General features: G+C 67.3%; 48 protein-coding genes and 1 pseudogene (2 of these 49 only partly in view). 44 read left to right on the forward strand and 5 right to left on the reverse strand.

Annotated elements, in window-relative coordinates; genetic code table 11:
* The 38 genes and pseudogenes from fliF to ROV95_RS14415 all read left to right on the forward strand — a co-directional run.
* Positions 1-46, forward strand: the end of a protein-coding gene (gene fliF / locus ROV95_RS14230) for a flagellar basal-body MS-ring/collar protein FliF (protein WP_021203865.1). The gene continues 1,601 nt to the left of window position 1, outside the view; only the last 46 of its 1,647 coding nucleotides appear in the window; its start codon lies beyond the left edge, outside the window; it ends in the stop codon at positions 44-46.
* 7 nt (positions 47-53) lie between these two features.
* On the forward strand, positions 54-1,040 hold the full coding sequence (gene fliG / locus ROV95_RS14235; RefSeq protein WP_024958226.1) for a flagellar motor switch protein FliG: 987 nt from the start codon (positions 54-56) through the stop codon (positions 1,038-1,040).
* Positions 1,037-1,678 (forward strand): FliH/SctL family protein, encoded by a 642-nt coding sequence (locus ROV95_RS14240; protein ID WP_021203864.1) that lies wholly within the window; start codon positions 1,037-1,039, stop codon positions 1,676-1,678. Before fliG ends, ROV95_RS14240 begins: the two co-directional genes overlap by 4 nt.
* A complete protein-coding gene (locus ROV95_RS14245; RefSeq protein WP_005413257.1) occupies positions 1,675-3,060 on the forward strand; it encodes a FliI/YscN family ATPase in 1,386 nt (461 codons plus the stop codon). Before ROV95_RS14240 ends, ROV95_RS14245 begins: the two co-directional genes overlap by 4 nt.
* A 3-nt stretch (positions 3,061-3,063) precedes the next feature.
* Positions 3,064-3,531, forward strand: a complete 468-nt coding sequence (gene fliJ / locus ROV95_RS14250) for a flagellar export protein FliJ (protein ID WP_021203862.1) — start codon at positions 3,064-3,066, stop codon at positions 3,529-3,531.
* Positions 3,531-4,676 carry a flagellar hook-length control protein FliK gene (locus tag ROV95_RS14255; protein ID WP_312544963.1) on the forward strand — a complete coding sequence of 382 codons (1,146 nt, stop codon included), beginning with the start codon at positions 3,531-3,533 and terminating at the stop codon, positions 4,674-4,676. The genes fliJ and ROV95_RS14255 overlap by 1 nt, the downstream gene beginning before the upstream one ends.
* Positions 4,677-4,813: 137 nt before the next feature.
* Complete coding sequence (locus tag ROV95_RS14260) at positions 4,814-5,329, forward strand: flagellar basal body-associated FliL family protein (RefSeq protein WP_019659602.1); 516 nt, start codon at positions 4,814-4,816, stop codon at positions 5,327-5,329.
* Positions 5,330-5,339: 10 nt separating this feature from the next.
* Entirely contained in the window at positions 5,340-6,344 is a 1,005-nt protein-coding gene (gene fliM, locus ROV95_RS14265; RefSeq protein ID WP_021203860.1) for a flagellar motor switch protein FliM, read from the forward strand.
* Positions 6,341-6,676, forward strand: a complete 336-nt coding sequence (gene fliN, locus ROV95_RS14270; RefSeq protein WP_005409543.1) for a flagellar motor switch protein FliN — start codon at positions 6,341-6,343, stop codon at positions 6,674-6,676. The genes fliM and fliN overlap by 4 nt, the downstream gene beginning before the upstream one ends.
* Entirely contained in the window at positions 6,673-7,092 is a 420-nt protein-coding gene (fliO, locus tag ROV95_RS14275; protein WP_014037105.1) for a flagellar biosynthetic protein FliO, read from the forward strand. The genes fliN and fliO overlap by 4 nt, the downstream gene beginning before the upstream one ends.
* Position 7,093: 1 nt before the next feature.
* Entirely contained in the window at positions 7,094-7,873 is a 780-nt protein-coding gene (gene fliP / locus ROV95_RS14280) for a flagellar type III secretion system pore protein FliP (RefSeq protein ID WP_019659599.1), read from the forward strand.
* Positions 7,874-7,933: 60 nt separating this feature from the next.
* A complete protein-coding gene (locus tag ROV95_RS14285) occupies positions 7,934-8,203 on the forward strand; it encodes a flagellar biosynthetic protein FliQ (RefSeq protein ID WP_005413254.1) in 270 nt (89 codons plus the stop codon).
* Between the two features lie 13 nt (positions 8,204-8,216).
* A complete protein-coding gene (gene fliR, locus ROV95_RS14290) occupies positions 8,217-9,008 on the forward strand; it encodes a flagellar biosynthetic protein FliR (RefSeq protein WP_111104212.1) in 792 nt (263 codons plus the stop codon).
* Between the two features lie 274 nt (positions 9,009-9,282).
* Positions 9,283-11,418: an EAL domain-containing protein gene (locus tag ROV95_RS14295; protein ID WP_312544969.1), complete on the forward strand. Its 2,136-nt coding sequence runs from the start codon at positions 9,283-9,285 to the stop codon at positions 11,416-11,418.
* A 158-nt stretch (positions 11,419-11,576) separates the two neighbouring features.
* Positions 11,577-12,707 carry a flagellar biosynthesis protein FlhB gene (gene flhB / locus ROV95_RS14300; protein WP_312544971.1) on the forward strand — a complete coding sequence of 377 codons (1,131 nt, stop codon included), beginning with the start codon at positions 11,577-11,579 and terminating at the stop codon, positions 12,705-12,707.
* 44 nt (positions 12,708-12,751) lie between these two features.
* Positions 12,752-14,812, forward strand: a complete 2,061-nt coding sequence (flhA, locus tag ROV95_RS14305) for a flagellar biosynthesis protein FlhA (protein ID WP_171953159.1) — start codon at positions 12,752-12,754, stop codon at positions 14,810-14,812.
* A 145-nt stretch (positions 14,813-14,957) separates the two neighbouring features.
* Positions 14,958-16,574, forward strand: a complete 1,617-nt coding sequence (gene flhF, locus ROV95_RS14310; protein ID WP_312544973.1) for a flagellar biosynthesis protein FlhF — start codon at positions 14,958-14,960, stop codon at positions 16,572-16,574.
* Positions 16,561-17,448 carry a P-loop NTPase gene (locus ROV95_RS14315; RefSeq protein ID WP_005409532.1) on the forward strand — a complete coding sequence of 296 codons (888 nt, stop codon included), beginning with the start codon at positions 16,561-16,563 and terminating at the stop codon, positions 17,446-17,448. The genes flhF and ROV95_RS14315 overlap by 14 nt, the downstream gene beginning before the upstream one ends.
* Positions 17,445-18,188, forward strand: a complete 744-nt coding sequence (locus tag ROV95_RS14320; protein WP_019659593.1) for an RNA polymerase sigma factor FliA — start codon at positions 17,445-17,447, stop codon at positions 18,186-18,188. Before ROV95_RS14315 ends, ROV95_RS14320 begins: the two co-directional genes overlap by 4 nt.
* Positions 18,189-18,245: 57 nt before the next feature.
* A complete protein-coding gene (cheY, locus tag ROV95_RS14325) occupies positions 18,246-18,638 on the forward strand; it encodes a chemotaxis response regulator CheY (protein ID WP_019659592.1) in 393 nt (130 codons plus the stop codon).
* On the forward strand, positions 18,638-19,243 hold the full coding sequence (locus tag ROV95_RS14330; RefSeq protein WP_019659591.1) for a protein phosphatase CheZ: 606 nt from the start codon (positions 18,638-18,640) through the stop codon (positions 19,241-19,243). The genes cheY and ROV95_RS14330 overlap by 1 nt, the downstream gene beginning before the upstream one ends.
* 2 nt (positions 19,244-19,245) lie before the next feature.
* Positions 19,246-21,078, forward strand: coding sequence for a chemotaxis protein CheA (locus ROV95_RS14335; RefSeq protein ID WP_312544976.1), 1,833 nt, complete (start codon positions 19,246-19,248; stop codon positions 21,076-21,078).
* Positions 21,079-21,181: 103 nt separating this feature from the next.
* Positions 21,182-21,922 carry a flagellar motor protein gene (locus ROV95_RS14340; RefSeq protein ID WP_010482457.1) on the forward strand — a complete coding sequence of 247 codons (741 nt, stop codon included), beginning with the start codon at positions 21,182-21,184 and terminating at the stop codon, positions 21,920-21,922.
* 1 nt (position 21,923) lies between these two features.
* Positions 21,924-22,769, forward strand: a pseudogene (motD, locus tag ROV95_RS14345) (flagellar motor protein MotD); the annotation flags it as partial.
* A gap of 175 nt (positions 22,770-22,944) precedes the next feature.
* Complete coding sequence (locus ROV95_RS14350; protein WP_019659589.1) at positions 22,945-23,727, forward strand: ParA family protein; 783 nt, start codon at positions 22,945-22,947, stop codon at positions 23,725-23,727.
* Positions 23,724-24,941, forward strand: coding sequence for a chemotaxis protein CheW (locus ROV95_RS14355; protein ID WP_312544979.1), 1,218 nt, complete (start codon positions 23,724-23,726; stop codon positions 24,939-24,941). Before ROV95_RS14350 ends, ROV95_RS14355 begins: the two co-directional genes overlap by 4 nt.
* A gap of 169 nt (positions 24,942-25,110) precedes the next feature.
* Positions 25,111-25,419: an STAS domain-containing protein gene (locus ROV95_RS14360; RefSeq protein WP_019659587.1), complete on the forward strand. Its 309-nt coding sequence runs from the start codon at positions 25,111-25,113 to the stop codon at positions 25,417-25,419.
* On the forward strand, positions 25,416-25,781 hold the full coding sequence (locus ROV95_RS14365; protein ID WP_005409521.1) for a response regulator: 366 nt from the start codon (positions 25,416-25,418) through the stop codon (positions 25,779-25,781). The genes ROV95_RS14360 and ROV95_RS14365 overlap by 4 nt, the downstream gene beginning before the upstream one ends.
* Positions 25,782-25,826: 45 nt before the next feature.
* A complete protein-coding gene (locus ROV95_RS14370; protein WP_058980002.1) occupies positions 25,827-27,815 on the forward strand; it encodes a chemotaxis protein CheA in 1,989 nt (662 codons plus the stop codon).
* Positions 27,816-28,201: 386 nt separating this feature from the next.
* Positions 28,202-30,451, forward strand: coding sequence for a methyl-accepting chemotaxis protein (locus ROV95_RS14375; protein WP_312544981.1), 2,250 nt, complete (start codon positions 28,202-28,204; stop codon positions 30,449-30,451).
* Positions 30,452-30,609: 158 nt separating this feature from the next.
* Positions 30,610-31,383 (forward strand): flagellar brake protein, encoded by a 774-nt coding sequence (locus tag ROV95_RS14380; protein WP_312544982.1) that lies wholly within the window; start codon positions 30,610-30,612, stop codon positions 31,381-31,383.
* Between the two features lie 195 nt (positions 31,384-31,578).
* Positions 31,579-32,070: a chemotaxis protein CheW gene (locus tag ROV95_RS14385; RefSeq protein WP_312544983.1), complete on the forward strand. Its 492-nt coding sequence runs from the start codon at positions 31,579-31,581 to the stop codon at positions 32,068-32,070.
* Between the two features lie 136 nt (positions 32,071-32,206).
* Entirely contained in the window at positions 32,207-32,590 is a 384-nt protein-coding gene (locus ROV95_RS14390) for a hypothetical protein (RefSeq protein WP_021202161.1), read from the forward strand.
* Positions 32,591-32,691: 101 nt separating this feature from the next.
* Positions 32,692-35,070: a methyl-accepting chemotaxis protein gene (locus ROV95_RS14395; protein ID WP_171953139.1), complete on the forward strand. Its 2,379-nt coding sequence runs from the start codon at positions 32,692-32,694 to the stop codon at positions 35,068-35,070.
* A gap of 799 nt (positions 35,071-35,869) precedes the next feature.
* Positions 35,870-38,140: a methyl-accepting chemotaxis protein gene (locus ROV95_RS14400; RefSeq protein WP_312544986.1), complete on the forward strand. Its 2,271-nt coding sequence runs from the start codon at positions 35,870-35,872 to the stop codon at positions 38,138-38,140.
* A 37-nt stretch (positions 38,141-38,177) separates the two neighbouring features.
* On the forward strand, positions 38,178-39,047 hold the full coding sequence (locus tag ROV95_RS14405) for a CheR family methyltransferase (protein WP_312544987.1): 870 nt from the start codon (positions 38,178-38,180) through the stop codon (positions 39,045-39,047).
* The gene (gene cheD / locus ROV95_RS14410; RefSeq protein WP_014037083.1) at positions 39,044-39,640 is read left to right on the forward strand and encodes a chemoreceptor glutamine deamidase CheD; all 597 of its coding nucleotides are present in this window, start codon (positions 39,044-39,046) and stop codon (positions 39,638-39,640) included. Before ROV95_RS14405 ends, cheD begins: the two co-directional genes overlap by 4 nt.
* On the forward strand, positions 39,637-40,710 hold the full coding sequence (locus ROV95_RS14415; protein ID WP_251103197.1) for a chemotaxis response regulator protein-glutamate methylesterase: 1,074 nt from the start codon (positions 39,637-39,639) through the stop codon (positions 40,708-40,710). The genes cheD and ROV95_RS14415 overlap by 4 nt, the downstream gene beginning before the upstream one ends.
* Positions 40,711-40,980: 270 nt before the next feature.
* Here the strand turns inward: ROV95_RS14415 and acnB are convergent, their stop codons facing one another.
* From acnB to ROV95_RS14430, 3 genes are read right to left on the reverse strand one after another with little or no spacing between them, the layout of a single operon-like run.
* Positions 40,981-43,572, reverse strand: a complete 2,592-nt coding sequence (acnB, locus tag ROV95_RS14420; RefSeq protein ID WP_312544988.1) for a bifunctional aconitate hydratase 2/2-methylisocitrate dehydratase — start codon at positions 43,570-43,572, stop codon at positions 40,981-40,983.
* A gap of 43 nt (positions 43,573-43,615) precedes the next feature.
* Positions 43,616-44,014, reverse strand: coding sequence for a type II toxin-antitoxin system VapC family toxin (locus tag ROV95_RS14425; RefSeq protein ID WP_005416402.1), 399 nt, complete (start codon positions 44,012-44,014; stop codon positions 43,616-43,618).
* Positions 44,015-44,020: 6 nt separating this feature from the next.
* Complete coding sequence (locus ROV95_RS14430) at positions 44,021-44,245, reverse strand: AbrB/MazE/SpoVT family DNA-binding domain-containing protein (RefSeq protein WP_005409505.1); 225 nt, start codon at positions 44,243-44,245, stop codon at positions 44,021-44,023.
* 301 nt (positions 44,246-44,546) lie between these two features.
* Here ROV95_RS14430 and acnA point away from each other — a divergent pair, with 301 nt between their 5' ends.
* Positions 44,547-47,300 carry an aconitate hydratase AcnA gene (acnA, locus tag ROV95_RS14435; protein ID WP_207050142.1) on the forward strand — a complete coding sequence of 918 codons (2,754 nt, stop codon included), beginning with the start codon at positions 44,547-44,549 and terminating at the stop codon, positions 47,298-47,300.
* 130 nt (positions 47,301-47,430) lie between these two features.
* On the opposite strand, the gene ROV95_RS14440 is transcribed toward acnA, so the two are convergent.
* The gene (locus ROV95_RS14440; protein WP_111104178.1) at positions 47,431-48,981 is read right to left on the reverse strand and encodes a BCCT family transporter; all 1,551 of its coding nucleotides are present in this window, start codon (positions 48,979-48,981) and stop codon (positions 47,431-47,433) included.
* Positions 48,982-49,151: 170 nt separating this feature from the next.
* Between ROV95_RS14440 and betI the strand changes: the two genes are divergently transcribed.
* The 5 genes from betI (at position 49,152) to ROV95_RS14465 (ending at position 56,010) form a co-directional block, all read left to right on the forward strand.
* A complete protein-coding gene (gene betI, locus ROV95_RS14445; protein ID WP_312544993.1) occupies positions 49,152-49,742 on the forward strand; it encodes a transcriptional regulator BetI in 591 nt (196 codons plus the stop codon).
* A 38-nt stretch (positions 49,743-49,780) separates the two neighbouring features.
* The gene (gene betB / locus ROV95_RS14450) at positions 49,781-51,253 is read left to right on the forward strand and encodes a betaine-aldehyde dehydrogenase (protein WP_312544994.1); all 1,473 of its coding nucleotides are present in this window, start codon (positions 49,781-49,783) and stop codon (positions 51,251-51,253) included.
* A gap of 101 nt (positions 51,254-51,354) precedes the next feature.
* Positions 51,355-53,037: a choline dehydrogenase gene (gene betA, locus ROV95_RS14455; protein WP_111104172.1), complete on the forward strand. Its 1,683-nt coding sequence runs from the start codon at positions 51,355-51,357 to the stop codon at positions 53,035-53,037.
* 226 nt (positions 53,038-53,263) lie between these two features.
* Entirely contained in the window at positions 53,264-54,940 is a 1,677-nt protein-coding gene (locus ROV95_RS14460; RefSeq protein ID WP_312544996.1) for a long-chain fatty acid--CoA ligase, read from the forward strand.
* 200 nt (positions 54,941-55,140) lie between these two features.
* On the forward strand, positions 55,141-56,010 hold the full coding sequence (locus ROV95_RS14465; RefSeq protein ID WP_012480080.1) for a crotonase/enoyl-CoA hydratase family protein: 870 nt from the start codon (positions 55,141-55,143) through the stop codon (positions 56,008-56,010).
* A gap of 12 nt (positions 56,011-56,022) precedes the next feature.
* Here the strand turns inward: ROV95_RS14465 and ROV95_RS14470 are convergent, their stop codons facing one another.
* On the reverse strand, positions 56,023-57,671 hold the 3' portion of the coding sequence (locus ROV95_RS14470) for a response regulator (RefSeq protein WP_312545149.1). It continues 532 nt past the right edge of the window; the window shows 1,649 of its 2,181 coding nt (coding positions 533-2,181); its start codon lies off the right edge, out of view; its stop codon occupies positions 56,023-56,025.

Genomic DNA, 57,671 nt, shown 5'->3' on the forward strand with positions numbered 1-57,671 from the left:
CAAGCGCGTGGCCCAGGTGGTCAAGGGCTGGGTGGCCAATGACTGAGGCACAACTGACCGGCGTACAGCGCGCGGCCGTGCTGCTGCTGTCCCTGGGTGAGCTGGATGCGGCCGAAGTGCTGCGCCACATGGAACCCAAGGAAGTGCAGAAGATCGGCATCGCCATGGCCACCATGACCGACATCACCCGCGAGCAGGTGGAACGGGTAATGGACCAGTTCGGCCAGGAGCTGGGCTCGAAGACCTCGCTGGGCGTGGGTTCGGACGACTACATCCGCAACATGCTGGTGCAGGCGCTGGGCAGCGAGAAGGCCGGCAACCTGATCGACCGCATCCTGCTGGGCCGCAACACCACCGGCCTGGACGCGCTGAAATGGATGGACCCGCGTGCGGTGGCCGACCTGGTGCGCAACGAGCACCCGCAGATCATCGCCATCGTGATGGCGCACCTGGAAACCGACCAGGCCGCCGACGCGCTGAAGCTGCTGCCGGACCGTACCCGCGTGGACGTGCTGCTGCGCATCGCCACCCTCGACGGCATTCCGCCGAACGCACTCAATGAACTCAACGAGATCATGGAGCGCCAGTTCGCCGGCAACCAGAACCTGAAGTCGTCGAACATCGGTGGCGTGCAGTGCGCGGCCAACATCCTGAACTTCATGGACAGCGGCCAGGATCAGGCCATCCTGGGCGAGATCGCCCGCATCGATGCGCCGCTGAGCAACCGCATCCAGGACCTGATGTTCGTGTTCGACGATCTGGTCGACCTGGATGACCGCGAGATGCAGCTGGTGCTGCGCGAAGTGAGCGGCGAGCGCCTGGGCCTGGCCCTGCGCGGTGCCGACATCAAGGTGCGCGACAAGATCACCCGCAACATGTCGCAGCGCGCGGCCGAGATTCTGCTGGAAGACATGGAGGCCCGTGGACCGGTGCGCCTGTCCGACGTGGAAGGCGCCCAGCGCGAGATCCTGGCCATCGTCAAGCGCATGGCCGATGAAGGCACCGTTACCATCGGCGGCAGCGCGGAGGCCATGCTGTGAGCAACGTCGTGCGCTGGCTTGCCCCGGACCTGCTGGCCCAGCCCGAACCGGCGCTGGAGCAGGAGGATGCATTCGAACTCACCGAGCCGGACCCGGAGCATGAACCCGAGCCACCGCTGCAGCTGCCGACGCTGGAGGAAATCCAGGCAATACAGGACAGCGCCGAGAAGGAAGGCTTCCAGCACGGCCATGCCGAAGGCTACGGCCAGGGGCAGGCCGAAGTGCGCCGCCTCGCCGCGCAGATCGAAGGGATCCTCGACAACTTCAGCCGGCCGCTGGTGCGGCTGGAAAACGAAGTGGTCGGCGCGCTCGGCGAGCTGGCCGTACGCATCGCCGGTGCGCTGGTCGGCCGTGCCTACGAAGCTGAGCCGGCACTACTGGCACAGCTGGTCGGTGAGGCGATCGACGCGGTGGGTGGCAGCACCCGCGAGGTCGAAGTGCGGCTGCACCCGGACGACATCGCCGCGCTCGCCCCGCTGTTGAGCCTGCCGCCACAGCAACGCCTGGTGCCGGATACCAGTCTCAGCCGCGGCGATCTTCGCGTGCACGCCGAAGCGGTGCGCATCGACGGCACCCTGGAAGCGCGCCTGCGCGGCGCGCTGGACGCGGTGATCCGCCAGACCGGAGCCAATACATGAATCCCGATCCGCAGCCGACGCCGCCACCGGCCGACTGGGCCATGGCCCGCAACCTGCGCCTGGCCCGTCGGCTCGACGGCCTGCGCGTGGATACCGCCCATGGCCGTGGCCTGATCCGCGAAGGCGTGCTGCGCCGCGCGGTCGGACTGACCCTGGAAGCGGTCGGCTGCGAAGCGCCGCTGGGTGCCAGCTGCAAGGTGGAAGTGGTCGATGGTGGCTGGGTCGATGCCGAAGTGGTCGGCTTCGCCGGCGAGCGCACTTACCTGATGCCGAGCGCGGAACTGCACGGCCTGCTGCCCAACGCACGGGTGGTGCCGTCTGCGCGCCGTGGCGGCGTTGAAGTGGGCGAAGGGCTGCTCGGCCGCGTCATCGACAGCGATGGCGTGCCGCTGGACGGCAAGGGCCCGATCCGCGCCGAGGGCCACGTTGGCATGGCCGGCGTGTCGATCAATCCGCTGGCGCGTGAGCCGATCACCCAGCCGCTGGACGTGGGCGTGCGCGCGATCAACGCGCTGCTGCCGATCGGCCGCGGCCAGCGTGTCGGCCTGTTCGCCGGCTCCGGCGTCGGCAAGTCGACGCTGCTGGGCATGATGACCCGCTATACCGCCGCCGACGTGATCGTGGTCGGCCTGATCGGTGAACGTGGACGCGAAGTCCGCGATTTCGTCGAGACCACGCTGGGCGAGGAAGGCCTGCGCCGCGCCGTGGTGGTGGCCAGTCCCGCCGACCGGCCGCCGCTGGCGCGCCTGCACGGTGCCTACCGCGCTACCGCCATCGCCGAATGGTTCCGCGACCAAGGACTGAACGTGCTGCTGCTGATGGACTCACTGACCCGCTTCGCCCAGGCGCAGCGCGAGATCGGCCTGTCGGTCGGCGAGCCGCCGACCACCCGCGGTTACCCACCGTCGGTGTTCGCCAAGCTGCCGGCACTGGTCGAACGCGCCGGCAACGGCGCCAAGGGCCGTGGCTCGATCACTGCGTTCTACACGGTGCTCACCGAAGGCGATGATCCGCAGGACCCGATCGCCGATGCGGCGCGCGCGATCCTCGACGGCCACATCCTGCTCTCGCGGCGCGTGGCCGACAGCGGTCTGTACCCGGCCATCGACGTCGAATCGTCGGTCAGCCGCGTGGTCACGGAAATCGCCGACGAACCGTGGCGCCTGCGCATCCGCAAACTGAAACGACTGGTCTCGGCGTATTCGGCCAACCGTGACCTGATCGCCATCGGCGCTTACCAGCGCGGCAACGACGCGGCCACCGACGAAGCCCTGGAACGCTGGCCGGAAATCATGGAGTTCCTCGGCCAGGACGTTGCCAAGGCCGCAGATCTCCCGCACAGCCAGGCGGCGCTGCAGCGCCTGGTGGAACAAGAGAGTTAAGCCATGAACCAGTCCAAGCGCATCGATCCCCTGCTCAAGCGGGCCCAGGAACACGAGGACGCGGTCGCCCGCGACCTGGCCGAACGCCAGCGCGTGCTCGACACCCATCTATCGCGACTGGACGAACTGCGCCGTTATGCCGAGGAGTACGCCAACGCGCAGATGGCGGCGACCAGCCCGGCGCAGCTGCTCAACCGGCGTGCATTTCTCGACCGCCTCGACAGTGCGGTAGAGCAGCAGCAGGCCACGGTCAACGGCAACCGCGAGAAGGTGGAGGCCGAGCGCGCCCGCCTGATCCTGGCCAGCCGTGACAAGGCCGTGCTGGAACAGCTGGCGGCCAGCTACCGGGCGCAGGAGAAAGTGGTCACCGACCGCCGCGACCAGCGCGAGATGGACGACATCGGTGCGCGCCGTGCGCGTCTGGTGCAGGCCGAAGACCAGGATGGCACCGAGCAGGGAGGCCGCCCGTGATGCCCGCCCCGCTCGCCAGCAGCGCCAACGCGCAGGCACAGACTGCCGGCGGCGCTGCAGCGCGCGCGCCACGCAGCGAGGCCAGCAAGGATTTCAGCCAACTGTTGCAGGGCGGCGCGCCGGACGCGCTCGCCGGCGCCGCCACGTCACCGCCCACCCCGGCACCGAAGCCGCAGACGAGCGCCGATGGAAATGGCCAGGCGCCGGAGGAACGCAGCATGGATGCGGCGGCGACGGGAAACGAGACGTCGCCCTTGCCGCCGCAAACTCCGCCTGCGGGTGATCGGGCAACGGACAAGGACACGCCGGTGGCTACCGAGGACGCGCCGTGGCCGCCGCTGGGCCTGGCCGGCCTGGTCCTGGCGATGCCGGCCCCCTCCGATCCTGCCGCCACTGCTCCTGCTGCAACGGGTGCGGGCACGGCGCTGCCGGCCACTGCCGGACCGGGACTGCCTGCCCCGACGCCGACCCCGGCGCCGGGCGCAGCCGTCGCATCGATGACTGACAGCACGCCGCCGGCCGCCAGCGCCGGCGATGCCACGACCCTGCCACTACCGGAGACGGTCCTGCCGGGCAGCAAGCATGGCGACCGCGACAGCAACGGCGTGACCGCGATCGGCGACCGTAGCGCTGCCCCATTCCTGCACGCCCCGGCCCCGGCGCTCCTGCAGGACCTCAAGGCTGCGCTCGCTACCGGCACTGCGGTCTTCAACGGCGAACCGACGCCCAGGCCCGTGTTCGGCGACGATGGTTTCGACCAGGCCATTGGCGCGCGCCTGGGCTGGCTGGCCGACCAGAAGATCGGCCACGCCCACATCCGCCTGAGCCCGGACGACATGGGCCCGGTGGATGTGCGCCTGCAACTGAACGGCGACAAGGTGCACGCCAGTTTCAGCAGCCCGCATGTGGACGTGCGCCAGGCACTGGAAAGCAGCCTGCCGCGCCTGCGCGAACTGCTGGGCGAACAGGGCTTCCAGCTGGCCCACGCCGATGTCGGCCAGCAGGCTCCGGGGGGTGACGGCAATGCGTCGGGGCGGCCCGGTGGCGGCGGTCTGCCCGGCGACGGAGAACCGACGCCGGGCGATGGCAGCGTGTCGTCGGCGCAGCTGATCCGCCAGCGCGGATTGCTGGACGCTTACGCCTGACAGGCGTGCCAACCAAGGTTGGCAGCCACCAGAGCGATGCGGCTGGCACCCCGACGGAATCCCGTCGCACCCCTCTGCCCCGGCTCCGGCACACCCCTTGCATATCCCGGTGAAGCAACCCTCAGGAGCTTCACCCCGTGGCCGCAGCCGCTGACAAAACCAAGAAGACCGCCGAGAAGGACAAGGCCGCCAAGCCGCGCAGTCCGATCCTGATCACCGCACTGGTGGCCGTGCTGGCCGCCGCTGCCGCCGGTGGCGGCGTATGGTTCTTCACCCAGTCAAAGCACGAAGACAAGACTGCGCAGGCGCCGAAGAAGAGCGCCACCCCGGCCCCCGCGCAGTACTTCGCGCTGGACCCGGCGTTCGTGGTCAATCTCAATGGCCCGGTCGATGGTCCGCGCTACCTGCAGCTGGAAGTACAGCTGATGACCCGTGACCCGGCTGCGCTGGAAGCGATCAAGACCCATGCACCCGCCATCCGCGCACGCCTGCTGATGCTGTTCTCGCAGGTCAGCCCGGACCAGATCGCCGATGTCGCCGGCAAGCAGAAGCTGCAGGCTGCGTCGCTGGCCGAAGTGCAGAAAGTGCTCAAGGCCGAGACCGGCAGCAATGGTGCCGACGACCTGCTGTTCACCAGCTTCGTGACCCAGTAAGGGCCCACCGATGAATGATCTGTTGTCCCAGGACGAGATCGATGCCCTGCTCCACGGCGTGGACACTGGCGCGGTCGAAACCGATCCGGAACCGCCGTCAGGCGAAGCGCGCTCGTACGACTTCGCCAGCCAGGACCGCATCATCCGCGGTCGCATGCCGACCCTGGAAATGGTCCACGAGCGTTTCGCGCGCCTGTGGCGGATCGGCCTGTTCAACCTGATCCGCCGCTCGGCCGAGCTGTCGGTGCGCGGCATCGAACTGATCAAGTTCAACGACTACATGCACTCGCTGTATGTACCGACCAACCTGAACCTGATCCGCTTCAAGCCGCTGCGCGGCACCGGCCTGATCGTGTTCGAGCCGACCCTGGTGTTCGCCATCGTCGACAACTTCTTCGGTGGCGACGGGCGCTACCCGACCCGCATCGAAGGCCGCGAGTTCACCGCCACTGAAATGCGGGTGATCCACCTGCTGCTGAAGCAGACCTTTGCCGACCTGCGCGAGGCCTGGGCGCCGGTGATGGACGTGGACTTCGAGTACATCAACTCGGAGATCAACCCGCACTTCGCCAACATCGTGACGCCACGCGAATACGTGGTGGTGTGCCGCCTGCACGTCGAACTCGATGGCGGCGGTGGCGACATCCACGTCACCCTGCCGTACTCGATGCTGGAGCCGATCCGCGAGCTGCTCGACGCCGGCATCCAGAGCGACCGCAACGACCGCGACGAAAGCTGGGGCCAGACCCTGCGTGAACAGCTCAACATCGCCGAAGTCACCCTGTCCAGCGTACTGGCCAGCAAGCGCATGACCCTGCGCGACCTGACCCAACTGAAGGTCGGCGACATCCTGCCGATCGAACTCAGCCCGCAGGTGCCGCTGTGCGTGGAGAACATCCCGGTGTTCACCGGCGAGTTCGGCATCGCCAACGGCATGAACGCCGTGAAGATCACCGCTACCCATCCGCCGGGCACCCGCCCGCGCGTACCCGTCATCCAGGAAGACCCGCAATGAACGATATCGACGCCCTCGAACCCACCCCGGCCCAGTTCAGCAGCCTGCAGGCCGATGAGGCGAACGGCCCGGACCTGAACCTGGACGTGATCCTGGACGTACCGGTGACCCTGTCGCTGGAAGTCGGTCGCGCGCGCCTGCCGATCCGCAACCTGCTGCAGCTCAACCAGGGCTCGGTGGTGGAACTGGAACGGGGTGCCGGCGAGTCGCTGGACGTGTTCGTCAACGGTACCCTGATCGCCCACGGCGAGGTTGTGGTGATCAACGACCGCTTCGGCGTGCGCCTGACCGACGTGGTCAGCCCGAGCGAGCGGATCCGGAGACTGCGTTGAGCCTGCTGGCCTCCACCCTGCTGGCGGTCGGCAAGACCGCCGCGCCCATCGGGCCCCAGGTCGGCCAGCATGCGGCCGCCGCACCCAGCCTGTTCGGCGCGGTGCTGGCGCTGCTGGCAGTGCTCGCGCTGGTCATCGGCCTCGGCTGGCTGCTCAAGCGCATGCCCGGCAGCGGCTTCCGCCCGGCCGAAGGCATGAAGCTGGTGGCCAGCCTGAGCGTGGGCGCCAAGGAGCGCGTGGTGGTGGTCGAGGTCAACGGCCAGCAACTGCTGCTGGGCGTCACCGCCGGTGGCATCAACACCCTGCATACCCTGCCCGAACCGTTGCCGCCCCCGGCGCCGGTGCGCGTGCCGGACTTCAAGAATCTTCCGAATTTCGCCCAGCTGCTGCAGCAGCGGCTGCGCAAGGACCCCTGACATGCGTGTCACCCGTACCCGTCTTGCCACCCTGATGCCGTGGCTGCTGTTGCTTGCCCTGTGCCTGTTGCCGGCACTGGCGTTCGCCGCGCCCGGCGCCCCGAACACGCCGCTGCCGGACATCAACGTGGGCAAGATCGGCGGTGCACCGGTCAGCCTGCCGCTGCAGACCCTGCTGCTGATGACGGCGATCACCCTGATCCCGTCGATGTTGCTGGTGCTGACCTCGTTCACCCGCATCATCATCGTCCTGGGCCTGCTGCGTCAGGCGCTGGGTACCGGCCAGACGCCGTCCAACCAGGTGCTGCTGGGCCTGGCCCTGTTCCTCACCGCGATGGTAATGATGCCGACCTGGGACAAGGCCTGGAGCGCCGGCATGGCGCCGTACCTCAATGGCGAGATCGACTTCCAGACCGCCTGGACGCTGACCACCACGCCGTTGCGCGCCTTCATGCTGGCGCAGATCCGCGAGACCGACCTGATGACCTTCGCCGGCATCGCCGGGCACGGCACCTACGCCAGCCCCGATGCGATCCCGTTCCCGGTACTGGTCGCCTCGTTCGTCACCAGCGAGCTGAAAACCGCTTTCGAGATCGGCTTCCTGATCTTCATCCCGTTCGTGATCATCGACCTGGTCGTGGCCAGCGTGCTGATGTCGATGGGCATGATGATGCTGTCGCCGATGCTGGTGTCGGCACCGTTCAAGATTCTGCTGTTCGTGCTGGTCGATGGCTGGGTGCTGACCGTGGGTACGTTGGCAGCCAGCTTCAATCCGGCTTGATATCCCGCGCAAAGCGCAGTCGAGCATGGCTCGACTCTACAAGAGCAGATGGACCCCCGAATGTCTCCCGAACTTGCCCTGACTGAACTGCGTGGCGGCCTGATCACCGTGTTGTGGGTGGCTGGCCCGCTGCTGCTCACCGTGCTGGTGGTGGGCGTGGTGGTGGGCGTGGTGCAGGCCGCGACCCAGCTCAACGAACCGACCATCGCCTTCGTCGCCAAGGCGGCGGCACTGACCGCGGTGCTGTTCGCGCTGGGCAGCCTGCTGATCGGCCACCTGGTGGAGTTCACCACGCTGCTGTTCCAGCGCATTCCACACCTGATCGGCTAGGACACCCGCTTCGATGGACGCCGCCACCCAGATGGCAGCCGACGGCCTGCAGGCCTTCGGCATGATCGGTACCGTACTGTGGACCATGCTGCGCATCGGCGCTGTGGCCATGGCCATGCCGATGGTCGGCACCCGCGCGGTGCCGGCACGGATCCGCGTGATCCTGGCCGGTACCCTTGCCATCGCACTGGCCCCGCTGCTGCCGCCGGTTCCGGACTGGACCGGCTTCGACGCCGCCACGGTGCTGACCATCGCGCGCGAGCTGGCCATCGGCGTCTCCATCGGCTTCCTGCTGCGGCTGGTGTTCGAAGCCGGTGCGATGGCGGGCGAACTGATCGCGCAGGGCACCGGCCTGGCCTTCGCGCAGATGAGCGACCCGCTGCGCGGTGGTACCTCCGGCGTGATCGGACAGTGGTTCTATCTGCTGTTCGGGCTGCTGTTCTTCACCGCCAACGGCCACCTGGCGCTGATCTCGCTGCTGGTGGACAGCTATCGCGCACTGCCGATCGGCGCTCCGCTGCCGGACCCGCACGCGTTCTTCAGCATCGCCCCGACTTTCCTGCTGACCGTGCTACGCGGCGCGCTGACCCTGGCGATCCCGCTGACGGTGGCGATGCTGGCAGTGAATCTGGCGTTCGGCGTGCTGGCCCGGGCCGCTCCGGCGCTGAATCCGATCCAGCTGGGCCTGCCGGTCTCGTTGCTGCTGGGTCTGTTCCTGCTGGCGCTGCTGGCCGGGGAAATGGGCCCGCCGGTACAGCGCCTGTTCGATGCCGCCTTCCAGGCTGCGGACGCGGTCACACACTGACCTGATCATCACGTTTTACTGCTTGCCATGCCTTTGTTTCTGTAGAGCCGAGCCCATGCTCGGCTGTCTTCGGCAGGAGCGGCAGCCGAGCATGGGCTCGGCTCTACGGGGCGCAATTTCACGTTTTACTGCTTGCCCTTCCCCCGGGTCTGCGCGTTAGAGTGAATGCGCGGCAACCGGGGGGATGCCGCACGTGGCCGCCGCCCTGCGTCGGCCTGCCTCATGCATGCCCCACCGTGGTTTCCGTCGACAGGCAGGTCCGGGAGACTGACGAATGCTGGTAGGCACGTACAACCCGTGGCTGGTCGCAATCTCGCTGCTGGTAGCCGTGATGGCTTCCTACACTGCACTGGCAATGGCCGGGCGCACGATTACCGCGCCCGGCAAGGCCGCGGCCTGGTGGTGGCGTCTCGGTGGTGGCTTCGCCATGGGCTTGGGCATCTGGTCGATGCACTTCATCGGCATGCTCGCCTTCGATCTGCCCATTCCGCTCGGCTACGACCTGCCGATCACCCTGCTCTCGCTGGCCTTGGCGATCGCTTCGTCGGTATTCGCACTGTGGCTGGTCTCGCTGCGTACTCTGCCGCATCCACGGCTGGCCGGCGGTGCCCTGCTGATGGGCACCGGCATCGCCGGCATGCACTACGTCGGCATGGCCGCAATGCGCATGCAGCCAGGCATCGACTACGACCCGGGCTGGCTGCTGCTATCACTGATGGTGGCGGTCGCCGCCTCGTGGACAGCCCTGTATGTTGCGTTCCGCCTGCGTGGGCAGCGCACCCGTATCGGCGACCGCTTGGCCGCGGCGGGGCTGCTCGGCCTGGCGATCGTCGGCATGCACTACACCGGCATGGCCGCCGCTCGCTTTCCGGAGGGCAGCATCTGCGGCGCAGCCGTCGGCGACGGCTTGCAGAGCGAATGGCTGGCCATGCTGGTGGTGGTGCTGTCCGTGGCGATCCTCGCGGTGGTGCTGGTGGTGTCCTGGCTGGACCAGCGGGTGGAGGCGCAGCTGCTGCGACTGCGCAACTCCATGCTGAGCACCTCGTTGACCGATGCGCAGCAGGAACTGACCCAGGCCGCACTGCATGATCCGCTCACCCGCCTGCCCAACCGCCTGCTGCTGCAGCGTCGCATCGTGCAGGCACTGGCCGAGGCCGAGCAGGGCGGCAGCCGTTTCGCCGTGATGTTCATGGACCTGGACGGCTTCAAGCAGGTCAACGATGCCTACGGCCACCAGGCCGGCGATGCACTGCTGGTGGCGGTGGCCGAGCGCACCCGCCAGCTGCTGCGGCCCAACGATATGCTGGCACGACTGGGCGGTGACGAGTTCGTGCTGGTGGTACGCATCGAACACGACGAGGACCTGCCCACCCTCGCCCGGCGCATCCTGCAGGCGGTGGGCAGCGGCCCGTTGCTGCCGGACAACGAACTGCAGGTAACCGCCAGCATCGGCGTGGCAATCTGCCCCGACCACGCTGCCAGCGAACGGCAGCTGATGGCGTTTGCCGATGCGGCGATGTACCAGGCCAAGGAATCCGGACGCAACGCCTTCGTGCTGTTCGCCGACTGGATGAATGACAGCGCCGAACAACAGTTCCGGCTGCTGGCCGACCTGCGCCGGGCCATTGGCAGCGAGCAGCTGTTCCTGCACTACCAGCCCAAGATCCGCGTGGCCACGCAGAAGGTGGCCGGTGCCGAAGCGCTGATCCGCTGGCACCATCCGGAGCATGGCCTGATTCCGCCCGATCGGTTCATCCGCCTGGCCGAGTGCAGCGGCGCGATCAACGAGATCGGGCGCTGGGCGCTGGACCAGGCCTGCCTGCAACTGCGGCGCTGGCACGATGCCGGTCACGAAGGCTGGTCGATGTCGGTGAACCTGTCGCCGGTGCAGTTCAGTTCGCCGCACCTACTGCAGGACGTGCGCGCGGTGATCGAACGCAACAACATCGCTCCGCGCCACCTGGTGCTGGAAATCACCGAAAGCACGGTGATGCGCGATACCGACACCAGCCTGCGCTTGCTGCAGGCGCTGTCGGCGCTGGGCGTAGGCATCTCCATCGATGATTTCGGAACTGGCTATTCCAGCCTGCTGTACCTGAAGCGGCTGCCGGCCACCGAGATCAAGATCGACCATGCGTTCGTGCGCGACCTGGAACACAGTGCAGAGGACGTGGTGATCGTCTCGGCGATCGTGGCGCTGGGCCATGCGCTGGACATGGACATCGTCGCCGAGGGCGTGGAGACGGCCGCCCAGCGCGCCTACCTGGAGCGGCTGGGATGCGATTACCTGCAGGGCTACCTGCTCGGCCGCCCGGTCGACGCGGCGCGCTTCATGCAGCTGCACGACCTGCCCCGGCCGCGGGTGGAGCTGGCGCAGAGCCCACCGTCCAGCGACAACTCTCCCCTGTAGAGCCGAGCCTGCGCTCGGCTGCTCTTCGCGCCCGATCCAAACATGGCCGAGCATGGGCTCGGCTCTACAAATAGATCCGCGCCGCGCGTGGATAGGCAACACCCCATCACGGAACAGTTCTTGCACGCACCCCGGCAACCCCTGCCGCAGTGCCCGTGATGTCCGAGAACGAATCCGCCGGCGAAAAGACCGAACAACCCACCGAAAAACGCCTGCGCGACGCCCGCGAACAGGGCAACCTGCCGCGCTCGCGCGAACTGGGCACGGCCGCCGTGTTCGGCGCCGGCGTGCTGGCGGTGATGGCGATGAGCGGCTCGATCGGCCGCGGCGCCACGGCCTGGATGAAGCAGGCGCTGAGCCCGGAACAGAGCCTGCGGCAGAACCCGAAGGAACTGTTCGGCCACTTCGGCGACCTGCTGCTGCAGTTCATGCTGGTGATCGCACCGCTGGTGCTGGTCTGCCTGCTGGCCAGCTTCGTCGCCCCGCTGGTGATGGGCGGACTGCGCTGGTCGGCCAAGACGATGATGCCCGACCTCAACCGCATGAACCCGATGAGCGGGCTCAAGCGCCTGTATGGCCCGGAGGCCCTGGCCGAGTTCACCAAATCGCTGCTGCGCGTGGCTTTCGTCGGCGTGGCTGCCGGCCTGGTGGTGTGGACCGGCTTCGACACACTGCGCGGGCTGATCCACCGCCCGCTGGAGACCGCCATCACCGACGGCCTCGGCTTCACCCTGCGCCTGCTGCTGGCCACCGCCGGCGCGATGCTGGTGCTGGCCGCCATCGACGCGCCGTACCAGCGCTGGAACTGGATGCGCAAGCTGAAGATGACCCGGGAAGAGCTGCGCCGGGAAATGAAGGAAAGCGAGGGCAGCCCCGAGGTCAAGGGCCGCATCCGCCAGCTGCAGCAGCAGATGGCCAACCGCCGGATGATGGAAGCGGTACCGACGGCGGACGTGGTGGTGGTCAACCCCACCCATTACGCGGTGGCCCTGAAGTACGAAGGCGGCGCCATGAACGCCCCCACCGTGGTCGCGCTGGGCGTGGACGAGACCGCCCTGCGCATCCGTGAAGTGGCCGACGGCAACAAGGTCGCGATCGTCTCCGCCCCGCCTTTGGCACGCGCCTTGTATCGGGAAGGCCAACTCGGAAAGGAAATTCCCGTGAGACTGTATTCGGCCGTCGCCCAGGTCCTGTCCTACGTCTACCAGCTGCGCGCCTGGCGCACTGGCCCGATGCCGGACGCCCCGCACATCCAGGTGGATGAATTCGGCAAGGGAGGCCGCCCGTGAGCGCCCAGCCCGCCACCGGATTCAACACCCGCCGCGCCCTGGAAATGATCCGCCAGGGCCTTGGCGCACCGCTGATCGTGCTGGCCCTGCTGGCCATGGTCGTGGTGCCACTGGCCGCGCCGGTGCTCGATGCGCTGTTCACCTTCAACATCGCCATCTCGCTGATGGTGCTGCTGGCGGTGGTCTACGTGAAGCGCCCGCTGGATTTCACCATCTTCCCGATCGTGCTGTTGATCACCACCATGCTTCGGCTGGCGCTGAACGTGGCCTCCACCCGCGTGATCCTGCTCAATGGCCAGAACGGGCACGATGCCGCGGGCAAGGTCATCGCCGCCTTCGGTGAATTCGTGATCGGCGGCAACTACGCGGTCGGCATCGTGGTGTTCGCGATCCTGACCATCATCAACTTCGTGGTCATCACCAAGGGCGCCGGCCGCGTCTCGGAAGTGACCGCGCGCTTCATCCTGGACGCGATGCCCGGCAAGCAGATGGCGATTGACGCCGACCTCAACGCCGGTTTGCTGACGCGTGAAGAAGCCAAGCTGCGCCGCGAGGAAGTCCGCGAGGAGGCCGACTTCTACGGTGCGATGGACGGTGCCAGCAAGTTCATCCGCGGCGACGCCATCGCCGGCATCCTGATCCTGTTCATCAACATGCTCGGCGGCCTGGCCGTGGGCGTGCTGCAGCATGGCATGCCGTTCGGCGAAGCCGCCGCCACCTATACCCTGCTGTCGATCGGTGACGGCCTGGTGGCACAGCTGCCGGCGCTGCTGGTCTCCAGCGCGGTGGCGATGCTGGTCACCCGCGCCTCGCGCTCGCAGGACATGGCCCAGGCCATGACCGGGCAGGTGTTCGGCCAGTACCGGGCGCTGGCGATCACCGCCGGCATCATCGGCCTGGTGGGCCTGGTGCCGGGCATGCCCAACGTCGCTTTCCTGACGCTGGCCTCGATCCTCGGCTTCATTGCCTGGAAGCTGTACCGCAAGACCCAGGCCCCGGCCGCCGATGCCGCCGCAACGGGCAAGGACCCGGCGGCGCTCAACGCCCTCGGCCGCCCGGCCGCGCCGGCGCCCACCGCCGAACTGAGCTGGGACGAACTGCGCCCGGTCGATCCGCTGGGCCTGGAGGTCGGCTACCGGCTGATTCCGCTGGTGGACAGCAACCAGGGCGGCGAACTGATGGCGCGCATCAAGGGCGTGCGCCGCAAGCTCACCCAGGATGTCGGCTTCCTGATTCCATCGGTACACATCCGCGACAACCTGGAACTGCCCGCCAACGGCTACCGCGTGCTGGTGCACGGCGTGCCGGTGGCCACCGCCGAGATCCACCCCGACCGCGAGCTCGCGCTGGACCCGGGCAGCGCGCTTGGCACGCTGGAAGGCATCGCCGGCAAGGACCCCGCGTTCGGCCTCGATGCCACCTGGATCCAACCGCACCAGCGTGCCCAGGCCGAAACGCTGGGCTACACGGTGGTCGACCCGGCCACCGTGGTCGCCACCCACCTTTCGCACCTGATCCGCGAGCACGCACCTGAGTTGCTCGGCCATGAGGAAGTGCAACACCTGCTGGCCAACCTGGCCAAGAGCGCGCCCAAGCTCGTCGAAGATCTGACGCCGAAGGCGCTGCCGCTGTCGGCGGTGGTGCGCGTGCTGCAGAACCTGCTGGTCGAGCGCATTCCGATCCGCCAGCTGCGCAAGATCGCCGAGGCACTGGTCGAACATGCGCCCAGCAGCCAGGACCCGGCCGTGCTGACCGCCGCCGTGCGCACCGCCCTGGGCCGCTTCATCGTGCAGGAGATCGCCGGAATGTCGGCGGAGCTGCCGGTGTTCACCCTCAACCCGCAATTGGAACGTGTCTTGCAGGAGTCCACGCAGGGCAACGGCGCCGCGCTGGAACCCGGACTCGCTGAGCGACTGCACCAGAGCCTGGCCGAATGTGTCAGCAAGCAGGAAGCCCGCAACGAGCCCGCGGTCGTGCTGGTACCTGGCCCGGTGCGCGCCGCGCTGGCACGCCTGGTCCGCCACAGCGTTCCGTCGCTGTCGGTCCTGGCCTACAGCGAGGTGCCGGAGGACAAGCGCCTGAAGCTGGTCGGAACGATCAGCTGACGCCGCCCGCCGACGCGCCAGAAAACAGACACCACCTTCGAACCAACGCAACAGACAGATACCAAGGGGAACCCGCACCGTGCAGACCACCGACCACCCGAGTTCCCCGGCCGCCACTCCGCCGTCTTCGCCTCGTGACCACAGCATGAAAATCAAACGATTCGTCGCCGCCGACATGCGTTCGGCCATGAACCTGGTGCGCAAGGAACATGGTCCTGATGCCGTGATCCTGTCCAACCGCCGGATCGAGGAAGGCATCGAGATCGTCGCCGCCGCCAACTACGATGAAAGCGCCGTGCAGCGTGCGCTGGAAGCCTCGCGCCGCGACGTGGCGCCGCCGCCGGCGCCCAAGCCGCGCACCGCCGCCGATGCGGTGATCGCCGCCGTCACCCGCCGTCGCAGCGCCACCCCGGCACCGGAGCCGGTCGCCGCCACCACCTCGGCGGTGGCCGCCCTCGCCCGCGCCGCGGTCGGCGCCACCGGCCGCACCCTGGACAGCGCCGACGAGATCGTGCCGACCCGCGGCAGCACCGGCTTTGCGGCCACCCTCGCGCGTGCCGCCGTCAACGAACCGGCGCTGCCGGAACAGATCTTCGCGCCGTTCGCCGAGGCCATCGTTGCACCGGCCGCCGCCGTGCCGGCCAACCGCGCCCGCTTCCCGATCGATCCGCCGCACGAGGCGCATCACGAAAGCGTGGCGCCGGCCGTGCAGCCGCCGCCGCTGCCGACCGCTGCCGTCGCCGACGCGCAGCCGGCCAGCGCCGCCAGCGAACCGGCGTTGGCCGATGCCATTGTCGAAACCGCGCCGGCCCCCACCCTGGCTCCGGCTCCGGTGCTGACGGTGGTCGCCCAGGACGACGCCGAGATCCGCCAGTTGCGCCAGGAAGTGGCCGGCATGCGCCAGGTGATCGAGCGCGAGATGAACCGCTTCACCGACGAGCGCCTGCGCGGCTGCCCGGTGCGCGCCACCGCGTTGGACCTGATGGACGAATATGGCTTCGATGCCGGCCTGGCCCGCGACGCGGCCATGCAGATCCCGCTGGAGACCGAAGCCCATCGTGGCCGCGGCCTGATGCTGGGGCTGATCTCGCGCAAGCTGCCGATCGCCCCGGTCGACCCGCTGGAAGAAGGCGGCGTGATCGCCCTGGTCGGCCCGACCGGCGCCGGCAAGACCACCACCATCGCCAAGCTGGCATCGCGATTCGCCGAGAAGCACGCGCCGCGTGACGTCGCCCTGGTCACCACCGATACCGCCCGCATCGGCGCCCGCGAGCAGCTCTACGGCTACGGCCGCCAGCTCGGCATCGCGGTGCACGAGGCCAACAGCGGCACCGACCTGGACCAGCTGCTGGAACGCCTGAAGGACTACAAGCTGGTGCTGATCGACACCGCCGGGCTGGGCCCGCGCGACCGCGCGCTGGCCGCCCAGCTGCAGTGGCTGCGTGCCGCCCGCCAGGTGCGCACCCTGCTGGTGCTGCCGGCCAATACCAGCTTCGGCGACATGGACGAGGTGGTCCGCCGCTTCGGCGCCGCCAACCTGCAGGGTCTGGTGCTGAGCAAGCTGGACGAGACCGGCCGCTTCGGCAACGCCCTGTCTGTGGCCGTGGACCATGCCCTGCCGATCACCTGGGTGACCGATGGCCAGGACGTCCCGGAGGACCTGCATAGGGCCAGTGCAGCCAATCTCGTACTTCGCCTTGAAGATTTGCGCCGAGCGGCCGATATGCCCTGCAACCCGGAGTTGAACCATGCCGTCGCGTGAGTACGCCAAGCTGACCAAGACCTTCCCGTTGTCGGCCACCCGCAGCGAGCCGCTCGGCCCTGTGCGCACCATCGCGGTGACCGGCGGCAAGGGCGGCGTGGGCAAGACCAACGTCTCGGCCAACCTGGCTGTGGCGCTGGCGGGCATGGGCAAGCGCACGCTGCTGCTGGACGCCGACCTGGGCCTGGCCAACATCGACGTGATCCTGGGCTTGAACCCCACCTTTACGCTGGCCGACCTGGTGGCCGGCCGCTGCTCGCTGGACGACGTCATCGTCGAAGGCCCGAACGGCGTGCTGGTCGTCCCGGCCGCTTCCGGCCGCCGGCACATGGCCGAGCTGGCCCCGGCCGAGCATGTCGGCCTGGTCAACGTGTTCTCCGAACTGGAACGCGAGCTGGACATCATGGTGGTCGATACCGCCGCCGGCATCACCGACGGCGTGCTGACCTTCTGCCAGGCCGCGCAGGACACCGTGGTGGTGGTCTGTGACGAACCGGCCTCGATCACCGACGCCTACGCACTGATCAAGGTGCTGTCGCGCGAGCGCGGCGTGGACCGCATCCAGGTGGTGGCCAACATGGTGCGCGACCCCAACGAGGGCCGCGTGCTGTACGAAAAGCTGACCCGCGTGTGCGAGAAGTTCCTCGCCGATGTCTCGCTGAACTACCTGGGCTGCGTGCCGCAGGACGACTGGCTGCGCCTGTCGGTGCAGCGCCAGCAACCGGTGGTGAAGGCCTACCCGTCCAGCCCGGCCGCGCTGGCGATCACCGAGATCGCGCGCCGCACCGCACGCTGGCAGGCGCCGACCGAACCGCGTGGCGGCGTCGAGTTCTTCCTCGAGCGCATTCTCAAGCAGCGCGGGGTGGCCGCATGAAAGGCGCAGCCCAGTACCGGGAGGTCCAGCGCTCGGCGGCCAACGAGGTCATCTCCCAGCACTCGGACCTGGTGCGGCGCATCGCCCACCACCTGGCCGCACGCCTGCCGGCGAGCGTGGAGGTGGACGACCTGATCCAGGCCGGCATGATGGGGCTGATCGAAGCGTCGCGCAGCTACGACGCCGACCAGGGCGCCTCGTTCGAGACCTACGCCTCGATCCGCATCCGCGGTTCGATGATCGACGAGATCCGCCGTGGCGACTGGGTGCCGCGCTCGGTGCATCGCCGCGCACGCGACGCCGCTGCCACCATCCGCCGCCTGGAACAGAGCACCGGCCGTGCCGCCAGCGCCACCGAAGTGGCCGCCGCGATGGAGATGCCGCTGCCCGAATACCTGCGGCTGATGGAAGACGCCGCGCGTGGCCAGGTGCTGAGCCTGGAGTCACGCATCGAGGACCAGGGCGAGCTGGATACCGTCGCCCAGGGCGGCCCGACCCCGCAGCAGGTGCTGGAGCGCGGCGAGTTCGGCCGCGAGCTGGGCAAGGCCATCGGCCACCTGCCCGAGCGCGAACAGCTGGTGCTCTCGCTCTATTACGAGCAGGAACTGAACCTGAAGGAGATCGGCGCGGTGCTCGGCGTGAGCGAGTCGCGGGTCTGCCAGATCCACGGCCAGGCCGTGCTGCGCCTGCGTGGACGATTGAAGATTTTCGAGGCGGCCGACGCCGGCCTGGAAGAGTGAACATGCCCGAGGCGGCTGCCCCCGGCCACCCGGAATGAACAACAAAGGAACTCTGCTTTGAACAAGAACATGCGCATCCTGATCGTCGACGACTTCTCGACCATGCGTCGCATCGTCAAGAACCTGCTGGGCGATCTTGGCTTCACCAATACCGCCGAAGCCGAGGACGGGCATGCCGCGCTGTCGCTGCTGCAGAGCCAGTCGTTCGATTTCGTCGTCACCGACTGGAACATGCCGGTGATGACCGGCATCGAGCTGCTCAAGGCGATCCGCGCCGATGCCAAGCTGAAGACCCTGCCAGTGCTGATGGTCACTGCCGAAGCCAAGCGCGAACAGATCATCGAAGCCGCCCAGAACGGCGTGAACGGCTACATCATCAAGCCCTTCACCGCGCAGACGCTGGAAGAGAAGCTCGGCAAGATCTTCGAACGCCTGGCGGCCAGCGCCTGATGGATACCACGGTCGACAAGAACGCTCTGGCCCTGCGACTGCAGGAAGCCCTGGACGCACTGGAGTCCGGTGACGAAGCTGCCTGGCGGCAACGCATCGACGGACTGGTCGCGCTGCGCACGCAGCCGATGATGAGCGGCCTGTCGCGGCTGGCCCGCGAGCTGGGACAGGCGCTGGGTGAACTGCCGACCGTGCCCAGCGAGGCCGGTGAGCTGGATGACGCCTGCGCGCGCCTGGACCACGTGGTGGCGATGACCGAACAGGCCACCCACCGCACCCTGGACCTGGCCGAGGAATGCCGCAGCCTGACCGAACAGCTGCGTGCCGAAGGCCTGCAGCCAGGCCAGGACGCGCAGCTCGAGCGCATCCGCCACAACCTGACCGAGATCGCCCTGACCCAGAGCTACCAGGACCTGACCGGGCAGATCATCCGTCGCGTGGTCGGCATCGTCCGCCGCGTGCACGAGGGCTTCGGCGCACTCGGCCTGCCGCCGGAACAGCATCGCACCGACCCGGCACTGGCCGGGCCGGCACTGAAGGGACTGGACCGCCACGCGGTCTCGCAGAACGACGCCGACGACCTGTTGTCGGATCTGGGGCTGTAAGCATGAGCGCGGTATCCGACGACATCACTGCCGATTTCATCATCGAGGCGCAGGAGATCCTGGACCGCCTCGGCGAACAGCTGGTGTCGCTGGAGCAGGCACCGCAGGACAGCGACCAGCTCAATGCGGTGTTCCGCGGCTACCACACGCTCAAGGGCGGCGCCGGCTTCCTCGGCGTCACTGCCATGGTCGAGCTGTGCCACGCCGCTGAGGAGGCGCTGGGCGCGGCGCGCGCCGGCCAGGCCGTGCTGCAGGCCCACCACTTCGACGCGGCCCAGCAATCACTGGATTACCTGCAGTCGATGCTGGACGCCGTGTCGTCCGGCACCGAGCCGGGCTATGCGCCGCCGGACCTGATCGCCCAGTTCGACGTGCACGGGGGTGCCGTGGCTGCGCCCGCCGCCGCAGCAGCACCCGCCGCGGGGGGCAGCGACCTGATCACCGACGACGAATTCGAGGCGCTGCTCGACCAGCTGCACGGTGGCAATGCTCCGACTGCGATCGCGCCGGCAAAAAAAGCCGACGACGGCCTGATCAGCGAGGACGAGTTCGAAGCCCTGCTCGACCAGTTGCACGGTGGCGCCGCACCGGGTGCCAAGCCTGCTGCAGTCCTGGCACCGGCGCCGGCGCCCGCGCCGCGCCCGGTCGCTGCACCGGCACCCGTGGCCAAGCCGGCGGCCAAGCCGCTGGCCGAGGCCGAACACACGGTGCGCGTTGATACCAAACGCCTGGACGCGATCGTCAACCTAATCGGCGAACTGGTGCTGTCGCGCAATCGGCTCAAGACCCTGCGTGCACGCCTGCGCGATGAAGAGCTGGACCGCGCCGTGTCGACGCTGGATATCGCCACCGCGCGCCTGCAATCGGCGGTGATGCGCACCCGCATGCAGCCGGTGGGCAAGGTCTTCTCGCGGTTCCCCAAGGTCGCCCGCGACGTTGCCCGCTCGCTGAAGAAGGAAGTGGACCTGGAGCTGATCGGTGCCGAGACCGAGCTCGACCGCAACCTGGTCGAGGCCCTGGCCGACCCGCTGGTGCACCTGGTCCGCAACGCCATCGACCATGGCGTGGAAATGCCCGACCTGCGCGAGGCGCAGGGCAAGCCGCGGATGGGCCATGTACGCCTGTCGGCGCAGCAGGAAGGCGACTACGTCAGCATCGAGGTGCAGGACGATGGCGCCGGCATCGACCCGGAGAAGCTGCGCGCCAAGGCGCGCGAGAAGGGCCTGATCGATCCGGAAGCCGGCGCCCGCCTGAGCAGCGAGGAGTGCCTGCACCTGGTGTTCCTGCCGGGCTTCTCGACCAAGCAGCAGGTCACCGATATCTCCGGCCGTGGCGTCGGCATGGACGTGGTGCAGTCGCGCATCCGAGAACTGAGCGGCCAGATCCAGATCCAGTCGGAACTGGGTCGTGGCAGCCGCTTCCTGATCCGCGTGCCGCTCACCCTGGCGATCCTGCCGACCCTGCTGGTGCAGGCCGGCGAGGACGTCTACGCGCTACCGCTGGCACGCGTGATGGAAGTGCTGCACGCGCCGCGCACCTCGCTGGGCTGGTTCGATGGCCGCGCCGTGCTTGATCGCCGCTCGCACACCCTGCCGCTGGTCGACCTGCGCCAGTGGCTGGATGTGACGCCGGCCGCGTCAACCCTGCTGACCATCGTGGTGCTGCAGGCCGGCGAAGCCCGCTTCGGGCTGGTCGTGGACCAGGTGCGCGGGCGTGAGGAAGTGGTCATCAAGCCACTGCCGAAGGCCCTGCGCGGCCTGCGCGGTTATGCCGGTGCAACCTTGATCGGCGATGGTCGCATGGCCCTGATACTGGACGTGGACGGGCTGCGTTGAACCCCGCCAGGGCCATGCCCGGCGACCCGAAAAACTGTGACTACCGTCTGTACGCGATCTACCGGTGTCTCAAGTCCCATTCATACACGCCGATACCGGAACCATGGATAGACTCAGCCTCATTGGACTCTTTCTCGCCCTGGCCTCGCTGGTCGGCGGCAGCATCCTCAAGGGCGCCGGCCTGGCGTCGTTGTGGTCGCCTGCGGCGTTCGTGATCGTCATCGTCGGCACCGTCGCCGCGATCCTGCTGCATACCTCGCCGGCGGTGTTCAAGCATGCGTTCAAGATCGTGCGCTGGGTCGTGCGCCCGCCACACAGTGATCGCCGCGAACTGATCCAGCAGATCGTTGAGTGGAGCAACATCGCCCGCCGCCAGGGTCTGCTGGGTCTGGAATCGCAGGTGGAAGCGCAGCAGGACCCGTTCCTGCGCAAGGGCCTGCAGCTTCTGGTGGACGGCGTCGAGCCCGAATCGATGCGGCACATGCTGGAAATCGAACTGGGCAGCCAGGAACACCAGGACCAGGCCGGCGCCAAGGTCTTCGAAGCGATGGGCATCTACGCCCCGACCCTCGGCATCATCGGCGCCGTGCTCGGCCTGATCGCGGTGATGAAGAACCTGGCCGACCCGAGCAAGCTCGGCCACGGCATCGCCGCCGCGTTCACCGCCACCATCTACGGCATCGCCTCGGCCAACCTGCTGTTCCTGCCGGTGGCTGCCAAGCTCAAGAGTGTGATCTCGCACAACACCCGCGACCGCGAAATGGTCATTGAAGGGCTGATTTCGATCGCCCAGGGCGAGAACCCGCGCAACATCGAAACCAACCTTTCCGGCTTCCTGCACTGACATGACCCGCCGCAAGCACCACGAAGAGCATGCCAACCATGAAGCATGGGCGATCCCCTATGCCGACCTGATGACGCTGCTGCTCGCCTTCTTCGTGGTCATGTACGCGATCTCCTCGGTCAACGAGGGCAAGTACCGGATCATGGCCGACGCGCTCACCGATGCCTTCGGTGGCGCACCGCGCACCATCAACCCGGTGCAGGTGGGGAACAAGCAGGTGCAGGGTGGCGGCTGGGACAGCCCTTCGGTGATCAAGTCCGGCACCAAGATCGGCCCCTCCGCGCCGGCGCCGTCGCACGACCCGACCCTGCTGCCGTCGATGGCCTCGCAGATGCGTATGCCGGTCTCCGTGCACAACCAGGAACAGATCGCCCGTGCCGAGCGCCAGCTCAACAGCATCGCCGACCGCCTCACCGCTGCATTGGCGCCGCTGATCGACCGCGGCATGATCAGCGTGCGCCGCACCGAGTTGTGGATTGAAGTGGAGATCAACAGCGACATCCTGTTCCCCACCGGCTCGGCCGCGCTGGACGTGCATGCACGGCAGACGCTGGCCAGCCTCGCCGAGGTGCTGCGTGACGTGCCCAACAGCGTGCGCGTGGAAGGCCACACCGACAACGTGCCGATCGCCACCGCCACCTTCCCTTCGAACTGGGAACTGTCGGCCGGCCGCGCGGCCAGCGTGGTGCACCTGTTCGCCGACCAGGGCGTGCAGCCGTCGCGGCTGGCGATGGTCGGCTATGGCCAGTTTCGTCCGCGCGAAGAGAACGACAGCGCGCAGGGGCGCAACCGCAACCGCCGGGTGATGGTCATCATCCTGGCCGACACCTCGCATTCGGTGGATCCGCTCGGCCAGCGCCTCAATGCGGCCACCGGCGCCGTCGACAACAGCACCACCGAACAAGCCGCCGCAACTCCGGCCAGCGCCCCCACCTCCCCCATCGCACCGGTGAAGTTGCCGCCGGTGCCGGCTGGCAGCCGCGTCGGCGCCGCCGTTCCCCCGGCAATGAAGGAGTAAACCGATGCGCATCTGGGCAATCGCCAACCAGAAGGGCGGAGTCGGCAAGACCACCACCACCCTCGCCCTCGGCCGCGGCCTGGCCGCGCTGGGCCATCGCGTGCTGCTGATCGATCTCGATCCGCACGCCTCGCTCAGCCGCGCCTTCGGCGTACCGGTGGATCCGCCGCCGGCCGGCGTGCTGGAACTGTTCGGCGCTCCGCCGGCCGATCTTTCCAGCCTGTGCCATGCCAGCAGCATCCAAGGCCTGGACTATGTCTGCGCGCAGTCGGCGCTGGCCACGCTGGAGCGCCGCAGCGCCAACCAGCCCGGCCTCGGCCTGGCCCTGCAGAACGCACTGGCGCGCCACCAGGGCCAGCACGACTACATCCTGCTGGACTGTGCCCCCACCCTTGGCCTGTTGATGATCAACGCGCTGGCCGCTGCCGACCGCCTGATCATCCCCACCCAGGCCGAGCCGCTGGCCCTGCATGGCCTGGACGGCATGGTCCGCACCGGCGAGATGGTCGAGCGCTCGCGCCGCCGCCCGCTGCCGATCTCGATCCTGCCGACCCTGTTCGACCGCCGCACCCGCGCCGGCAACGAGTCGCTGCGCACCATGCAGGATCGCCATGGCACCCGCGTGTGGGAAGACGCCATTCCGATCGACACCCGCATCAGCAATGCCGCAGGCCTGACCCTGCCCAGCGTTGGTGAGGAGTACCCGGGCCGCGGCCTGGCCGCCTATCGCCGCGCACTGAACTGGATCCTCGGTGAGGATGCCCGCGCCCTGGAGCAGGCCGCATGAACAGCACCGGCGTACTGGACGACTATCTGGACGAACTGCTGGGCGAAGCGATCGCTCCGGCCGTCGTGCTTCCAACGCCTGACAGCGTCGCCCCGGCCCCGGCCCCGGCCAGCATATCGCAACCGGACCATGAGCCGACCTGGGATGACCTGCCGGCCGAGGTGATCTACGAAACCGACACCGTCGCCGCGGCGCCTGCCGCGGACAACGCCGCGCTCGAAGCCGCCTTCGAGGCCGCCGCAACGGCCGGGCGCGAACCCACCTGGGACGATCTGCCTGCCGAGGTGATCTACGAAACGGAGACTGTTGCCGTTGCACCGGCAGAGGACGACGCAACACTGGAGGCCGCCTTCGAGGCCGCCGCAATGCCGGTCGCCGCTCCCGAGCGGGAACCGACCTGGGATGATCTGCCTGACGAGGTGATCCACGAGACGGCCCAAGCCAAGGCCGGCCCGGAGCCCACCTGGGACGACCTGCCCGACGAAGTGATCTACGAGACCGACGCGGCCGACAGCCAGCACCTCGCCCACACTGACAGCCCCGGCCTGCAGGCTGCGTTCGAGGCCGCTGCCGGCGGCGCGGATGTCCCCACGCCGCCCCCGGCCGTGGTAGCGCCCCCGGCGCCGCGCCCTGCGCCCGCGCCTGCCCCGGCTGCGCCCGCTGCCGTCGCGCCGCCGCCCCGCGTTGCCGTGGATGCCCCGGCCACCAACCGTCCCGGCACCTGGCAGGAACTGCAGGCACAGGCTCTCCAGCCCGCCAGCAGCCCGCATCCGCAGAACCGCCGCGCCGGCGAGCGCACCTCGCGCTGGCTGCGCCTGCGTTGCGGCACCCAGGCTTATGCGCTGGAACTGCTGAAGGTGCAGGAAGTGGTGCTGCCAGTTCCCCTGCTGCCATTGCGCGGCACCGCACCAGCGATGCTCGGCATCATGAACCTTCGGGGCCAGGTGGTACCGGTGATGGATCTCGGCCTGCACCTGGGTGCGGCCGCTGCCGAAGACGATTCGCAGACCCGCATCGTGGTGCTGGAGGAAGACGGCGAAACCATCGGCCTGCGCGTGTCGGCAGTGGAAGATGTCGCCAACCTTACCGACTCGCAGATCGAGCCGCCTGATACCGCGCGCATCTGCCAGATTTCCAACGACCTGTTCCGTGGCGTCGCCCGGGTCAGCCAGCGTCCGATGATCCTGCTCGACGCCACACGGCTGTTGAGTTGAGTCGGCGCTTTGCGCCGACGCGTTGCCTGTCGGGGACTGCAGGTGCCGATGCGCAGCATTGGCATCTCCCGTCCCCGAACAACAACGCATCGGCGCACCGCGTCGATTCCCCTAAAGAACCCTGCCGGGGTGCCGTTATGGATCACGGAACCGTTTGTCCGGAGCAACGATGAGCACTGTCGAACTGGGTGGGGATCTCGGCATCGAGAGCAGCACCGAGCTCAAGAACCGCCTCGCCCCGCTGGTGGCGCAGGCAGGCGAGCTGACCCTGGATGCAAGCCAGGTCGCCCGCATCCACACGGCCGCCGTGCAGGTGCTGTGTGCATTCGTGCAGGCCCGCCGCGAGGCAGGCCTGGGCACCGGCTTCCACGGTTGCACCGCAACCTTCCGTGACGCCGCGCGCCTGCTGGGCGTCACCCAGGCCCTGGGCCTGGACGCAACCCATGACAACCTGAAATCTGTGGAGAACGCTGCATGAGCGCACGTATCTTGGTGGTGGACGATTCGGCGTCGATGCGCCAGATGGTTTCCTTCGCCCTCACCTCGGCCGGTTTTGCCGTCGAAGAAGCCGAAGACGGCGCGGTCGCGCTGGGTCGCGCCAAGGGCCAGCGCTTCAACGCGGTGGTCACCGACGTCAACATGCCGAACATGGACGGCATCGCGCTGATCCGCGAACTGCGCCAGCTGCCGGACTACAAGTTCACCCCGCTGCTGATGCTGACCACCGAATCGGCCGCCGACAAGAAGTCCGAAGGCAAGGCCGCCGGTGCCACCGGCTGGCTGGTCAAGCCGTTCAATCCCGAACAGCTGGTCGCCACCGTGCAGAAAGTGCTGGGCTGATCGCCCCGCACCGCTCCCCTTCTTCGCTTCCGGACCGCCACTGCCATGAGCATGGACCTGCAACGCTTCCACGCCACCTTCTTCGAGGAGAGCCGCGAAGGCCTCGACGCGATGGAGGCTGGCCTGCTGGCCCTGGAATCGGGGCAGCAGGACGCGGAGATCATCAATTCGGTGTTCCGCGCCGCCCACTCGATCAAGGGCGGCGCCGGCACCTTCGGCTTCGATGCCATCGCCGGCCTGACCCACGTGCTGGAAACGCTGCTCGATGAGCTGCGTGCCGGCAAGCGGGCGCTGGAAGGCCATGCCGTCGACGCCATGCTGTCTTCGGTGGACGTGCTTCGCGCCCTGCTGCGCGAAGCCGAACACGGCCAGGCTGCCGACCCCGCCGCTGTCGCCGCAGTGAAGGCGCGCCTGGAAGCCGTTCTCTCCGGCCAGGCCGCATCGAGCGCTCCGGTCGCGGCAGCGGCCAAGGTGGACGATACCCCCGAAGCCTGGCAGATCGGTTTCACTCCGGCGCCGTCGCTGTTCATGAGCGGCAACGACCCGCTGCGCATCATCCGCGAGCTGGAACACCTCGGCTCGCTGCAGGTCGCCGCGCGCATGGAACGCCTGCCCGGCTTCGCCCAGCTCGACCCGCTGGAGGCCCACCTGGCGTGGGATCTGGGCCTGGTCGGCAAGGTGCCGCGCAGCAAGATCGAAGACACCTTCGCCTGGGTGCTGGACGACTGCGAACTGGACATCCGACCGGCCGCGCCGCCAAGCCTGGCCACCCAGGCCCCGGCCGCAGCGGCCCCCGCTCCGGTCGCAGCGGCACCGTCGGCACCGGCCGTGCCTGCCGCCAGCGGTGGTGCCAGCCAGGAAGCGGAAACCTCGATCCGCGTCAGCGTCGACAAGGTCGATGCGCTGATCAACCTGGTCGGCGAACTGGTCATCACCCAGGCCATGCTCAAGCAGGTCTCGCACGCACTGGACCCGGTCCACGCCGAAAGCCTGTTCGCCGGCCTGGACCAGCTTGAACGCAACACACGCGACCTGCAGGAAGCGGTGATCGGCGTGCGCATGCTGCCCGTCGATGCGGTGTTCCGCCGCTTCCCGCGCCTGGTCCGCGACCTGTCCAGCCGCCTCGGCAAGCAGGTGCGCCTGCGCACCGTCGGCGAAGGTACCGAGCTGGACAAGGGCCTGATCGAGAAGATCGCCGATCCGCTGGTGCACCTGGTGCGCAACTCGATCGACCACGGCCTGGAAATGCCCGACGTCCGCCGCGGTGCAGGCAAGGACGAGACCGGCACGATCACCCTGGCGGCCTCGCATCAGGGCGGCCATATCGTCATCGAAGTCAGCGACGATGGCCGTGGCCTGGACCGCGCCAAGATCCTGGCCAAGGCTCACGAACGCGGCCTGGCCGTGCCGGACAACCCGACCGATTCGCAGGTCTGGGACCTGATCTTCCAGCCAGGCTTCTCCACGGCCGATGCGGTCACCGACCTGTCCGGGCGTGGTGTCGGCATGGACGTGGTCCGCCGCAACATCCAGGCACTGGGCGGCGAGGTGCAGATCGAAAGCAGCCTCGGTACCGGCACCCGCACGCTGATCCGCCTGCCGCTGACCCTGGCCATCCTCGACGGCATGACCGTAGCGGTGGCCGGCGAAACCCTGATCCTGCCCTTGGCGTACGTGCTGGAGGCGCTGCAGCCGCAGGCCGAGGACATCCGCAGCATGGCCGGCGAGGGCCGCGTGCTGCGCGTGCGTGGCGAGTACCTGCCGATCCTCTCGCTGAGCGAGTACTACGGCTACGGCAACCGCGCACCCGGCAGCGAATCGCTGGTGGTGGTGGTCGAAGGTGATGGCCAGAAGATCGCGCTGGAGGTGGACGAACTGGTCGGCCAGCAGCAGGTCGTGGTGAAGAACATCGAGAACAACTACCGCCGCATCGGCGGAGTATCCGGCGCCACCATCCTCGGCGACGGCCGGGTCGCGCTGATCGTCGACATCGGTGGGTTGGTGCGCTCGCTGCGGATGCCGCAGGCGGCCTGATCCACGCTGCATGCGAACCATGGACCGCCGCCCCTCGGGGCGGCGGTTTTCGTTTGTGTTCGGCCTGCCAGGGGGGTCAGATTCCCTTCCGCAGGAACGGAATCTGACTGCGGGACGGTACCCCGAAACCAAATCGTGAACTCCGTCGGCACGCTAGTTGCTGTCGCAACCACTTCATCCAATCGAAAACCGCGTCGCTGCAACGCTTCCGTGCTGCCCTCCCTACGCATCCGAATGTGATCTGCGTCCATAAAGTCCATCGAGACTGCGCCGCTATTTCGCATTGACGGCCGTCACCGAACCCCACCGGGAACCACCGTTCGCTCTGCAACCACCCCCAAACCGGCGCACAGACGCCGGCACTCTGCCCACCTGGAGCACCCTGCATGAAGTGGTTCCAAGATCTGCCCATCGCCCGCAAGCTGGCTGTGGGGTTCACCCTCACCACGTTGATGACCCTGATCCTCGGCGCGTTCGCCCTGCTGCGACTGAGCGAAGCCAACGCGCAGCTACGCGACATGGCTGGCAACGATATCCCCTCGGTCCAGCACCTGGGCGAGGCGCGCTCGCAGCTCGGGGAGTTCCGCACCTACGAACTGGCCCAGCTGAGCATGCTCGACCAGCCGGAAAAGGTGGCCGACTACAACAAGCGCATGGACGACACCGCCAAGGCCGTACATGACGAACTGGCGGCGTACGCGGCGCTGCCGGCGCTGGACAAGGAGCGTGAACTGTATCGCGCAGCCAGCGCGCAACTGGATCGCTACTTCGCCGCCAACAAGGCGATGCGCGACGCCGTGACCGCCGGTGACGGCGTCCTGGCGCGGCAGATCTCCGACGAGCAGTCACGCCCGGCGCGCCGCGACCTGTTCGCTGCGATGAAGGCACTGGGCGCCCATATCGCCGGGCAGATGGACGGCAAGATCGCCGACGCCAACGCCACCCATCGCAACAGCATGATCGCCATCATCGGCTGCATCATCCTGCTGTCGCTGGTGGCCGCCGCGCTGGCCATCGTCATCTCGCGCGCGGTCACCGGCCCGCTGGGCAAGGCCGTGCATGCCATCCAGGCGGTCGCCCGCGGCGATCTCAGCGTCAGCACCCAGGCCACCAGCAGGGACGAAGCCGGCAGGATGCTTACGGCCACGGCCGAAATGACCGCAATGCTGCGCCGTTTCAGCGAGCAGACGCAGCTGATGGCACAGATGCATGCCGGCCCGGACATCAGCCACCGTATTCCGGAAGACTTCCCGGGCGTCTACGGCCAGCTGGCCAGCGGCATCAACACGGTGATCTTCGAACACCTCGATGCGATCGTCGATGCCATTGAAGTGCTCAACCAGTACGCCATCGGCAACCTTGCTCCGGACGCCCGCCGCCTGCCAGGCAGCCGCGCGATCCTGCACGAATCGATGGACGCCGCCAAGGCCAGCCTGCTGGCCATCAACACGCAGATCCAGCACCTGGCCTCGGCCGCCGCTGCGGGCGACTTCAGCCAGCGCGGTGACGCGCAGCGCTTCGATCACGATTTCCGCGTGATGATCGAGCAGCTCAACAGCATGATGCAGGTGGCCGACGGCAACCTCGGCCAGCTCTCGCAGCTGCTGCAGTCGATCGCCGCCGGCGACCTGACCGCACGCATGGACGGCCAGTTCAACGGCGTGTTCGCGCGCATGCGCGACGACGCCAACACCACCGTCGCACAGCTGACCCAGATCGTCAGCCAGATCCAGGCCAGTGCCTCCAGCATCACCCTCGCCGCTGGCGAGATCGCGTCCGGCAACAGCGACCTGTCGCGCCGTACCGAGCAGCAGGCCGCCAACCTGGAAGAGACTGCCGCCTCGATGGAGGAACTGACCTCCACCGTGCGCCAGAACGCCGAACACGCCCGCCAGGCCAACCAGCTCGCCATCGGCGCCCATGGCGTCGCCTCGCAGGGCGGTGAGGTGGTCGGCCAGGTGGTTACCACCATGTCGGCCATCGAAGCCTCGTCGAAGAAAATCGCCGAGATCATCAGCGTCATCGACGGCATCGCGTTCCAGACCAACATCCTGGCACTGAACGCCGCGGTGGAAGCCGCCCGTGCCGGCGAACAGGGCCGTGGCTTCGCCGTGGTTGCCAGCGAAGTGCGTACCCTCGCCCAGCGCTCGGCCGCCGCCGCCAAGGAAATCAAGGGCCTGATCGACGACTCGGTAGGCAAGGTCGCCGAAGGCTCCAGCCTGGTGCACCAAGCCGGCAGCACGATGGGCGAGATCGTCGCCTCGGTGCAGCGCGTGACCGACATCATGGCCGAGATCTCCGCCGCATCGCAGGAGCAGAGCGCCGGCATCGAGCAGGTCAACCAGACCGTGGTTCAGATGGACGAAACCACCCAGCAGAACGCTGCGCTGGTGGAGGAAGCCACCGCCGCCGCGCGTGCGATGGAAGACCAGGCCGTGCAGCTGGGCGAAGCCGTGGCCCGCTTCCGGCTGGCATCGCAGGGCACGACGGCCATTCCGGCGCGTCCGCTGGCGGCGCCGGTACCGCGCCAGGTCGCAGCTGCCGCACCGGCCGTGAAGGCGGCCCCGGCACGTACGATGCGCACCGGGACAGCCCAGTCGGCGCTGGCTGCAGACGGCGACTGGCAGGAGTTCTGATGTCGCCAGGGTCGGACCCTTCTCCCTCGGGAGAGGGGTCTGGCCCCTTACGCATGGAAAGTGATGCAAATCCCACTTCATAATCCGGTGCAGAGGCCGATATCCCCATCGAGCCTCGCGCCAACGCGTGCTGGCGCCCGCCCCTGACCGTAGATTCCATGTCCGACGGCAACGACACTGCAGTGCATGATGTCCACGCGGCTGATGCCGCCGACGAACGTTTCCTGGTCCGCAACCCGCGCCAGTTGCGCCAGCTGCTGCGCTCGCTGATCGACCAGCGATCACTGATCAATGCCCATATCGACGGCCGCGACCGGTCGTTCCCGACCGCACTGCTCGAACTCGAAGAGGATGAAGACTACCTGCTGCTCGATGGCAGCCTGCAGGAGGCTTCCAATCGCGCCGCCGAACAGGCCGACCATCTGCTGTGCTTCGCCCAGCTCGAGCGTGTCCTCGTGCGGTTCCGCCTGCACGCGCTGGAGCGCGTGGACAACGATGGGCACGTTGCCTTCCGCGCCCCCTTTCCGGACGAACTGGTGCATCTGCAACGCCGTGAGATGTACCGGCTGGAAACCCCCGTCACCGATTCGCCCCAACTGCTGATCCCCGCCGGCGAGAGCCGCGCCGACGCCCTGTCGATGCGGGTGGTGGACATCAGTGGCGGCGGCCTGGCGGTCGCCGTGCCAACCGATTGCGCAGTGTTCAGCCTGCAGAAGCGCTACCCGGCGCTGCTGTCGTTGCCCGACGGCCCGGACCTGGAGATCGGGCTGGTTGTCTGCAACCTGTTGCCGCAGCGCCAACCCAACGGGATCGAGATCAAGCGGGTAGGCATGCGCTTTGACACCCTGCCGCGCGGCGCCGACAGCGCCATCCAGCGCTACATCTTCCGCATCGACCGCCAGCGCAAGGCACGCCGCAACGGCGAGCTGTAGGGCGCGTTCAATGGGTTAGTGGCGGCCGCTGGCCGGCAACCCGCATATTGCCGTTGCCGGCCAGCGGCCGGCACTACCGATCCTCGGCAGACCCACGCCATGCGCGGATGCCTCCGAGCCGGCACCTAAAGTCCCCCCCGGCGGGGCCGATATCGAGCCTGACACCGGGACTTCCGGCAGAACCAGGACCCCTCGATGAACGACAAGACCAACTCCGCCGCCAGCGCCGGTGGCGAATTCCTCAGCTTCACCCTTGGTGACGAGCACTACGGCGTGGACATCCTCAAGGTGCAGGAAATCCGCGGCTACGACGCCGTCACCCGGGTGCCGGATGCACCGGACTACATCAAGGGCGTGATCAACCTGCGCGGCACCATCGTGCCGGTCATCGACCTGCGCCTGAAGCTGCGCCTGGACAATGCCCGCTACGACGCCTTCACCGTGATGATCGTGCTGAACGTCGAAGACCGCGTGGTCGGCATCGTGGTCGACAGCGTTTCGGACGTCATCCCGCTGTCGGCCGAGCAGATCCGTCCGACCCCGGAATTCGGCCCTGCCGTCGACACCCGCTTCATCTCCGGCATCGGCACCCACGACGACCGCATGCTGATCCTGCTGGACATCGAGACCCTGCTCGACAGCGCCGACATGGGGCAGAACGCCCTTGCCGAAGACGCTGCTGCCTGACCGAGCGGACCTGCTTCACGTTCCGGTCACAAAACCCTTCAGTTCTCCCCGGCAGTGCCGATAGGGGGACAGAAGCCGGTCGCGCAGGAGCGCGCGGAACCGGAACGACCATCACCATCCCCGGAGATATACCTCGATGAAGTCCCTGCTTGCGTTCGTTTCGGCCGCTGTCCTGGCCACCACCGCTTCCTCCGCGTTCGCCCAGTCGGCCGACATGATCCCGCCGGAACTGGCACCGCGCTCGGTCGGCAAGGACGGCATGGTCTGCGGCAAGGTCGAAAAGGCCCGCTACGCAGAAGGTTCCGAAGGCCAGCCGACCTTCCTTTACATGGGCGGCGCCTTCCCGCGCCACACCTTCTCGGCCCGCATCGCCGGCGAGAACCGCAGCAAGTTCTCCTTCCCGCTGGAAACCCTGGAAGGCAAGACCGTCTGCGTGATCGGCAAGATCCAGCGTGACGCCTCGCGCGCGGAAATCGAAGTCAGCTCGCCCGCTGGCCTGAAGCTGGCCAACATCAAGTAATCCGCTGTCCGTCGGACCACGCCGGTGCTGGTGCCGGCGTGGTTTCTGCTGCAACCGGGCCCGATGCCCGGGCGCGTCTGCCTTAGGAGCTCGCAACGCCCATGCCGTGGATCAACAACCTGAAACTGATGCCGAAGCTGCTGCTGACTTTCGGCGTCCTCCTGCTGGTGATGCTGTTGCAGGGCATCGTCGCCTATCGCGGCCTGCATTCGCTGAACAACGTCACCACCGAGCTGGCCGGTTCACGCATGGAGAGCATCCGCCTCGCCGGCGAGATGCGCGGCATGCTGGGCGAATACCGCAATGCCGCCTACCAGCAACTGATCCGGGCCAGCGACGATGTCAAGTCCGATGCGCGCAAGCAGGGCGTCGAGCTGCGCGCGAGCATGGACAAGTCGATCAAGGAGTACCCGAAGCTGGTCGACAACGCGCAGCAGAAGAAGCTGTTCGACACCTTCGCCAAGGAGTGGAAGGACGCCCTGGCCTCCTATGACAGTGTCACCGAGATGCTGGAACTGGACCTGCCGGACGATGCCATCGATACCTTCGTCGGCGAAACCCGCACCAAGCACCGCAAGGCCGCCTCGGCACTGGAAGCGCTGATCGCCGAAGACAACCGCCTGGCCCGCGCCTCGCGCGAACAGGCCGCGTCCACCTATTCCGCCTCGGCCGTGCTGACCGTGATCGCCCTGCTGGGTGGCGCCGCGCTCGGCCTGGTGCTGGTCTGGCTGTTCGCCCGCGCACTGGTCGGCAGCGTGCGCGGCGCCGTCTCGGTCGCCAACGACGTCGCCGGTGGCAAGCTCGATGGCCATATCGACGTCAGCCGCCAGGACGAGGTAGGCGAACTGATGCAGGCCATGCAGCGCATGCAGCGCGACCTGCGCGAACGCATCGAGACCGACCAGGCGGTCGCCCGCGAGAACCTGCGCATCCGCACCGCGCTGGATTACAGCTCCACCGGCGTGTACCTGACTGATACCAGCAACACCATCGTTTACACCAATCGCGCCCTGCAGCAGACCCTGAGCCAGTACCAGGACGACGTCCGCCGCGACCTGCCTGACTTCGATGCCCAGGCCTCGCTGATCGGCAAGCCGGTCACCGTGCTTGAGCACCGTGGCGAAATGGACCAGACCCTGCTGGGCAACCTGAAGGCGCACGGTGTCGCCCGCCGCCCGATGCAGTATGGCGACGCCCAGTTTGCCCAGGTCGTCTCGACCATCCGCAATGAGGACGGTGACACTGTCGGCTACGTGGTGGAATGGCGCGACCGTACCCAGGAAGCGCAGGTTGAAGCGGAAGTGGCCCGCGTGATCGCCCAGGCCGCCGCCGGCGACCTGTCTGGCCGCATTGACGCCACCGACAAGGAAGGCTTCTTCCTGCAGCTGGCCCAGCAGATCAACGGCCTGCTGGACGCCAACGCCGGCAGCATCGAACAGATCTCCGGCCTGCTCGCCGCACTGTCGCAGGGTGACCTGACCGTGCGCATGCATGGCGACTACCAGGGTGTGTTCGCCCGTATGCGCGACGATGCCAACGCCACGGCCGCGCAGCTGAGCGAGATCGTCACCCGCATCAAGCAGTCCAGCCGCGCGATCAGCTCGGCCGCCGGCGAGATCGCCTCGGGCAACAGCGATCTGTCGCGCCGTACCGAACAGCAGGCCGCCAACCTGGAGGAAACCGCAGCCTCGATGGAGGAACTGACCTCCACCGTGCGCCAGAACGCCGAACACGCCCGCCAGGCCAACCAGCTCGCCATCGGCGCCCATGGCGTCGCCTCGCAGGGCGGGGAGGTGGTCGGCCAGGTGGTTACCACCATGTCGGCCATCGAAGCCTCGTCGAAGAAAATCGCCGAGATCATCAGCGTCATCGACGGCATCGCGTTCCAGACCAACATCCTGGCACTGAACGCCGCGGTGGAAGCCGCCCGTGCCGGCGAACAGGGCCGTGGCTTCGCCGTGGTTGCCAGCGAAGTGCGTACCCTCGCCCAGCGTTCGGCCGCTGCCGCCAAGGAGATCAAGGGCCTGATCGATGATTCGGTCGGCAAGGTCAACGACGGCTCGGCGCTGGTGCACAAGGCTGGCGCCACCATGGGCGAGATCGTCGCCTCGGTGCAGCGCGTGACCGACATCATGGCCGAGATCTCCGCCGCATCGCAGGAACAGAGCGCCGGCATCGAGCAGGTCAACCAGACCGTGGTGCAGATGGACGAAACCACGCAGCAGAATGCTGCTCTGGTGGAGGAAGCCACCGCCGCCGCCCGTGCCATGGAAGAACAGGCCGGCCACCTCAGCGAGGCCGTGTCGATCTTCGTGGTCGACGAAACCGATACCGTGGTTGCCCCCGCGCGCGCCGCCGCCCCGGCCCCGCGTGCTGCCGCACCGGCGGCACCGGCTCCGGCCGCCCCGCCCGCCCGCCGCAGCGCGGGTGGTCGCCCGATGGCCACCGAACTGGCCGACGGAGACTGGCAGGAGTTCTGATGCCTGCCTGACCTGACGGACGAAGACGCCCCGGCCCTGCGCTGGGGCGTTTTCGTTTACGGGGTATCTGGATATCCAGCCAACGGCGAAGCCCCTCGGGGTGGTCGGTCGAAGCGCTGGGTTACTGAGGGTTGGCCGAGAGGGTGGGCTGCGCAGGGGACGCCGTGAATACGTCCTTGTAGGCTCGGTCACCGCTTGCTCGTGTGCGCTGTCCTGCGCACACGGCAAGACCGGGGTTGGGCGTTCTGCCCAACCCGCCCGAGGCATGCCTCGGGCCCATGCGGCTCACGCCCCTGCGCAGCCCACCCTCCCGGCCACGGAAAATTTCCGTGCGCGTCCACCCCGGATTGAAAAAAGAAGAGCAAGAGCAACAGCCGCACCGCATCCGGGGTCAGATCCGTTTTCCGCAGGAAAACGGATCTGACCCCTCTTTCCACCTGGGAACTCAACGCTCTTGCCGTCCGACACCGAAATGCCGGGAGGGCTGGGTCGGGGTGGGCTGGCGACCGTTGGCGCCATGGATGGCGCCATCGAGCCCCCAAGGACGGGTTTACGGCGTGTCCCGCCAGCCCCCCCCGACCCAGCCACCCACTGAAAACTCAGAGCCGACCAACTGCCGTTGCCGTTGCTTCAAAAGCCTGCCGCAGGCAGCGCCGCAGCCGCCGCTGCAAGGAAACCTGAATACGTTCCGACACCGCACCTCAATCCCCCGCCCCAGCGGCCGATAACGGGGTTGTCACCGCTTGTCCCGCCGTGACCGGCTCGGCGCCGCCCGCCCGTTTCGACCTGGTCCTGCTCGATGAATCTCCTGCATCGCTGGCAACACTACTTCAGCAATCTCTCCGTCCGGCGCAAGCTCAACCTGCTGACGCTGCTCATCGCGCTCGGCGTGATCGCGCTCTCGGTGATCGCCGCCCGCATGCAGTACCTGGACCTCACCGAGACCCGCAAGACCGCGCTGAAGACCCAGGTCGAACTCAGCTACGGCATCCTTCAGCACTACCACCGTCTGGCCGGCACCGGCGAACTCAGCGAGGACGCCGCGAAGAGCGCCGCGTTGCAGGCCCTGGAAGTGATGCGCGCCGAGAACGATACGTACTACTTCAACATCTACGACACCGGCTACCGCCTGCTGATGCACCCGTTCCGCAAGGACCTGGTCGGCAAGGACATGAAGGACTTCCGCACCGACGACGGCGTGCGCATCTATTACGACCAGGTCGAAGCGGCCAAGGCCGGCGGTGGCTTCGTCAACTATCGATGGGCCAAGCCGGGCAGCAAGGGCGAGGTCGAGAAGGTCGCCTACGCCGGCCTGTTCGCGCCGTGGAACTGGGTGGTCAGCAGCGGCGTCTACATGGACGACGTGCAGCGGCAGGCGCTGGTGTTCACCGCCATCATGGCGATCTCCGGTGGTGTACTGGTGCTGATCGTGCTGGCCCTGAGCTGGGTCATCGGCAACCGTATCGCGCGCCCGCTGAAGCAGGCTACCGCCGTCGCCGAAGGCATCGCCAACGGCAAGCTGGACAGCCATATCGGCCCACAGCCGCACGACGAGCCCGGCCGCCTGCTGGAGGCGATGTCCGGCATGCAGCTGCAGCTGCACGCAGTAATCAACGGCCAGCGCGAAATGGCCCGCCGCCACGATGGCGGCGAACTGAGCTACCGCATCGACGCCAGTGCGTTCCCCGGTGAGTATGGGCTGATGGTGCAGGAGACCAACGCCCTGGTCGGCAGCCACGTGCAGACCCTGCACGATGTGCTGGATGTGGTGCAGCAGTACGCGGTCGGCGACCTCAGCCGCGACATCGCGCGCTACCCAGGCGAGAAGGCCGCAATGACCACCACCGTCGACACGGTCAAGGCCAACCTCGGCCGCATCAATGCCGAGATCAAGCAGCTGGCCAGTGCCGCCGCCGCGGGCGACTTCAGCCGCCGTGGCGACGCGCAGCGCTTCGATCACGATTTCCGCCTCATGCTTGAAAACCTCAACGCGATGATGGCGGTCAGCGATGACAACCTCGGCAAGCTCTCGCAGCTGCTGTCGGCCATCGCCGAAGGTGACCTGACCGCGCGCATGCACGGCGACTACCAGGGCGTGTTCGCACGGATGCGCGACGATGCCAACACCACCGTCGCACAGCTGACCCAGATCGTCGGCCAGATCCAGGCCAGCGCTTCGAGCATCACGCTCGCCGCCGGCGAGATCGCCTCCGGCAACAGTGATCTGTCACGCCGCACCGAGCAGCAGGCCGCCAACCTGGAAGAAACCGCAGCCTCGATGGAGGAACTGACCTCCACCGTGCGCCAGAATGCCGAACACGCCCGCCAGGCCAACCAGCTCGCCATCGGCGCGCAGTCTGTTGCCTCCCAGGGCGGCAGCGTGGTCGGCCAGGTGGTCAGTACCATGTCCGCCATCGAGGCCTCGTCGAAAAAGATCGCCGAGATCATCTCGGTGATCGACGGCATCGCGTTCCAGACCAACATCCTGGCGCTGAACGCTGCCGTGGAAGCCGCGCGTGCCGGTGAACAGGGTCGCGGCTTCGCCGTGGTCGCCAGCGAAGTGCGTACCCTCGCCCAGCGTTCGGCCGCTGCGGCCAAGGAGATCAAGGGCCTGATCGACGATTCGGTCGGCAAGGTCACCGAAGGCTCCAGCCTGGTGCACCAGGCCGGCAGCACGATGGGCGAGATCGTCGCCTCGGTGCAGCGCGTGACCGACATCATGGCCGAGATCTCTGCCGCTTCGCAGGAGCAGAGCGCCGGCATCGAGCAGGTCAACCAGACCGTGGTGCAGATGGACGAAACCACTCAGCAGAACGCTGCGCTGGTGGAGGAAGCCACCGCCGCCGCGCGTGCGATGGAAGACCAGGCCGCGCAGCTGGCCGATGCCGTGGCGATCTTCCGCCTCGACAACCAGGTCTCCGCCGCAGTGAAGGCTGTCGCCGAACGCGTGGAATCGGCGTGCATCACCACCGTGGCACGTCCGCAGCCGACCGGAACGCCCGCGCCGGTACGTCGCAGCAGCAACGCCCGCACCTTCGCCGCCAGCGACAGCGACTGGCAGGAATTCTGAGACCCACCCGCAGCGGCTTCGGCCGCCGCCCCCGCCGATGGACACGTCCCCCGTGCAAAGTCCTACTCCCATCGTTACCGGCCCACGCGAATTCGAGTTCGCCGACCGTGATTTCCGCCGCGTCTGCGACCTGATCTACCAGCGCGTGGGCATTGCGCTTGCGCCGGCAAAGCGCGACATGGTCTATGGCCGCCTGTCGCGCCGCCTGCGCACGCTGGGCATGCGCAGCTTCCAGCAGTACCTGGACCATCTGGAACAGGAAGACGGTGGCGAGTGGCAGGCGTTCACCAACGCCCTGACCACCAACCTGACCTCGTTCTTCCGCGAACCGCATCACTTCGACAAGCTGCGCGAGGAGCTGCAGCAGCGCTCCAGCCGCACGCCGCTGCTGTTGTGGTCGTGCGCAGCGTCCACCGGCGAAGAACCCTATTCAATGGCGATTACCGCCTGTGAGGCCTTCGGTACGCTGAAGCCGCCGGTGCGCATCATCGCCACCGACGTCGACACCCAGGTGCTGGCCACCGCCGGCCGAGGTGTCTACAACATCGACCGTGTGACCAACCTCGACCCGGACCTGCGCCGGCGCTACTTCCAGCGCGGCAGCGGCCCCAACGAGGGCCAGTGCCGCGTGCTGCCGGCACTGCGCGAGCTGATCGAGTTCCGCCCACTGAACCTGCTTGCCCCGCGCTACGACGTCGGCGGCCCGTTCGATGCGTTGTTCTGCCGCAACGTGATGATCTACTTCGACAAGCCGACCCAGCGCGCGATCCTCGGCCGGCTGGTACAGCACCTGGCCGATGACGGCCTGCTTTACACCGGACACTCGGAGAACTACCTGCACGCCGCCGACCTGATCCAGCCCTGTGGCCGCACCCTGTACCGCCGCGCGGCAAAGGCCGGTGCATGAACGCCTCGCTGCGTACCGACGATGTGATGCGCTACCAGGATGCGCGCTTCCAGACCATTGCCGCCAAGCTGCTGCCGACCCAGTACCTGGTGGTGGACGACACCACCGCGCTGACCACCACGCTGGGTTCCTGCGTGGCGGCCTGCCTGCGGGACCCGGTACTGAAGATCGGTGGCATGAACCATTTCCTGCTCCCCGAGGGCAATGCCGGCGACGGCGCGCCCGCGCGTTACGGCAGCTACGCGATGGAACTGCTGATCAACGACATGCTCAAGCGCGGCGCCCACCGCAAGCGCATCGAGGCCAAGGTGTTCGGCGGCGCCAACGTGCTCAAGGGATTCACCAGCAATCCGGTCGGTACCCGTAACGCCGAGTTCGTGCGCCAGTACCTGCAGGCCGAGCATATCCCGATCATCGCCGAGGACCTGTGCGGCATCCATCCGCGCAAGATCTGGTTCTTCGCCGATACCGGCCGCGTGGTGGTGCAGCGCCTGCCGCATGCCCACGAAGCCGAAGTGGCTGCCACCGAATCGGCCGTGCGTGCACGTCTGTCCAAGGCCCCGGTCACCGGCGGCGTGGAGTTGTTCGAATGACCCTGACCGGCAACGCCCCCTGCCGGGTCCTGATCGTCGACGACTCTGCCGTCGTGCGGCAGATGCTCACGGAAATCCTGTCCAGCGACCCGGCCATCGACGTGGTCGGCACCGCCGCAGATCCGCTGCTGGCGCGTGAGAAGATCAAGCGCCTGGCCCCGGACGTGATCACGCTTGACGTGGAAATGCCGCGCATGGACGGCCTGGCGTTCCTGGAAAACCTGATGCGGCTGCACCCGCTGCCGGTGGTGATGATTTCTTCGCTGACCGAACGCGGCGCCGACACCACGCTGCAGGCGCTGGCACTGGGCGCGGTGGACTTCGTATCCAAGCCCAAGCTGGACGTCGCACGCGGCCTGCAGGGCTACGCCGACGAAATCATCGCCAAGGTGAAGATGGCGGCGCGCTCGCGGGTGCGACCGCTGGTGCGCGCGGCCGCCCCGAAGCTCACGCTGGACGCAGCGCCGGCAACGCGTGCTGCCTCGCCGCAGTTCCGCACCACCGATCGCCTGATCGCGATCGGCTCGTCGGCCGGTGGCACCGAAGCGCTGCGCGTGGTGCTGGAAGGCATGCCTGCCGACGCGCCCGCCGTGGTGATGACCCAGCACCTGCCGGCCAGCTTCAGCAGCGCCTTCGCCGAGAGACTGGACCGCCATTCGGCGATGGCCGTGCGCGAGGCCAGCGACGGCGAAGCGGTGCTGCCCGGCCATGCCTACCTGCCACCCGGCGGCAAGCACCTGCGCATCATCCGCGACGGTGCACGCTGGCGCTGCCGCATCGACGATGGCCCGGCGGTGAACCGGCACAAGCCGGCGGTGGACGTGCTGTTCCGCTCGGTCGCGCAGAGCGCGGGTGGCAATGCCATCGGGGCCATCCTCACCGGCATGGGTGACGACGGCGCACGCGGCCTGCTGGAAATGCGCCAGGCCGGCGCGCCGACACTGGTGCAGGACGAGGCCACCAGCGTGGTCTGGGGCATGCCCGGTGCAGCGTTCAAACTCGGCGCCGCTGAGGAACAGGTTCCACTGGAACGGATTGCCGAGCGGCTGCTGGCGCTCGCTCGCGGCTGATAGCGCGCCGCGGCTCAAGGACTCCGCGGTCAGTAGATCCACGCCATGCGTGGATGCCTTTGTAGAGTCGAGCCGCGCTCGACTCATCGCGCATCGCGCGAACAGCTGCCAAGCATGGACGGCGCTACAGGCCATCAGGCAACGAAAGAACCCCCGGCTTTCACCGGGGGTTCTTCGTTTCATCGGGGTGCCGGCCAGCAGCCGCCACCCCCATGCGTTGTCCGCTCACAAAAAACCCCCGGCGCAAGCCGGGGGTTTTCAGTTACCGCGTCAGGCAGCGACCGTCTTGGCCACGTCCTGGTATTCCTCGATCTGGTCGAAGTTCATGTAGCGGTAGATCTCCGCGCCATTGGCGTTGATCACGCCGATGTCCGCCATGTACTCCTCCTTGGTCGGGATGCGGCCCAGGCGCGAGCAGATCGCCGCCAGTTCCGCCGAACCCAGGTACACGTTGGTGTTGCGGCCCAGGCGGTTCGGGAAGTTGCGGGTCGAGGTCGACATCGCGGTGGAGCCTTCGCGGATCTGCGCCTGGTTGCCCATGCACAGCGAGCAGCCCGGCATTTCCATGCGTGCGCCGGTAGCGCCGAAGGTGCCGTACACGCCTTCCTTGGTCAGCTCCGAGGCATCCATCTTGGTCGGCGGGGCCACCCACAGGCGGGTCGGCAGGTCACGCTTGCCTTCCAGCAGCTTCGCAGCGGCGCGGAAGTGACCGATGTTGGTCATGCACGAACCGATGAACACTTCGTCGATCTTGGCGCCGGCCACTTCGGACAGGGTCTTCACGTCGTCCGGGTCGTTCGGGCAGGCCACGATCGGCTCGTGGATGTCGGCCAGGTCGATCTCGATGACGGCGGCGTACTCGGCGTCGGCATCCGGCTCCAGCAGCTGCGGGTTGGCCAGCCACGCTTCCATCTTCTCGATGCGGCGCTGCAGCGAGCGCGGATCCTGGTAACCCTCGGCAATCATCCACTTCAGCAGGGTGATGTTGCTGGTCAGGTACTCGATGATCGGTTCCTTGTTCAGGCGCACCGAGCAACCGGCCGCCGAACGCTCGGCCGAGGCGTCGGACAGTTCGAACGCCTGTTCGACCTTCAGGTCCGGCAGGCCTTCGATTTCCAGGATGCGGCCGGAGAAGATGTTCTTCTTGCCGGCCTTGGCCACGGTCAGCAGGCCCGACTTGATCGCGTACAGCGGGATCGCGTTGACCAGGTCACGCAGGGTCACGCCCGGCTGCATCTTGCCCTTGAAGCGCACCAGCACCGACTCCGGCATGTCCAGCGGCATCACGCCGGTGGCGGCGGCGAAGGCGACCAGGCCCGAACCGGCCGGGAACGAAATGCCCACCGGGAAACGGGTGTGCGAGTCACCACCGGTACCGACGGTGTCCGGCAGCAGCATGCGGTTGAGCCAGCTGTGGATCACGCCGTCGCCCGGGCGCAGCGAGACGCCGCCACGGGTGGAGATGAACTCCGGCAGGGTGTGGTGGGTCTTCACGTCCACCGGCTTCGGGTAGGCGGCGGTGTGGCAGAACGACTGCATCACCAGGTCGGCCGAGAAGCCCAGGCAGGCCAGGTCCTTCAGCTCGTCACGGGTCATCGGGCCGGTGGTGTCCTGCGAGCCGACCGAGGTCATCTTCGGTTCGCAGTACGTGCCCGGGCGCATGCCCTGGCCTTCCGGCAGGCCACAGGCGCGGCCGACCATCTTCTGCGCCAGCGAGAAGCCCTTGCCGGTATCGGCCGGCTGCACCGGCAGGCGGAACAGGTCGGTCGGGGCCAGGCCCAGCGCTTCGCGCGCCTTGCCGGTCAGGCCACGGCCGATGATCAGCGGGATGCGGCCACCCGCACGCACTTCGTCGAACAGCACGTCGGACTTGACCTGGAATTCGGCGATCACCTCGCCGTTCTTCAGCGCCTTGCCTTCGTACGGGCGCAGCTCGATGACGTCGCCGTGCTCCATCTTCGACACGTCCAGCTCGATCGGCAGCGCACCGGCATCTTCCATGGTGTTGTAGAAGATCGGCGCGATCTTGCCGCCCAGGCACACGCCACCGGCGCGCTTGTTCGGGATGTACGGAATGTCATCGCCGGTCCACCACAGCACGCTGTTGGTGGCCGACTTGCGCGAGGAGCCGGTGCCGACCACGTCGCCGACGTAGGCCACCAGGTGGCCCTTGTCCTTCAGCGACAGGATCTGCTGGATCGGGCCGCGCTTGCCGTCTTCTTCCGGGGTGAACGGCGCGTCGTCGCGCTTGTTCTTCAGCATCGCCAGCGCGTGCATCGGAATGTCCGGGCGGGTGGTCGCGTCCGGTGCCGGCGACAGGTCGTCGGTGTTGGTCTCGCCCGGCACCTTGAACACAGTGATGGTCAGGCTCTGCGGCACTTCCGGCTTGCTGGTGAACCACTCGGCCTCGGCCCAGCTCTGCAGCACGGCCTGGGCGTTGGCGTTGCCGGCCTTCGCCTTCTCCTGCACGTCATGGAACGCATCAAACACCAGCAGGGTGTTCTTCAGGCCATTGGCAGCGATGGCGCCAACGCTGGCGTCGTCCAGCAGCTGGATCAGCGGCGCAACGTTGTAGCCGCCGAGCATGGTGCCCAGCAGTTCGGTGGCGCGCTCACGGCTGATCAGCGGGTTCTGCTCGCTGCCCAAGGCGATCGCCGCCAGGTACGACGCCTTGACCTTGGCTGCGTCATCGACACCGGCCGGCACGCGATGGGTCAGCAGGTCGAGCAGGAACTCGGCCTCGCCCTGCGGCGGGTTCTTCAGCAGTTCGATGACATCGGCCGTCTGCTGCGCGCTCAGCGGCAGCGGCGGGATGCCAAGCGCAGCGCGCTCGGCGACGTGGTGGCGGTAGGCTTCCAACATGACAACTCCCGGGTAATGCGTAGGTTGAAATAACAAAGTGGGCTCAGGCGTGCGGCACGATCAGCTTCAGGCCCTTGAAGTAGTCGCGGTAAAACGTGTCGTTCCAGGTGATCAGGCCGTCACACTGCAGCAGTGCGTGGGCGCCGACCATGAATTCGTCCAGGCTGCGGCGGCTGCCGCCACGCTGGCGATGACGGCGGTGCATCTCGCCGGCGCGCAGCGCCGACTTGGCTTCCATCGGGTTGAAGTGCACGCCCATTTCTTCCAGCGCTTCGAGCACCTCGGCACCGCCGCGCAGCGATGCGCAGACTTCGGCCAGGGTCGCGCCGCAGACCACCACGCGGCCGCCGACCAGGCTCTGCCGGAGGATGGCTTCCACGGCATCGGCCTGCGGGCCATTGCTGAGCAGCTCGACCAGTACCGGTGAATCGACGGCGATCATCACGGCTTATTCCTCGTCGCGCACCGCGCGCACCGCCGCATCGGACGACTCGAAGCCGTCCAGCGCGAACTTGCCGCGCGCCCGTGAAATGGCGTCGTCAACACTCTTGCGCAGGATGATGCGGCTGCCGTCCAGCTCGACCTTCAGCAGCGTGCCCTTGGTCAGGCCGAGGGCATCACGCACCGCCTTGGGCAGGGTGATCTGTCCGCGTTCTGCAACAGTGGCTTCCATCGGTAGGCCCTCCAGAGTATGCACAAATTATACATACTTCCCCGGGCATACTTCCACCCTGAACAGGACCGGCACCCCGCCAGCCCTTGCCTCGCAAAGGATCGGCCACAAACGTGACATACGCCATACACCTCCCCCTGTAGTCTGGAACCGATGCCGCAGGTCGGGGCCCGGCCCGGATGAACCCATTCAGTCCGGGGTTCATACTGGGATGACCGGGGCCGTCAGGCCCGCGGCGACCGCAAGCAGGCCCGCCATGCGCGGGCCACTGCAAGCCATCCGCAAGAAGGAGTTACCCCGCATGAGCGATTCGTTCTCCACCCGCAGCCAGCTGAACGTCGGCGGCAAGACGTACGACTACTTCAGCCTGCCCACGCTGGGCCAGCGCTTCGATATCTCCCACCTGCCCTACTCGATGAAGATCCTGCTGGAGAACCTGCTCCGGCACGAGGATGGCGGCATCACCGTCGGCAAGGACCACATCGAAGCCGTGGCCCGCTGGAACCCGGCGGCCGAGCCGGACACCGAAATCGCCTTCATGCCCGCACGCGTGGTCCTGCAGGACTTCACCGGCGTGCCCTGCGTGGTCGACCTGGCCGCGATGCGCGACGCCGTCGTCAAGCTCGGCGGCAAGCCGGAGCAGATCAATCCGCAGATTCCCTCCGAACTGGTCATCGACCACTCGGTGCAGGTAGATGTGTTCGGCAAGCCCGACGCGCTGGACCTCAACGGCAAGATCGAGTTCCAGCGCAACCAGGAACGCTACGGCTTCCTGCGCTGGGGCCAGAAGGCCTTCGACAACTTCAAGGTGGTGCCGCCCAACACCGGCATCGTCCACCAGGTGAACCTGGAAAACCTCGCCCGCGTGGTGATGACCGCGGAGAAGGATGGCAAGGCCGTGGCCTACCCGGATACCGTGTTCGGTACCGACAGCCACACCACCATGATCAACGGCATCGGCGTGCTGGGCTGGGGCGTGGGCGGCATCGAAGCGGAGGCGGCCATGCTCGGCCAGCCGTCGTCGATGCTGATCCCGCAGGTGGTCGGCTTCAAGCTGACCGGCAAGCTGCCCGAGGGCGCCACCGCCACCGACCTGGTGCTGACCGTCACCCAGATGCTGCGCAAGCTGGGCGTGGTCGGCAAGTTCGTCGAGTTCTACGGTGATGGCCTGCAGCACCTGCCGCTGGCCGACCGTGCCACCATCGGCAACATGGCCCCGGAATACGGCGCCACCTGCGGCATCTTCCCGATCGACGCCGAATCGCTGAACTACCTGCGCCTGTCCGGCCGAAGCGAAGAGCAGATCAACCTTGTCGAGGCCTATGCCAAAGCGCAAGGACTGTGGCACGAACCGGGCAGCCCGCATGCCCAGTACAGCACCACGCTGGAACTGGACATGGGCACGGTGAAGCCGTCGCTGGCCGGCCCGAAGCGTCCTCAGGACCGCGTCCTGCTCGAAGACGTGCAGAAGAACTACCGCGAAGCGCTGGTCGGCCTGACTGCCAACCGTGACAAGCGCAGCGAGGACGTTGCTACCTTCGTCAACGAAGGCGGTGGCGCCGCGGTCGGCAACGAGCAGCTGGCCAAGGGCTTCGCCGACATCGAGATCGAAGGCCGCAAGGTGCGGCTGAAGGACGGCGCGGTGGTCATCGCCGCCATCACCTCGTGCACCAACACCTCCAACCCGGCGGTGATGATCGGCGCCGGCCTGCTGGCCCGCAACGCGGCCGCCAAGGGCCTGAACCGCCAGCCGTGGGTGAAGACCTCGCTCGGGCCGGGCTCGCGCGTGGTCACCGACTACCTGGAAAAGGCCGGCGTGCTGAAGGAGCTGGAGAAGATCGGCTTCTACGTGGTCGGCTACGGCTGCACCACCTGCATCGGCAACTCCGGCCCGCTGCCGACCGAGGTCAGCGCCGGCATCGCCGCCGGCGATCTTGTGGTCACCTCGGTGCTGTCGGGCAACCGCAACTTTGAGGGCCGCGTGCACCCCGAAGTGAAGATGAACTACCTGGCCAGCCCGCCGCTGGTGGTGGCCTACGCCATCGCCGGCACCACCGACATCGACCTGACCACCCAGCCGCTCGGTACCGGCAGCGATGGCCAGCCGGTGTTCCTGCGCGACATCTGGCCGAGCAACAAGGAAATCGGCGATGTCATCGCCGCGACCATCGGCCCGGAGATGTTCAAGCAGAACTACGCCGACGTGTTCAAGGGTGACACCCGCTGGAACACCATCGCCTCGCCAGACGGCAACCTGTACGAGTGGAGCGATGCCTCCACCTACATCAAGAACCCGCCGTACTTCGATGGCATGACCATGCAGACCGGCAGCATCGACGACGTGCACGGTGCACGCGTGATGGGCCTGTTCGGCGATTCGATCACCACCGACCACATCTCCCCGGCCGGCAACATCAAGAAGGACTCGCCGGCAGGCCGCTTCCTGCAGGAGCGCGGCGTGCAGCCGGCCGACTTCAACAGTTACGGCAGCCGCCGCGGCAACGATGACGTGATGGTCCGCGGCACCTTCGCCAACATCCGCATCAAGAACCTGATGTTCGGTGGCGAGGAAGGCGGCAACACCCTGTACTACCCGGCCGGCGGCGGTCAGCCGGAGAAGCTGGCGATCTACGATGCGGCCATGAAGTACAAGGCTGAAAAGGTGCCGCTGGTGGTGCTGGCCGGCAAGGAATACGGCACCGGCTCGTCGCGCGACTGGGCGGCCAAGGGCACGCTGCTGTTGGGAGTGAAGGCGGTCATCGCCGAGAGCTTCGAGCGCATCCACCGTTCCAACCTGGTCGGCATGGGCGTGCTGCCGCTGCAGTTCCGCAACGGCGAGAATGCGCAGAGCCTGGGTCTGGACGGGTCGGAAGTGATCGACATCACCGGCCTGCAGGACGGTGCCAGCAAGCGCGCCACGGTCACCGCGACCAAGGCCGATGGCACCAGGAAGACCTTCGAGGTCTCGGTGATGCTGCTGACCCCGAAGGAAGTCGAGTACTTCCGCCATGGTGGCCTGCTGCAGTACGTGCTGCGCCAGCTGGCCAGCAAGTAACGGAAAAGGGCCGGATCCGCACGGATCCGGCCCTTTCCGTTTGCGATGCACCCCCCTGTAGAGCCGAGCCTGCGCTCGGCTGCTTCTGCGCCGAGAGCAGCCGAGCATGGGCTCGGCTCTACAGAAGCACTCACCGGCGCGGTGCGTCCGGGTCGGTGCGCAGCGCCTTCAGCAGGCCCCACATGTAGAACGCCAGGGTGAACGAGAACGGCAGGCCGCACAGCACCACCGCCGTCTGCATTGCGCTGAAATTGCCGGCCAGGAGCAGCCCGACGCTGGCCACGGTGATACCGACGGCCCAGAACACGCGCAGCCAGATCGGCGCGTCATGCCCATCTTCCACGCCATCGTCAACACGACGGGTGCACAGGTTGGCGATCATCAGCGTGCCCGAATCGACCGGGGTCAGGAACAGCACGAAACCAATCACCACCGCAGCACCGGCCACGTACGGCGCCCCGGGCAGGTATTCCAGCAGCTTGAACAGCGTCATCGCCGCATCGTGCTGGGCCACGTCGCCCAGGATCGCCTGGCCATGGTTGAGGACCAGGTCGATGGCGGTGTTGCCGAAGATCGACAGCCACGCCAGGGTGAAACCGAGCGGGATGAGAAGCACGCCCATGACAACTTCACGGATGGTGCGTCCCCGCGAGATGCGCGCCACGAAAAGGCCGACGAACGGCGCCCAGGCGATCCACCAGGCCCAGTAGAACAGCGTCCACGAGCCCATCCACTCACGCCCCTTCGGGTCGTTGAGGTACATGTCGAAACTCTTGCGCACGAACGCACCGAGGTAATCGCCGGTGTTCTGGATCAAGCCATCGAACAGGTGCAGGGTCGGGCCGGTGACCAGCACGAACAGCAGCAGGCCGCACAGCAGGCGCACGTTGAGGTTGGAGAGCCAGGCAATGCCCTTTTCCACGCCTGCAACCACGCCGATGGTGGCCACCACCATCATCACCAGCACGATCGCCACCAGCACCTGCGGCGTATCCGGGATGTGGAACAGGTAGACCAGGCCGGACTGCACCACCAGCGCGCCGATGCCGAGGTTGGTCACCATCGAGATCAGCGTGGCCAGGATGCCGAAGCCATCCACCATGTCGCCGATGCGGCCATGGATGCGCTCACCGAAGATCGGGTACAGCGCCGAGCGCAGCGCCAGCGGCAGGTCGCGGCGGTAGGCGAAGTAGCCCAGTGCCACACCGACCAGCGCATACAGCGCCCAGCCGTGCAGGCCCCAGTGCAGGAAGGTCAGCACCATCGCCTCGCGGCCGGCGGCCACGGTGCCGCCGGGTTGCCCGGGCGGATGCAGGAAATGGTCCAGCGGCTCGTAGGCGCCGTAGTACAGCAGCGCGATGCCGATGCCGGCCGAGAACAGCATCGAGACCCAGGCCACGTAGCCAAACGCCGGTGATTCCTCGTTGTGGCCCAGGCGGATGCGGCCATACGGCGAGAACGCCAGCCACAGCACGAAGCCCAGGCACAGCACGATCAGCAGCATGTACCACCAGCCGAACGCGGCCGACACCTCGGCCTGCGCCCATTGCAGCCAGTGCTCGCTGCCTTCGGGATAGAGAACGGTGAGCAGCCCGAGGATGCCGATCGACACCGAGGAGCTGAAGAACACAAAACGGTTCAAGCGCAGGGGCGAACGCTTGGGATGAGCCAGGGAAGACATGGGGTCGTCTCATCAAGTCCGAGGGAGCACATGGGCGGGGCCGGACCGGTAAACCGGGCCCATGGCGTGGGGCGCGAGCGCATCCTAGGGTTTATTGATTGAACGTTCAATCAATAAAAAGCATAATGGCGGGCAGCCCGATCCTTCGGGTCGCAAACCGTGGAGAGACAATGCCGAAGAAAGGCGTGGAACCGGTACGGCGCGAGCAGCTGATCCGGGCCACTTTCCAGACCATCGACGAGATCGGCATGGCCGATGCGACCGTCGCCACCATCGCGAAGAAGGCCGGGCTGTCCAGCGGCATCGTCGCCCACTACTTCGGCGACAAGGACGGCCTGCTCAATGCTGCAATGCGGCAGATCCTGCGCGAACTGAAGGACGCGGTCGCCCGCTACCGCGCCGACGCCAGCGACGACCCGCGCGAGCAGCTGCGCGCCATCGTCGACGGCAACTTCGACGACAGCCAGATCAACGGCACCGCGATGCGCGTCTGGCTCACCTTCTGGGCCGCGAGCATGCACCAGCCGGAACTGGCCCGGCTGCAGCGCGCCAACGACCAGCGCCTGTTCTCCAACCTGTGCCACCAGTTCAACCGCCTGCTGCCCCACCCGCAGGCGCGCCTGGCCGCCCGTGGCCTGGCCGCGATGATCGACGGCCTGTGGCTGCGTGGCAGCCTGGTCGGCGGCCAGTTCAACGGCGACAAGTCCCGGCGCATCGCCTACGGCTACATCGACTTCCAGTTGCAGGCTGCCGCGCTATAAGCGCTTCAGCACCCGCCCCCTTCCAAGGAGTACGCCCCATGACCACCCTGCCCGTTCAACAGCTCTACATCCACGGCCAGCGCGTCGATGCCACCAGCGGCAAGACCTTCAAGACCGTCAACCCGGCCACCGGTGAGGTGATCGCCGAGGTGCAGGTCGCCAGCCAGGCCGACGTCGAGCGCGCCGTGCAGAGCGCGGCCGAGGGCCAGAAGGTGTGGGCGGCGATGACGGCCATGGAGCGTTCGCGCATCCTGCGCCGCGCCGTCGAGCTCCTGCGCGAGCGCAACGACGAACTGGCCCAGCTGGAGACTCTGGACACCGGCAAGGCGCTGGCCGAAACCACCACCGTGGACATCGTCACCGGTGCCGACGTGGTCGAGTACTACGCCGGCCTGGCCACCGCCATCGAAGGCATCCAGCTGCCGCTGCGCGAATCGAGCTTCTTCTACACCCGCCGCGAGCCGCTGGGCGTGGTCGCCGGCATCGGCGCCTGGAACTACCCGATCCAGATCGCCATGTGGAAGTCGGCCCCGGCCCTGGCTGCCGGCAACGCGATGGTGTTCAAGCCCTCCGAAGTGACCCCGTTGACCGCGATCCGCCTGGCCGAGATCTACACCGAAGCCGGTGTGCCGGCCGGCGTGTTCAACGTCGTGCAGGGCCCGGGCCGCGAGATCGGCCAGTGGCTGACCGAGCACCCGGTGATCGAGAAGATCTCCTTCACCGGCGGCGTCGCCACCGGCAAGAAGGTGATGGCCAGCGCCGCGTCCTCGTCGCTGAAGGAAGTGACCATGGAGCTGGGCGGCAAGTCGCCGCTGGTGATCTGCGACGACGCCGACCTGGACCGCGCGGCCGACATCGCGGTGATGGCCAACTTCTTCAGCTCCGGCCAGGTCTGCACCAACGGCACCCGCGTGTTCGTGCCGCGCAGCATGCTGGCTGCCTTCGAGGCCGCCGTGGTCGAGCGGGTCAAGCGCATCCGCATCGGCGACCCGATGGACGCCGAGACCAACTTCGGCCCGCTGACCAGCTTCCCGCACATGGAAAACGTGCTGCGCTACATCGAGAGCGGCAAGGCCGAGGGCGCCCGCCTGCTGACGGGTGGCGGCCGTGCCACCGAAGGTGCGCTGGCCCAAGGTGCCTACGTGCTGCCGACCGTGTTCTCCGACTGCCGCGATGACATGACGATTGTCCGGGAAGAGATCTTCGGGCCGGTGATGAGCATCCTGGCCTACGACGACGAGGACGAAGTGGTGCGCCGCGCCAACGACACCACCTTCGGCCTGGCCGCGGGCGTGGTCAGCAAGGACATCAGCCGCGCGCACCGCATCATCCACCGCCTGGAAGCCGGCATCTGCTGGATCAACACCTGGGGTGAATCGCCGGCCGAAATGCCGGTCGGTGGCTACAAGGAATCGGGCGTCGGCCGTGAGAACGGCATCTCCACCCTCGGCCACTACACCCGCATCAAGTCGGTGCAGGTCGAGCTGGGCGACTACGCCAGCGTGTTCTGACCGGCGCGCCGCAAGCCAGCACCCTCGTCCGGCCACCGCGCCGATCCGACATTCCGCCGCGACGCCTGCATGCAGCGCGCCGCGGCCTGCAGGAGACACCCATGAGCACCCATAACGAGTACGACTACATCATCATCGGCGCAGGCTCGGCCGGCAACGTGCTGGCCACCCGCCTCACCGAAGATGCCGATGTCAGCGTGCTGCTGCTGGAAGCCGGTGGCCCGGACTACCGGTTCGACTTCCGTACCCAGATGCCGGCGGCGCTTGCCTTCCCGCTGCAGGGCAAGCGCTACAACTGGGCGTACAAGACCGATCCGGAGCCCTTCATGAACAACCGCCGCATGGACTGCGGACGCGGCAAGGGCCTGGGCGGCTCGTCGCTGATCAACGGCATGTGCTACATCCGCGGCAACGCGATGGACTATGACAACTGGGCCAGCATGCCGGGCCTGGAGGATTGGACCTATCTGGACTGCCTGCCGTATTTCCGCAAGGCCGAAACCCGCGACATCGGACCCAATGACTACCACGGTGGCGACGGCCCGCTGCGCGTGACCACGCCCAAGGCCGGCAACAACGAACTGTTCGCTGCGATGGTCGAGGCCGGCGTGCAGGCCGGCTACCCGCGCACCGACGACCTCAACGGCTACCAGCAGGAAGGCTTCGGCCCGATGGACCGCACGGTGACCCCGAAGGGCCGTCGTTCCAGCACCGCCCGCGGCTACCTGGACCTGGCCAGGCCGCGCCCGAACCTGACCATCGTCACCCACGCGCTGACCGACCGCATCCTGTTCTCGGGCAAGCGTGCGGTGGGCGTGCAGTGGCTGCACAACGACCAGCCACAGCGTGCCACCGCCCGCCGTGAGGTGCTGCTGTGCGGCGGCGCCATCGCCTCGCCGCAGATCCTGCAGCGCTCGGGCGTGGGCCCGGCCGACCTGCTGCGCAGCCTGGACATCGACCTGGTACACCACCTGCCGGGCGTCGGCGCCAACCTGCAGGACCACCTTGAGATGTACCTGCAGTACGAGTGCAAGAAGCCGGTCTCGCTGGCCCCGGCGCTGAAGCTGTACAACCAGCCGGCGATCGGTGCCGAGTGGCTGTTCCTGGGCACCGGCATCGGCGCCAGCAACCAGTTCGAGGCCGGCGGCTTCATCCGCAGCGACGCCGAATTCGACTGGCCGAACCTGCAGTACCACTTCCTGCCGGTGGCGATCAATTACAACGGCTCCAACCCGATCAAGGCGCACAGCTTCCAGATGCACGTCGGTTCGATGCGCTCGCCCAGCCGCGGCCGCATCCATGTGCGTTCGAAGGATCCGCGCGAACATCCGAGCATCCTGTTCAACTACATGTCGCACGAGCAGGACTGGCGTGAGTTCCGCGCGGCGATCCGCATCACCCGCGAGATCTTCGCGCAGCCGGCGCTGGCACCGTACAGCGGCCGCGAGATCTCGCCGGGCAGCGCGCTGCAGACCGACGCGCAGATCGACGCATTCGTGCGCGAGCATGCCGAGACCGCCTACCACCCGTCGTGCTCGAACAAGATGGGCCATGCCGATGACCCGATGGCGGTGGTCGACGGCCAGGGCCGCGTGCACGGGCTGGAAGGCCTGCGCATCGTCGATGCCTCGATCATGCCGCAGGTGGTGACCGGCAACCTCAACGCGCCGACCATCATGATGGCCGAGAAGCTGGCCGACGTGATCCGCGGCCGCACCCCGCTGGCCCGCAGCACCGCGCCGTATTACAAGGCCAACGGTGCACCGGTGCGCAAGCAGGGCTGAGCCAGCCGCACACCTTGAAACACCCGCCGGGCATGGCCCGGCGCTACCAGGCGCGTCCTGCCTTCGGTAGCGCCAGGCCATGCCCGGCGCCGTTTGACGCGTTCGCACAATGCGCCACGCAAACCCCTCTTCGCGTTTTCCCTACGGCGGGGTATGCTGCAATGAACGGCCATTGTCGATACGCTCGGGGCCGAACCTAATACATCACGATTCCTGGAGGGGGAATATGAGTCTGGATCGTCCCTGGCTGCAGAGCTATCCGAAAGGCGTTCCCGCCGAAATCGACGTCAACGAGTTCCATTCGGTAGCTTCGGTCTTCGACGCTTCCGTCGCGAAATTCCGCGACCGTCCCGCCTACTCCAGCTTCGGCAAGGTCCTCACCTATGGTGAGACAGACGCGCTGGTCACCCAGTTCGCCGCCTACCTGCTGGGTGAGCTCAAGCTCAAGAAGGGTGACCGCGTCGCCCTGATGATGCCCAACTGCCTGCAGTACCCGGTGGCCACCTTCGGCGTGCTGCGCGCCGGACTGACCGTGGTCAACGTCAACCCGCTGTACACCGCGCGCGAACTCAAGCACCAGCTGGTCGACGCCGGCGTCAGTGCGCTGGTGGTGGTCGACAACTTCGGCGACACCGTCGAACAGGTCATCGCCGATACGCCGGTCAAGCACGTGGTCACCACCGGCCTGGGCGACCTGCTCGGCGCCAAGGGCACGATCGTCAACTTCGTACTGAAGTACGTCAAGAAGATGGTGCCCAACTACCACATCAAGGGCGCCGTCCGCTTCAGGCAGGCGCTCAAGCTGGGCAGCCGCCACGCGCTTCCGCCTGTCGAGATCGACCACGACGACATCGCCTTCCTGCAGTACACCGGCGGTACCACCGGCGTGGCCAAGGGCGCGATGCTGACCAACCGCAACCTGATCGCCAACATGCAGCAGGCGTCGGCGTGGCTGTCCACTTCAGGCATCGAGCCGGGCAAGGAAATGATCATCACGGCCCTGCCGCTGTACCACATCTTCGCGTTGACCGCGAACGGCCTGGTCTTCATGAAATTCGGTGGCTGCAACCACCTGATCACCAACCCGCGCGACATGAAGGGCTTCGTCAAGGAGCTCAAGGGTACCCGCTTCACCGCCATCACCGGTGTCAACACGCTGTTCAACGGCCTGCTCAACACCCCGGGCTTCGACGAGATCGACTTCTCTTCGGTCAAGTTCACCCTGGGCGGCGGCATGGCGGTGCAACGTGCCGTGGCCGAACGCTGGAAGAAGGTCACCGGGGTGACCCTGGTCGAAGCCTATGGCCTGACCGAGACCTCGCCGGCAGCCTGCATCAATCCGCTCACCCTGCCCGAGTACAACGGCGCCATCGGCCTGCCGATCCCGTCCACCGATGCCTGCATCAAGGACGACAACGGCAACATCCTGGCGCTGGGCGAAGTGGGTGAACTGTGCATCAGGGGCCCGCAGGTGATGAAGGGCTACTGGCAGCGCCCGGAGGAAACCGCCACCGCCATCGACGCCGACGGCTGGCTGCACACCGGCGACATGGCGAAGATGGACGAACAGGGCTTCTTCTACATCGTCGACCGCAAGAAGGACATGATCCTGGTGTCCGGCTTCAACGTGTACCCGAACGAGGTCGAGGACGTCATCGCGATGATGCCCGGCGTGTTGGAAGTGGCTGCGGTCGGTGTCCCGGACGAGAAGTCCGGCGAGGTCGTGAAGGTCGTGATTGTGAAGAAGGACCCGAACCTGACCGCGGAAATGGTCAAGGAACATGCCCGGGCCAACCTGACCGGTTACAAGCACCCCAGAATCGTAGAATTCCGAAAGGAGCTGCCGAAGACCAACGTCGGCAAGATTCTCCGTCGCGAGCTGCGTGATACGCCCGCCCAGTAAGGGTTTCCGGGCAACACGACAGTACAGGGGACCCCGCCGGAGACGGCGGGGTCTTTTTATTGCCGGAACATGGCCGGCCCGGCGCTTGCGGGCGGTTCACGACGGGTGCATAGAATCAGTCGCCGCCGCATGTTCAGCTCGCCCCCTCACTCCTCTCCGTCCGCTCTGCGGTTGGCCGGACGGTCACACGGAGAACTCCCATGTCTGCAGTACGCCCCATCATTACCCGTCCCTCGCAGCACCCTACCCTGCGTATCACCGAAGAACCCGAGCGGGACGTTTACTGGATCCATATGCACGCCAACCTGGTCAACCAGCCAGGCCGGCCGTGCTTCGCCTCGCGCCTGGTCGATGACATCGTCGACTACCAGCGCGAACTGGGCGATCGCCTCAGCGCCTCGCACGCTCTGTCACCCCATGTCGTACTTGCCTCGGACAGCGACGTGTTCAACCTGGGCGGCGATCTCGAACTGTTCTGCCGCCTGATCCGCGAGGGCGACCGCGCTCGCCTGCTCGACTATGCCCAGCGCTGCGTGCGCGGCGTGCATGCCTTCCATGCCGGCCTGGGCACCCGTGCCCACAGCATCGCCCTGGTCCAGGGCAATGCACTGGGGGGCGGCTTCGAGGCCGCACTGAGCTGCCACACCATCGTCGCCGAGGAAGGCGTGTTGATGGGCCTGCCGGAGGTGCTGTTCGACCTGTTCCCCGGCATGGGCGCCTACTCCTTCCTGTGCCAGCGGATCAGTCCGCGGCTGGCGGAGAAGATCATGCTGGAAGGCAACCTCTACACCGCCAGCCAGCTGAAGGAAATGGGCCTGGTCGACATCGTGGTGCCGGTGGGCGAAGGTGTTGCCGCAGTCGAACAGGTGATAAAGGAAAGCCGACGCATCCCGCACGCCTGGGCGGCGATGCGTGAGGTCAACGAGATCGCCACCATGGTGCCGCTGCATGAAATGATGCGGATCACCGAGATCTGGGTAGACACTGCGATGCAGCTCGGCGAGAAGTCCCTGCGCACCATGGACCGGCTGGTACGGGCGCAGGCCCGACGCAATGGCGACCCGGCCTGATCGTCTGGCGGGTCAGGACGGGCTGCGCTCGCTGTCGTCGCGGTGCGGTGCCCCCGCACTACGGGCAGCCAACGCATTCCTGCCGTTGCGCAGAGCGGTCGCCAGGCTGCTGAGGCGGGCGCTCCATTCACCCTTCAGCTGCCAGTCCGCCATGCGCATGATTTCGCCACTGGAGGCGGCAACCTGGACAAGCCCCAGGTTGCTCGCCACACCGCGCAGCGCGTGTGCATGCTCGCGGAAATCCTCCCAGGCCTGGCGCTCGCCGCAGCCCTGCAGTTGGCCCATGCTCGCGTCGACGTCCGCCAGGCATTGGTCGATGAACTTGCGTTCGAAGCCATCGCCCATGCCCAGCGACGCCAGCTCGTCCAGCACCGAGGTATCGAGCACGCCATCGCCGACCGGCAATGCAGGCACCGACTGGATGCCGGGCTCGGCGCGGGTGTTGGCGGCGACATCGGCCAGCACTTCCAGCAGGCGGGTGGCCACCACGGGCTTGGCAAGGAAGGCGCGGGCGCCGGCCTGCTCACAACGCAGGATGGACTCGGGGGTGACGTCTGCGCTCAGCACCATGACCGGAACGTAAGGCATGCCGCTGGCCTGCATCACCCGCAACTGCTTGAGCAGATCCAGTCCGCTCATGCCGGGCATGTGCAGGTCGACGATCGCTGCGTCGTAACTGGCCTGCTCCAACGCATCGAGCACTTCGGCGCCGCCGTTGACGCAGGTGACCTTGTGGCCGGCCTTCTCCAGCAGCCGCTGCAGCACCATGCGGTTGGCCTCGTGATCGTCGGCCACCAGGACCCGCAGGCTGCGCACCCGTGCACGATGGCGCAGGAAGGGGTTGGAAAACGCGATGACATTGCCGGCTTCAGCCACCTCGGACGGAACCGCCGGGGCTGATGCGGTCTCCGCGACGTCCAGCGTGATCTCGACCCAGAACACGCTGCCGCGCGGGCTGTTCGGTGCATAGCCGACCTGCCCGCCCATCGACTCGACCAGGCCCTTGGCAATGGCCGTGCCCAGGCCGGTGCCCTCATGGCGACGGGCCAGGCCGACATCACCCTGCTCGAAGGCATTGAACAGGCGCCCACGCAGCGCCACCGGCACGCCGATGCCGGTATCGACGATCTCGAATCGCAGGCGCATCCGTTGGCTGCCCGGCGCGTCCGGGCTCGACACGCGCAGATGCACGTAGCCGCTGTCGGTGAACTTGACCGCGTTGCCCATCAGATTCAGCAGGATCTGCTGCAGATGCCCGGCATCACCCAGCAGGCGCGGCGGCACGTTGTCGTCCACCTGCACGCGATAGTCCAGCGACTTGGAGCGGGTCTGCGGGGTCAGGATCAGGTTGATCGCCTGCAGCACGTCGGCCAGTGCGAACTCGTGCGACTCCACGCGCACCTTGCCGGCTTCGATCGCGGAGATGTCCAGCACCTCTTCCACCAGCGCCAGCAGGCTGCGGGTCGAGGCCTGGATGGTGTTCAGGCACTCGCGCTGTTCGTCGTCCAGGCGGGTGGTGGCCAGTACTTCGGTCATGCCCGCCAGCCCGTTCAGCGGCGTGCGGAACTCATGGCTCATGTTGGCCAGGAAGCGGCTCTTGGCTTCGTTGGCCTGGCGCGCCTCGGCCACCGCCCGGGTCAAGGCATGCAACAGCGAATCGA

The sequence above is a fragment of the Stenotrophomonas maltophilia group sp. msm1 genome, assembly GCF_032025805.1.
In the GTDB taxonomy this organism is placed as follows: domain Bacteria; phylum Pseudomonadota; class Gammaproteobacteria; order Xanthomonadales; family Xanthomonadaceae; genus Stenotrophomonas; species Stenotrophomonas hibiscicola.

Bases quoted from the DNA above. Each gene is read 5' to 3' on its own strand.
- ROV95_RS14245 (WP_005413257.1), top strand. From the start codon at position 1,675: ATGAATCCCGATCCGCAGCCGACGCCGCCACCGGCCGACTGGGCCATG.
- fliJ (WP_021203862.1), top strand. From the start codon at position 3,064: ATGAACCAGTCCAAGCGCATCGATCCCCTGCTCAAGCGGGCCCAGGAA.
- ROV95_RS14255 (WP_312544963.1), top strand. From the start codon at position 3,531: ATGCCCGCCCCGCTCGCCAGCAGCGCCAACGCGCAGGCACAGACTGCC.
- fliM (WP_021203860.1), top strand. From the start codon at position 5,340: ATGAATGATCTGTTGTCCCAGGACGAGATCGATGCCCTGCTCCACGGC.
- fliN (WP_005409543.1), top strand. From the start codon at position 6,341: ATGAACGATATCGACGCCCTCGAACCCACCCCGGCCCAGTTCAGCAGC.
- fliP (WP_019659599.1), top strand. From the start codon at position 7,094: ATGCGTGTCACCCGTACCCGTCTTGCCACCCTGATGCCGTGGCTGCTG.
- ROV95_RS14285 (WP_005413254.1), top strand. From the start codon at position 7,934: ATGTCTCCCGAACTTGCCCTGACTGAACTGCGTGGCGGCCTGATCACC.
- fliR (WP_111104212.1), top strand. From the start codon at position 8,217: ATGGACGCCGCCACCCAGATGGCAGCCGACGGCCTGCAGGCCTTCGGC.
- ROV95_RS14295 (WP_312544969.1), top strand. From the start codon at position 9,283: ATGCTGGTAGGCACGTACAACCCGTGGCTGGTCGCAATCTCGCTGCTG.
- flhB (WP_312544971.1), top strand. From the start codon at position 11,577: ATGTCCGAGAACGAATCCGCCGGCGAAAAGACCGAACAACCCACCGAA.
- flhA (WP_171953159.1), top strand. From the start codon at position 12,752: ATGATCCGCCAGGGCCTTGGCGCACCGCTGATCGTGCTGGCCCTGCTG.
- flhF (WP_312544973.1), top strand. From the start codon at position 14,958: ATGAAAATCAAACGATTCGTCGCCGCCGACATGCGTTCGGCCATGAAC.
- ROV95_RS14315 (WP_005409532.1), top strand. From the start codon at position 16,561: ATGCCGTCGCGTGAGTACGCCAAGCTGACCAAGACCTTCCCGTTGTCG.
- ROV95_RS14320 (WP_019659593.1), top strand. From the start codon at position 17,445: ATGAAAGGCGCAGCCCAGTACCGGGAGGTCCAGCGCTCGGCGGCCAAC.
- ROV95_RS14330 (WP_019659591.1), top strand. From the start codon at position 18,638: ATGGATACCACGGTCGACAAGAACGCTCTGGCCCTGCGACTGCAGGAA.
- ROV95_RS14335 (WP_312544976.1), top strand. From the start codon at position 19,246: ATGAGCGCGGTATCCGACGACATCACTGCCGATTTCATCATCGAGGCG.
- ROV95_RS14340 (WP_010482457.1), top strand. From the start codon at position 21,182: ATGGATAGACTCAGCCTCATTGGACTCTTTCTCGCCCTGGCCTCGCTG.
- ROV95_RS14350 (WP_019659589.1), top strand. From the start codon at position 22,945: ATGCGCATCTGGGCAATCGCCAACCAGAAGGGCGGAGTCGGCAAGACC.
- ROV95_RS14355 (WP_312544979.1), top strand. From the start codon at position 23,724: ATGAACAGCACCGGCGTACTGGACGACTATCTGGACGAACTGCTGGGC.
- ROV95_RS14360 (WP_019659587.1), top strand. From the start codon at position 25,111: ATGAGCACTGTCGAACTGGGTGGGGATCTCGGCATCGAGAGCAGCACC.
- ROV95_RS14365 (WP_005409521.1), top strand. From the start codon at position 25,416: ATGAGCGCACGTATCTTGGTGGTGGACGATTCGGCGTCGATGCGCCAG.
- ROV95_RS14370 (WP_058980002.1), top strand. From the start codon at position 25,827: ATGAGCATGGACCTGCAACGCTTCCACGCCACCTTCTTCGAGGAGAGC.
- ROV95_RS14375 (WP_312544981.1), top strand. From the start codon at position 28,202: ATGAAGTGGTTCCAAGATCTGCCCATCGCCCGCAAGCTGGCTGTGGGG.
- ROV95_RS14380 (WP_312544982.1), top strand. From the start codon at position 30,610: ATGTCCGACGGCAACGACACTGCAGTGCATGATGTCCACGCGGCTGAT.
- ROV95_RS14385 (WP_312544983.1), top strand. From the start codon at position 31,579: ATGAACGACAAGACCAACTCCGCCGCCAGCGCCGGTGGCGAATTCCTC.
- ROV95_RS14390 (WP_021202161.1), top strand. From the start codon at position 32,207: ATGAAGTCCCTGCTTGCGTTCGTTTCGGCCGCTGTCCTGGCCACCACC.
- ROV95_RS14395 (WP_171953139.1), top strand. From the start codon at position 32,692: ATGCCGTGGATCAACAACCTGAAACTGATGCCGAAGCTGCTGCTGACT.
- ROV95_RS14400 (WP_312544986.1), top strand. From the start codon at position 35,870: ATGAATCTCCTGCATCGCTGGCAACACTACTTCAGCAATCTCTCCGTC.
- ROV95_RS14405 (WP_312544987.1), top strand. From the start codon at position 38,178: ATGGACACGTCCCCCGTGCAAAGTCCTACTCCCATCGTTACCGGCCCA.
- cheD (WP_014037083.1), top strand. From the start codon at position 39,044: ATGAACGCCTCGCTGCGTACCGACGATGTGATGCGCTACCAGGATGCG.
- ROV95_RS14415 (WP_251103197.1), top strand. From the start codon at position 39,637: ATGACCCTGACCGGCAACGCCCCCTGCCGGGTCCTGATCGTCGACGAC.
- acnB (WP_312544988.1), bottom strand. From the start codon at position 43,572: ATGTTGGAAGCCTACCGCCACCACGTCGCCGAGCGCGCTGCGCTTGGC.
- ROV95_RS14425 (WP_005416402.1), bottom strand. From the start codon at position 44,014: ATGATCGCCGTCGATTCACCGGTACTGGTCGAGCTGCTCAGCAATGGC.
- ROV95_RS14430 (WP_005409505.1), bottom strand. From the start codon at position 44,245: ATGGAAGCCACTGTTGCAGAACGCGGACAGATCACCCTGCCCAAGGCG.
- acnA (WP_207050142.1), top strand. From the start codon at position 44,547: ATGAGCGATTCGTTCTCCACCCGCAGCCAGCTGAACGTCGGCGGCAAG.
- ROV95_RS14440 (WP_111104178.1), bottom strand. From the start codon at position 48,981: ATGTCTTCCCTGGCTCATCCCAAGCGTTCGCCCCTGCGCTTGAACCGT.
- betI (WP_312544993.1), top strand. From the start codon at position 49,152: ATGCCGAAGAAAGGCGTGGAACCGGTACGGCGCGAGCAGCTGATCCGG.
- betB (WP_312544994.1), top strand. From the start codon at position 49,781: ATGACCACCCTGCCCGTTCAACAGCTCTACATCCACGGCCAGCGCGTC.
- betA (WP_111104172.1), top strand. From the start codon at position 51,355: ATGAGCACCCATAACGAGTACGACTACATCATCATCGGCGCAGGCTCG.
- ROV95_RS14460 (WP_312544996.1), top strand. From the start codon at position 53,264: ATGAGTCTGGATCGTCCCTGGCTGCAGAGCTATCCGAAAGGCGTTCCC.
- ROV95_RS14465 (WP_012480080.1), top strand. From the start codon at position 55,141: ATGTCTGCAGTACGCCCCATCATTACCCGTCCCTCGCAGCACCCTACC.